Origin of the sequence: Cohnella lubricantis (assembly GCF_014212015.1) — a bacterium.
GTDB lineage: Bacteria > Bacillota > Bacilli > Paenibacillales > Paenibacillaceae > Cohnella > Cohnella lubricantis.
Genome location: NZ_JACJVN010000002.1, coordinates 1 through 57,671 on the forward strand (window position 1 = coordinate 1; position 57,671 = coordinate 57,671).

Annotated in this window: 52 protein-coding genes and 1 other annotated feature (1 of these 53 running past the window's edge); of the genes, 6 read left to right on the top strand and 46 right to left on the bottom strand. The window is 56.1% G+C overall.

Going from position 1 to position 57,671, the window contains the following annotated elements:
* Positions 1-121: 121 nt before the first annotated feature.
* The 13 genes from H4Q31_RS00245 to gpr all read right to left on the bottom strand — a co-directional run bounded on the left by H4Q31_RS00245 (position 122) and on the right by gpr (position 15,520).
* On the bottom strand, positions 122-442 hold the full coding sequence (locus tag H4Q31_RS00245; RefSeq protein WP_185177065.1) for a hypothetical protein: 321 nt from the start codon (positions 440-442) through the stop codon (positions 122-124).
* Positions 443-447: 5 nt separating this feature from the next.
* Positions 448-615, bottom strand: a complete 168-nt coding sequence (locus H4Q31_RS00250; protein ID WP_185177066.1) for a YfhD family protein — start codon at positions 613-615, stop codon at positions 448-450.
* 413 nt (positions 616-1,028) lie between these two features.
* Positions 1,029-2,153 (bottom strand): molecular chaperone DnaJ, encoded by a 1,125-nt coding sequence (dnaJ, locus tag H4Q31_RS00255; protein ID WP_185177067.1) that lies wholly within the window; start codon positions 2,151-2,153, stop codon positions 1,029-1,031.
* Between the two features lie 282 nt (positions 2,154-2,435).
* Complete coding sequence (gene dnaK / locus H4Q31_RS00260; protein ID WP_185177068.1) at positions 2,436-4,280, bottom strand: molecular chaperone DnaK; 1,845 nt, start codon at positions 4,278-4,280, stop codon at positions 2,436-2,438.
* Positions 4,281-4,338: 58 nt separating this feature from the next.
* Positions 4,339-4,917, bottom strand: coding sequence for a nucleotide exchange factor GrpE (grpE, locus tag H4Q31_RS00265; protein WP_185177113.1), 579 nt, complete (start codon positions 4,915-4,917; stop codon positions 4,339-4,341).
* 88 nt (positions 4,918-5,005) lie between these two features.
* Positions 5,006-6,031 (bottom strand): heat-inducible transcriptional repressor HrcA, encoded by a 1,026-nt coding sequence (gene hrcA / locus H4Q31_RS00270; protein ID WP_185177069.1) that lies wholly within the window; start codon positions 6,029-6,031, stop codon positions 5,006-5,008.
* 124 nt (positions 6,032-6,155) lie between these two features.
* Positions 6,156-6,623, bottom strand: a complete 468-nt coding sequence (locus tag H4Q31_RS00275) for an N-acetyltransferase (RefSeq protein ID WP_185177070.1) — start codon at positions 6,621-6,623, stop codon at positions 6,156-6,158.
* 369 nt (positions 6,624-6,992) lie between these two features.
* Positions 6,993-8,156 (bottom strand): radical SAM family heme chaperone HemW, encoded by a 1,164-nt coding sequence (gene hemW / locus H4Q31_RS00280; RefSeq protein ID WP_245347465.1) that lies wholly within the window; start codon positions 8,154-8,156, stop codon positions 6,993-6,995.
* Positions 8,157-8,306: 150 nt separating this feature from the next.
* Positions 8,307-10,121 (bottom strand): translation elongation factor 4, encoded by a 1,815-nt coding sequence (lepA, locus tag H4Q31_RS00285; protein ID WP_185177072.1) that lies wholly within the window; start codon positions 10,119-10,121, stop codon positions 8,307-8,309.
* Between the two features lie 95 nt (positions 10,122-10,216).
* On the bottom strand, positions 10,217-12,166 hold the full coding sequence (locus H4Q31_RS00290; protein WP_185177073.1) for an endonuclease MutS2: 1,950 nt from the start codon (positions 12,164-12,166) through the stop codon (positions 10,217-10,219).
* A 409-nt stretch (positions 12,167-12,575) separates the two neighbouring features.
* Positions 12,576-12,980 carry a DUF3679 domain-containing protein gene (locus H4Q31_RS00295; RefSeq protein ID WP_185177074.1) on the bottom strand — a complete coding sequence of 135 codons (405 nt, stop codon included), beginning with the start codon at positions 12,978-12,980 and terminating at the stop codon, positions 12,576-12,578.
* Positions 12,977-14,254 carry a stage II sporulation protein P gene (locus H4Q31_RS00300; protein ID WP_185177075.1) on the bottom strand — a complete coding sequence of 426 codons (1,278 nt, stop codon included), beginning with the start codon at positions 14,252-14,254 and terminating at the stop codon, positions 12,977-12,979. Before H4Q31_RS00300 ends, H4Q31_RS00295 begins: the two co-directional genes overlap by 4 nt.
* A 327-nt stretch (positions 14,255-14,581) precedes the next feature.
* Complete coding sequence (gene gpr, locus H4Q31_RS00305) at positions 14,582-15,520, bottom strand: GPR endopeptidase (RefSeq protein WP_245347466.1); 939 nt, start codon at positions 15,518-15,520, stop codon at positions 14,582-14,584.
* 235 nt (positions 15,521-15,755) lie between these two features.
* Between gpr and rpsT the strand changes: the two genes are divergently transcribed.
* Positions 15,756-16,028 carry a 30S ribosomal protein S20 gene (gene rpsT / locus H4Q31_RS00310; RefSeq protein WP_185177077.1) on the top strand — a complete coding sequence of 91 codons (273 nt, stop codon included), beginning with the start codon at positions 15,756-15,758 and terminating at the stop codon, positions 16,026-16,028.
* Positions 16,029-16,226: 198 nt separating this feature from the next.
* On the opposite strand, the gene holA is transcribed toward rpsT, so the two are convergent.
* The 7 genes from holA to H4Q31_RS00345 all read right to left on the bottom strand — a co-directional run bounded on the left by holA (position 16,227) and on the right by H4Q31_RS00345 (position 24,609).
* Positions 16,227-17,258, bottom strand: coding sequence for a DNA polymerase III subunit delta (gene holA, locus H4Q31_RS00315; RefSeq protein WP_185177078.1), 1,032 nt, complete (start codon positions 17,256-17,258; stop codon positions 16,227-16,229).
* A 268-nt stretch (positions 17,259-17,526) separates the two neighbouring features.
* The gene (locus H4Q31_RS00320) at positions 17,527-18,630 is read right to left on the bottom strand and encodes an anti-sigma factor family protein (RefSeq protein ID WP_185177079.1); all 1,104 of its coding nucleotides are present in this window, start codon (positions 18,628-18,630) and stop codon (positions 17,527-17,529) included.
* Complete coding sequence (locus H4Q31_RS00325) at positions 18,627-19,175, bottom strand: RNA polymerase sigma factor (RefSeq protein ID WP_185177080.1); 549 nt, start codon at positions 19,173-19,175, stop codon at positions 18,627-18,629. Before H4Q31_RS00325 ends, H4Q31_RS00320 begins: the two co-directional genes overlap by 4 nt.
* 173 nt (positions 19,176-19,348) lie before the next feature.
* Positions 19,349-22,000 (bottom strand): ComEC/Rec2 family competence protein, encoded by a 2,652-nt coding sequence (locus H4Q31_RS00330; RefSeq protein WP_185177081.1) that lies wholly within the window; start codon positions 21,998-22,000, stop codon positions 19,349-19,351.
* Between the two features lie 122 nt (positions 22,001-22,122).
* On the bottom strand, positions 22,123-22,644 hold the full coding sequence (locus H4Q31_RS00335) for a deoxycytidylate deaminase (protein WP_185177082.1): 522 nt from the start codon (positions 22,642-22,644) through the stop codon (positions 22,123-22,125).
* A 22-nt stretch (positions 22,645-22,666) separates the two neighbouring features.
* On the bottom strand, positions 22,667-23,959 hold the full coding sequence (locus H4Q31_RS00340) for a homocysteine synthase (RefSeq protein WP_185177083.1): 1,293 nt from the start codon (positions 23,957-23,959) through the stop codon (positions 22,667-22,669).
* 74 nt (positions 23,960-24,033) lie between these two features.
* Positions 24,034-24,609 (bottom strand): ComEA family DNA-binding protein, encoded by a 576-nt coding sequence (locus H4Q31_RS00345; RefSeq protein ID WP_185177084.1) that lies wholly within the window; start codon positions 24,607-24,609, stop codon positions 24,034-24,036.
* 208 nt (positions 24,610-24,817) lie between these two features.
* Here H4Q31_RS00345 and comER point away from each other — a divergent pair, with 208 nt between their 5' ends.
* Positions 24,818-25,636, top strand: a complete 819-nt coding sequence (gene comER, locus H4Q31_RS00350; protein WP_185177085.1) for a late competence protein ComER — start codon at positions 24,818-24,820, stop codon at positions 25,634-25,636.
* 88 nt (positions 25,637-25,724) lie between these two features.
* On the opposite strand, the gene leuS is transcribed toward comER, so the two are convergent.
* From leuS to spoVAC, 16 genes are all read right to left on the bottom strand, one after another.
* A complete protein-coding gene (leuS, locus tag H4Q31_RS00355; RefSeq protein WP_185177086.1) occupies positions 25,725-28,160 on the bottom strand; it encodes a leucine--tRNA ligase in 2,436 nt (811 codons plus the stop codon).
* Positions 28,161-28,268: 108 nt separating this feature from the next.
* Positions 28,269-28,501, bottom strand: a binding site (T-box leader).
* A gap of 801 nt (positions 28,502-29,302) precedes the next feature.
* A complete protein-coding gene (locus H4Q31_RS00360; protein ID WP_185177087.1) occupies positions 29,303-30,097 on the bottom strand; it encodes a class I SAM-dependent DNA methyltransferase in 795 nt (264 codons plus the stop codon).
* Between the two features lie 34 nt (positions 30,098-30,131).
* Positions 30,132-31,079, bottom strand: a complete 948-nt coding sequence (locus H4Q31_RS00365; RefSeq protein WP_185177088.1) for a CvfB family protein — start codon at positions 31,077-31,079, stop codon at positions 30,132-30,134.
* Complete coding sequence (rsfS, locus tag H4Q31_RS00370) at positions 31,076-31,420, bottom strand: ribosome silencing factor (RefSeq protein WP_185177089.1); 345 nt, start codon at positions 31,418-31,420, stop codon at positions 31,076-31,078. The genes H4Q31_RS00365 and rsfS overlap by 4 nt, the downstream gene beginning before the upstream one ends.
* A gap of 21 nt (positions 31,421-31,441) precedes the next feature.
* On the bottom strand, positions 31,442-32,029 hold the full coding sequence (yqeK, locus tag H4Q31_RS00375) for a bis(5'-nucleosyl)-tetraphosphatase (symmetrical) YqeK (RefSeq protein ID WP_185177090.1): 588 nt from the start codon (positions 32,027-32,029) through the stop codon (positions 31,442-31,444).
* Positions 32,019-32,606 (bottom strand): nicotinate-nucleotide adenylyltransferase, encoded by a 588-nt coding sequence (nadD, locus tag H4Q31_RS00380; protein WP_185177091.1) that lies wholly within the window; start codon positions 32,604-32,606, stop codon positions 32,019-32,021. Before nadD ends, yqeK begins: the two co-directional genes overlap by 11 nt.
* A 30-nt stretch (positions 32,607-32,636) precedes the next feature.
* Entirely contained in the window at positions 32,637-32,936 is a 300-nt protein-coding gene (yhbY, locus tag H4Q31_RS00385) for a ribosome assembly RNA-binding protein YhbY (RefSeq protein WP_185177092.1), read from the bottom strand.
* A 17-nt stretch (positions 32,937-32,953) separates the two neighbouring features.
* Complete coding sequence (locus H4Q31_RS00390; protein WP_185177093.1) at positions 32,954-33,817, bottom strand: shikimate dehydrogenase; 864 nt, start codon at positions 33,815-33,817, stop codon at positions 32,954-32,956.
* 12 nt (positions 33,818-33,829) lie between these two features.
* Positions 33,830-34,942 (bottom strand): ribosome biogenesis GTPase YqeH, encoded by a 1,113-nt coding sequence (gene yqeH / locus H4Q31_RS00395; RefSeq protein ID WP_185177114.1) that lies wholly within the window; start codon positions 34,940-34,942, stop codon positions 33,830-33,832.
* An 11-nt stretch (positions 34,943-34,953) separates the two neighbouring features.
* Complete coding sequence (locus H4Q31_RS00400) at positions 34,954-35,478, bottom strand: YqeG family HAD IIIA-type phosphatase (protein ID WP_185177094.1); 525 nt, start codon at positions 35,476-35,478, stop codon at positions 34,954-34,956.
* A gap of 283 nt (positions 35,479-35,761) precedes the next feature.
* A complete protein-coding gene (locus H4Q31_RS00405; RefSeq protein WP_185177095.1) occupies positions 35,762-37,999 on the bottom strand; it encodes a transglutaminase TgpA family protein in 2,238 nt (745 codons plus the stop codon).
* Positions 37,996-39,243 carry a DUF58 domain-containing protein gene (locus H4Q31_RS00410; RefSeq protein WP_185177096.1) on the bottom strand — a complete coding sequence of 416 codons (1,248 nt, stop codon included), beginning with the start codon at positions 39,241-39,243 and terminating at the stop codon, positions 37,996-37,998. Before H4Q31_RS00410 ends, H4Q31_RS00405 begins: the two co-directional genes overlap by 4 nt.
* Before the next feature lie 2 nt (positions 39,244-39,245).
* Positions 39,246-40,199, bottom strand: coding sequence for an AAA family ATPase (locus H4Q31_RS00415; protein WP_185177097.1), 954 nt, complete (start codon positions 40,197-40,199; stop codon positions 39,246-39,248).
* A gap of 208 nt (positions 40,200-40,407) precedes the next feature.
* The gene (gene spoVAE / locus H4Q31_RS00420) at positions 40,408-40,758 is read right to left on the bottom strand and encodes a stage V sporulation protein AE (RefSeq protein WP_185177098.1); all 351 of its coding nucleotides are present in this window, start codon (positions 40,756-40,758) and stop codon (positions 40,408-40,410) included.
* Between the two features lie 33 nt (positions 40,759-40,791).
* Positions 40,792-41,796, bottom strand: a complete 1,005-nt coding sequence (gene spoVAD / locus H4Q31_RS00425) for a stage V sporulation protein AD (protein ID WP_185177099.1) — start codon at positions 41,794-41,796, stop codon at positions 40,792-40,794.
* Positions 41,797-41,798: 2 nt separating this feature from the next.
* Complete coding sequence (spoVAC, locus tag H4Q31_RS00430) at positions 41,799-42,299, bottom strand: stage V sporulation protein AC (RefSeq protein WP_185177100.1); 501 nt, start codon at positions 42,297-42,299, stop codon at positions 41,799-41,801.
* Between the two features lie 135 nt (positions 42,300-42,434).
* Here spoVAC and H4Q31_RS00435 point away from each other — a divergent pair, with 135 nt between their 5' ends.
* Positions 42,435-42,665 (top strand): hypothetical protein, encoded by a 231-nt coding sequence (locus H4Q31_RS00435; RefSeq protein ID WP_185177101.1) that lies wholly within the window; start codon positions 42,435-42,437, stop codon positions 42,663-42,665.
* A gap of 153 nt (positions 42,666-42,818) precedes the next feature.
* The gene (gene sigK / locus H4Q31_RS00440; protein WP_185177102.1) at positions 42,819-43,520 is read left to right on the top strand and encodes an RNA polymerase sporulation sigma factor SigK; all 702 of its coding nucleotides are present in this window, start codon (positions 42,819-42,821) and stop codon (positions 43,518-43,520) included.
* Between the two features lie 70 nt (positions 43,521-43,590).
* On the opposite strand, the gene mcrC is transcribed toward sigK, so the two are convergent.
* The 10 genes from mcrC to H4Q31_RS00490 all read right to left on the bottom strand — a co-directional run bounded on the left by mcrC (position 43,591) and on the right by H4Q31_RS00490 (position 57,035).
* On the bottom strand, positions 43,591-44,628 hold the full coding sequence (mcrC, locus tag H4Q31_RS00445) for a 5-methylcytosine-specific restriction endonuclease system specificity protein McrC (protein WP_185177103.1): 1,038 nt from the start codon (positions 44,626-44,628) through the stop codon (positions 43,591-43,593).
* On the bottom strand, positions 44,615-47,095 hold the full coding sequence (locus H4Q31_RS00450) for a DUF8426 domain-containing protein (protein ID WP_185177104.1): 2,481 nt from the start codon (positions 47,093-47,095) through the stop codon (positions 44,615-44,617). The genes mcrC and H4Q31_RS00450 overlap by 14 nt, the downstream gene beginning before the upstream one ends.
* A gap of 253 nt (positions 47,096-47,348) precedes the next feature.
* Complete coding sequence (locus tag H4Q31_RS00455; RefSeq protein WP_185177105.1) at positions 47,349-48,122, bottom strand: hypothetical protein; 774 nt, start codon at positions 48,120-48,122, stop codon at positions 47,349-47,351.
* Positions 48,123-48,153: 31 nt separating this feature from the next.
* On the bottom strand, positions 48,154-49,041 hold the full coding sequence (locus H4Q31_RS21730; protein ID WP_185177106.1) for an HD domain-containing protein: 888 nt from the start codon (positions 49,039-49,041) through the stop codon (positions 48,154-48,156).
* Positions 49,042-49,435: 394 nt separating this feature from the next.
* Positions 49,436-50,809, bottom strand: a complete 1,374-nt coding sequence (locus tag H4Q31_RS00465; protein WP_311771651.1) for a restriction endonuclease — start codon at positions 50,807-50,809, stop codon at positions 49,436-49,438.
* Between the two features lie 337 nt (positions 50,810-51,146).
* Positions 51,147-52,403: a vWA domain-containing protein gene (locus H4Q31_RS00470; RefSeq protein WP_185177107.1), complete on the bottom strand. Its 1,257-nt coding sequence runs from the start codon at positions 52,401-52,403 to the stop codon at positions 51,147-51,149.
* A 739-nt stretch (positions 52,404-53,142) separates the two neighbouring features.
* Positions 53,143-53,763 carry a hypothetical protein gene (locus H4Q31_RS00475; RefSeq protein ID WP_185177108.1) on the bottom strand — a complete coding sequence of 207 codons (621 nt, stop codon included), beginning with the start codon at positions 53,761-53,763 and terminating at the stop codon, positions 53,143-53,145.
* A 181-nt stretch (positions 53,764-53,944) separates the two neighbouring features.
* Entirely contained in the window at positions 53,945-54,316 is a 372-nt protein-coding gene (locus H4Q31_RS00480) for a hypothetical protein (protein ID WP_185177109.1), read from the bottom strand.
* A gap of 826 nt (positions 54,317-55,142) precedes the next feature.
* Positions 55,143-56,066 (bottom strand): ADP-ribosylglycohydrolase family protein, encoded by a 924-nt coding sequence (locus tag H4Q31_RS00485; RefSeq protein ID WP_185177110.1) that lies wholly within the window; start codon positions 56,064-56,066, stop codon positions 55,143-55,145.
* Positions 56,067-56,084: 18 nt separating this feature from the next.
* Positions 56,085-57,035: a helix-turn-helix transcriptional regulator gene (locus tag H4Q31_RS00490; protein ID WP_185177115.1), complete on the bottom strand. Its 951-nt coding sequence runs from the start codon at positions 57,033-57,035 to the stop codon at positions 56,085-56,087.
* A 404-nt stretch (positions 57,036-57,439) separates the two neighbouring features.
* Between H4Q31_RS00490 and H4Q31_RS00495 the strand changes: the two genes are divergently transcribed.
* Positions 57,440-57,634 carry a hypothetical protein gene (locus H4Q31_RS00495; protein ID WP_185177111.1) on the top strand — a complete coding sequence of 65 codons (195 nt, stop codon included), beginning with the start codon at positions 57,440-57,442 and terminating at the stop codon, positions 57,632-57,634.
* On the top strand, positions 57,631-57,671 hold the 5' portion of the coding sequence (locus tag H4Q31_RS00500) for a GNAT family N-acetyltransferase (protein WP_185177112.1). Its footprint extends 490 nt past the window's final position; only the first 41 of its 531 coding nucleotides appear in the window; its start codon is at positions 57,631-57,633; its stop codon lies beyond the right edge, outside the window. Before H4Q31_RS00495 ends, H4Q31_RS00500 begins: the two co-directional genes overlap by 4 nt.

Consider the following 57,671-nt stretch of genomic DNA (forward strand, 5'->3'; position numbering starts at 1 on the left):
ACACGATTTCATAAAAAAAGCGCGGCTCAGCTGCGACGTCCGCTGGCCGAATCTCTGCTGCAGATACCAAAATAACCCCCGCTTGTAAACGCGGGGGTTGCTGCGTTGTTCGATTAGCCGGTCAGATCAAGCTGCCTCCGGCTTGGGAAATGACTTTCTTCGCCTGTTCGTAAGCTTCCGCCGGAACGTGCGCCGACAGGCTGAACAGCGCCTCGGGCGCGGTACCAAGCTCCGCGCCGGCTTCCATCCGAGTGCCGCTCAATAAGCTGTCGGCCAACTCGCTCATATTCGCTTCTGGAGCAGCGGCTGCGGAGCCAAAGTCAGGGCCATGAATCGCCCGCTCCATGCGGAACCGGTCGGCGCGCAGCGATGCCAGCTTGCGGATCGCTTCCTCGGCCTGCTCCTGATGCTCGAAGGAGGCGTGCATAGGCTGCATGTTCACAGCCGTCACTCTCCTTCATAAGCTGCGGCGCGGCGATCGGCCTCGGCAGCCCTTCGCTGCGCCTCGCGGTCGTTCTCGTCCGCAAGCTCGCTTGAGAACTCGACGTCTTCCGCTTTGGCTGTCGGCAATTGCCCGCTCTGCTGATCTTGCTGCTGATCGCCCAAACTACTCATGGTCGCAACACTACCTCCTCAGTTATGGCACCGCTAGTGGCGGAACGCCGTTAATTGGCGTAGTTTGCACCGAGGAAGCAAAGACTATTCGTGTATCACTGATTTCGGCTTATGTTAAAGCTCTGTTCGGTTAATGACAGATGTACCAACGAATAAGTGCCGATGTAGTCGATCCATTCGACTACTTGCGGATGTGGTGACGTGGTATGCGTTGAGATGGTCGATCTAATCTACTTCTTTCATGTGTTCAGCAGTGTTGCCGGGAATGTAGTCGGTCTAATCTACCTCTTACGCGCACTCTGCAGAGTTTCCAATCAAGAAGTCGATTTGATCGACTTTCTTGTGGAAATACCATTTAATTGAAAAAAGCTGTCCCTCATGGGACAGCCTTCATTGCTGGCGAGCTTGATTGCTTAGTCGCCCAATATAGCCTTCTTCATCCGTTCAAACAGCGTCTGGTGCTGCTCGTTCGTCGACTCGCCGCTCTTCGCGGCGAAGTCGCGCAGCAGCTCCTTCTGCTCTTCGGTCAGCTGCGTCGGGGTGACGATCGTCACCTTGACATGCTGGTCGCCTTGACCGTAGCCGCGAAGCTTCGGCACGCCTTTGCCCTTCAGGCGGAAGTACGTGCCGGTCTGCGTTCCCGGAGGGATCTTGAGCTTCACCTTCTCGGTCAGCGTCGGGATCTCAATCTCGTCGCCGAGCGCCGCCTGCGTGAACGTCAGCGGCACTTCGCAGTAGATGTCGTCGCCTTCGCGCTCGAAGAAGTCATGGGACTTCACGCGCAGCACGAGGTACAAGTCTCCCGGCGGTCCGCCGCGAACCCCGCCTTCACCTTCGCCGCTGATGCGAAGCTGCGAGCCGTCGTCGACGCCGGCCGGAATCTTGACGTGAATCTTCCGGTTGCGCTTCACTTGGCCGCTGCCGCCGCAGCTGCCGCAGCGCTCGCGAATGATCTTGCCGCGGCCGCCGCACGCCGAGCAGGCGCGGCGGTTGACGATCCGGCCGAACGGCGTGTTCTGCGCCACTTCCTGTTGGCCGGAGCCGTGGCAGACGGAGCAAGTTTCGATTTTCGACCCGGGCTTGGCGCCGTTGCCGTGGCATGTATCGCACGTCTCCGTGCGGGGAATGGTGATGTCCGTCTCTTTGCCGAACACCGCTTCCTTGAATTCGATCGTCATCGTGTATTGCAGGTCGTTGCCGCGCTGGGGAGCGTTCGGGTCTCGCCGGCCTCCGCCGCCTCCGAAGAACATGTCGAAGATGTCTCCGAAGCCGCCGAAGTCGCCTTGTCCCGCGCCGCCGCCGCCGAAGCCCGCCATCGGATCCTCGTGTCCGTACTGGTCATAACGCGCGCGCTTCTGGTCGTCGCTCAAGGTGTCGTATGCTTCTTTGACTTCCTTGAATTTCTGTTCGGCGTCCGGCTCTTTGTTGACGTCCGGATGGTATTTGCGCGCCAAGTTGCGATACGACTTCTTGATCTCGTCTGCGGAGGCGTTCTTGCCTAGTCCCAGCACTTCGTAATAGTCTCTTTTGTCGGCCACTTCTCCACCTCCATGAGGAAAGTCAAAGCCGTTCCGGTTGCCTGTTTGCGCCGCACTCAGCTGTTCATGAATCCGTCTCTCTGACGGTTTGCATTTCCCTCCGGCCGCTGTAGATCAACCCGTTGCTTTGATTAGATTATGCGCGGTGGCAACGGGTCGATCTAAGGCGGACGTAAACTCCTCCGGGAAATACAAACCTAACTGGACGGGCTGAACAGCTCAGGCGGCGCGAACTACGGCAAAGGGAGAGCTTTGACTCTCGATTCGTCTGATTCGCTTCGCTTATTTCTTGTCTTCGTCAACGACTTCGTAGTCGGCGTCGACGACGTTATCTTGCTTCGGAGCCGCTCCTGCGCCGGATGCGTCTTGAGCGCCTTCTGCGCCTTGGGCTTGCGAAGCTTGCTCATAGAGCTTGACGGACAGCTGCTGCACGATCTCGGTCAGCTCGTCGGCCGCGGTCTTGATCTCCTCGAGATTCTCGCCTTCAAGCGCCTTCTTGACCTTCTCCTTCGCCGCTTCGGCTTTGGAGATCTCGTCTGCGCTCACTTTGTCTCCGAGATCCTTGATCGTCTTCTCGACGGTGTAGACTAGCTGGTCAGCCGAGTTCTTCGTCTCGATCAGCTCGCGGCGCTTCGCATCCTCTTCGGCATGCAGCTCGGCTTCCTTCTGCATCTTCTCGATCTCTTCCTTGCTGAGGCCGCTGGAAGAGGTAATCGTAATCTTCTGGCTCTTGCCCGTGCCCTTATCGAGAGCGGAGACGTTCACGATGCCGTTGGCGTCAAGATCAAAGGTCACTTCGATCTGCGGTACGCCGCGCGGCGCTGGCGGAATGTCGCTCAGGATGAAGCGGCCAAGCGTCTTGTTGTCTCGGGCCATGGCGCGTTCGCCTTGCAGCACGTGGATCTCTACCTGAGTCTGGTTGTCGGCGAACGTGGAGAATACTTGCGACTTGCTCGTCGGGATCGTCGTATTGCGCTCGATCATCTTCGTCATGACGCCGCCAGCCGTCTCGATGCCGAGCGACAGCGGCGTGACGTCGAGCAGAACCACGTCTTTGACTTCGCCCGTCAGGACGCCGGCTTGAACCGCAGCGCCAAGCGCAACGACTTCGTCCGGGTTAACACCCTTGTGCGGCTCTTGGCCAGTCAAGCGCTTAATCGCTTCTTGAACGGCCGGAATACGAGTGGAACCGCCGACGAGAACAACCTTGTCGATCTGGGAAGCGGAGAGCCCCGCATCCGCCAACGCTTGGCGCGTCGGAGCCATCGTGCGCTCAACGAGCGGAGCGGTCAGCTCGTCGAACTTCGCGCGGGTCAGCGTCAGCTCCAAGTGTTGAGGCACGCCGTCAACCATCGTAATGAACGGCAGCGAGATCGTCGAGGAGACGACGCCGGACAGCTCCTTCTTCGCCTTCTCCGCTGCATCCTTCAAACGTTGTACAGCCGCTTTGTCCTTCAGCAGGTCGACGCCATGCTCCTTCTTGAACTCGCTGGACAGCCAATCCATGATCGCCTGGTCGAAGTCGTCGCCGCCAAGGTGGTTATCGCCGCTCGTCGCTTTGACTTCGAAGAAGCCGCCGCCGAGCTCAAGGATCGAGACGTCGAACGTGCCGCCGCCAAGGTCGAATACGAGAATCGTTTGATCTTCCTGCTTCTCCAGGCCGTACGCCAGAGCGGCTGCCGTCGGCTCGTTAACGATCCGCAGAACTTCCAGTCCGGCGATGGCGCCCGCATCCTTGGTCGCTTGACGCTGGCTGTCGTTGAAGTATGCCGGAACGGTGATAACGGCTTGCGTCACCGGCTGGCCGAGATAAGCTTCCGCGTCCGCTTTGAGCTTCTGCAGAATCATCGCAGAGATCTCCTGCGGCGTATATTCCTTGTCGTCGATCTTCACTTTATGGTTGGTGCCCATGTGACGCTTGATCGAGATGATCGTGCGGTCCGGGTTCGTGATCGCTTGGCGCTTCGCGGTCTCGCCGATCGTGCGCTCCCCGTCCTTCTTGAAGCCGACGACCGAAGGGGTCGTGCGATTGCCCTCTGGATTAGGGATAACGACGGCTTCGCCGCCCTCCATCACGGCCACGCAAGAGTTGGTCGTGCCAAGGTCGATACCAATGACTTTACTCATAATGAATAGCTCCTCCTCGCATCTTATACGCAATCAAATGTTAAGTATTGCGGCCGGCTTAGCCGCTGACTTTGACCATGGCCGGACGAATAACCTTGTCCTTGAGCCAATAGCCCGGCTGCACCACTTCGACGACGATGCCTTCCTCGTATTCGTCGGACTCCACCTGCATAATGGCTTGGTGCACTTCCGGATCGAACGGCTGGCCGACCGGTTCCATCGCCTTGAGCCCCTCGGCTTCCAGCACTTGCGTCAGCTGGCGGTAGATCATGTCGACGCCCTTCTGGAACGACTGGCCGTCCGCCTGCTCGCTGCTCGTCTGAAGGGCCCGGCCGAAGTTGTCGACGACCGGCAGCAGCTGTGTGATCAGCTTCATGGAAGCGTACTGCGCCAGCTCTTCCTTCTCTTTGAGCGTTCGGCGACGGAAGTTGTCGAAGTCCGCCTGCGCCCGCAAGTAGCGATTATTGTATTCTTCCGCCTGCTGCCGCAGTTCGGCCATTCTCGGATCCTCCGATTCAGTTGCTTCCGCAGCTTCCTCGGAAACCGTCTCCGCTGCAGCCGAATCGGCCGCATTGGCCTCTTCGGCCTGTGCGTCGGCGTTCGCCGCGGCTTCGGCTTCGCGTTGCTCTTCTGTCATTGTCTCCTGCTCCTTCGTCTCTTGACTGCTCACGCAGGGATCGCCTCCTTACCGTACCACTTGGATACAAGGGATATACTCGGGCTGATTATTTGTGCCGCCGGGCCATGAACAGCGCCAAATCTTTGGACAAGTAATCCAACAAGCTGATAACCTTGCCGTAATCCATCCGGGTCGGGCCCAAGATGCCGATCGTGCCAAGCGATTGGCCTTCATAAGAATAATTGGCGGTAATCAAGCTGCATTGATTAATGGCTTCAAGCGCATTCTCCGTGCCGATCCGAACCTGAATGCCGTCGGGAACTGCCTGGAACAGCTGCATGAGCTTCGGCGTCTCCTCCAGCATATCCAGGATGTTCTTAACTTTGTCCACATCCTTGAACTCTGGCTGCGTCATGATGTTCGTGGCGCCGCTTAGGAAGATTCGAGGCTCTTGATCGTCGGCCAGCGTCGATTCGAGCATCTGAAGAATGTGCTCGCAGCTGTCAACGATGCGGCTCAGTTCCTTGCCCACTTCAGCATGCAGCACCGACTTCACCTTCACGAAGGCTACGCCGGCCAGCTTATCGTTGAGCAAATTCACGATCTTCTGGATGTCGTTCATGCCGACGCCTTCCGGAAGCGTAACCGTCTTATGCTCGACATGGCCTGTGCTCGTCACGATGATCGCGACGGCGGAAGTCTCATTAATCGGAACCAGCTGAAAGTGCTTCAGGGTCGTGTTGAACGTCTCCGGTCCAAGCACGATGGAAGTGTAGTTCGTCAATTGCGACAGGATCGTCGCCGTGTGGCTGACGACTTCCTCCCACATGTTCATCTTCTCGGCCAGGAAGCCGCGGATCTTCCGCACGTCCTGCTCCCCGATTCCGCCGACACGGATCAGATGATCCACGTAATATCGATAGCCTTTAATAGAAGGGATTCGACCGGCGGACGTATGCGGCTGCTCCAGCAAACCCAGCTCTTCCAGGTCGGCCATCTCATTGCGAATCGTGGCCGGACTGAACGCGACATCGCCGCGCTTGGATATGCTCCGCGAACCGACCGGCTCGGCAGAGCGGATATAATCGTCGACGATCGCCGTTAATATCATGCGTTGACGCTCGCTCAGCATAATCCGCGTCTCCCCCTTCCGCATCGTTAGCACTCAGTTTGATCGAGTGCTAATCGCTACTACAAAAATACCAAACCGTTCCGGTCGTTGTCAAGAACGATCGAATCGATTTGGCAGCCTTGAATCAGTCCAATATTCTAACGACGGCGATCTCATCGCAGCGGTCCTTCTTCGAGCAGTGGATGCAGTCCGTCCATACCTTCTCGGGGAAAATCTCCTTCTCGACGACGGTGAAGCCGTTCTTGACGAAGAAGTCTACGGCGTAGGTCAAAGCCATGATTTTCGGAACTTGCTGCGCCCTTGCCTCTTCGATCAAAGCGCTCACGATCATCGTCCCGAGCCCCTTGCCCTTGTAGCCGTCCGCCATCCCTAGCGACCGGATCTCGACAAGATCGGCTCCGAGCCGGAACAGGGATCCGCAGCCGATCAGCTTCTCCGCCTCCTCAGCGACGAAGAAAGAATCGATATGGCGGCGGAGCGCCTCCTTCGACCTTGGAAGCATGATGCCCTGTGCGGCGTAATTCTGAATCAGCCCATGCAGCGCGTCGATGTCCGCGGGCGATGCTTTGCGGCAGCTAATGGTCGTTTGCACGCGAATCCCTTCTTTCTATCCGGCCTTACGCATTTGGAATTGATGTGAATAAATATACAACAGAACGAATGATTTCTCAATAGGATTTTAGGCGTGCTCTGCCAACTTCTTATCATCGGAGCGATTGAAAAGGCAGTTCGCAACCCGGCAGCGGCCGATGCCGTCTATATATTACCAATGGCCCCTGATGTGGTCGAAGAGAACGGCCAGTATCGGCTGGACAACATCAGTACGGGACCTTAAGGGGCATGCCGCGGGTCCAAAAGGAAAACCGGCCTTCCACGTTCGCGTGGAGGGCCGGTTCTGTTTGAGGGTTGTTGGCTGTGGCGCGTCGGTTCTGTGGCAAGCCGGCTTCGAGCTATTCTCTGCTTACAGGAACGCGCCGAATACTTCGTTGCCGAGCGGGATGCCGCGCTCGGTCAACCGATAGCCGGCGTCCTCGTCCGAGACGCCGAAGCGCTCCAGCAGCCCTTGCTCCTGCAGCTTCGCCAGCACCGGGCCGAACACATCGCTCAGGCTTGCGCCGCCGAACTGCCGGCTGAAGTCGGCTTCGCGAACGCCTTCGAGCAGGCGCAGCCCGACCATCATGAAGTCCTCCATCGCTTCGCGGACAGTAACCTCATGTGTATCCTTGCGCGGCAGCCCTGCGTCTGCGTTCGCCGCATCAATGTAGGCCTGCACGCCCTTGATGTTCATGTGGCGCTGGCCGAGGGCATAGCCGTGCGCGCCCGCACCGAGGCCGTAATACGGCTCATTGTGCCAATACGTCGTATTGTGCCGGCTGCCAAAGCCCGGCTTCGCGAAGTTGCTGATCTCGTACTGCCGGTAGCCCGCCCCCCCGAGCCGTTCGCGCAGATGCTCGAACATCGCGACCTCCACTTCTTCTTCGGGCAGCGGCAGCTCGCCGCGCTCGTACAGCCGGTGGAACAGCGTATTCTCCTCCACCTTGAGGCTGTACAGCGAGTAGTGAGGCAAATCCAGCTCGAGCGCCCGCGTCACGCTGTCCGCGAGCTGCTGCAGCGTCTGGCGCGGCAGGCCGAACATCAGGTCGATCGACAGATTCGTGAACCCTGCCGTTCGCGCGTTCTCGATGCTGCGGACAACGTCGTCCGCCTCGTGGATGCGGCCGATCGCGGCGAGCAGCTCGTTGTCGAACGACTGGGCGCCGAAGCTGATCCGGTTGACGCCGCCTTCGCGCATCGCCGCCAGCTTGGCCGGATCCGTCGTGCCGGGATTCGCCTCCATCGTGAATTCCGCGTCCGCCGCCACCGGGAAGTGGCGTGCGACGGAAGCAAGGAACCGCGTCATCTGCGGCGGCGTCAGCACGGTCGGCGTGCCGCCGCCGACGAACACCTTGCGGATCGTCTCGGGCGGCAGCTCGCGGACCGTCCGCTCCATCTCCCGCTCCAGCGCATCCAGATAAGCGTCCACCGGCTGCCCTTCGACGATGTAGGAATTAAAGTCGCAGTAGAAGCACTTATTGGTGCAGAACGGAATGTGAATATACAGCGCCCGCGGCGTCCAGCTGTGCAGAGGCGCGCTTGGCGCATCGCCCTGACGCTGCGCCTGCGCTTGAACCTCATTAACGTTGAGGGCCATCCATATCCCCTCCTCTCATCGTATAGAATTGAAATGAACCGGTCTCCCGGTTCATTCGCCTAAGCCTCTATTATCATCCATCCGTTATTCGTCGATCTTCAGCACGGCCATGAACGCTTCCTGCGGCACCTCGACGCTGCCGACCTGCTTCATCCGCTTCTTGCCTTCCTTCTGCTTCTCGAGCAGCTTGCGCTTCCGCGAGATGTCGCCGCCGTAGCACTTGGCGAGGACGTTCTTGCGCATCGCCTTGATCGTCTCGCGCGAGATGATCTTCTGGCCGACGGCCGCTTGGATCGGCACTTCGAACATCTGGCGAGGGATGAGATCCTTGAGCTTCTCGCAGATGATCCGTCCGCGGTGGTAAGCGCGGTCCCGGTGCACGATGAACGACAGGGCGTCGACCTGTTCGCCGTTGAGCAGAATGTCCATTTTGACCAGATTGGACTGCCGGTAACCGGACAGCTCGTAGTCGAACGAAGCGTAGCCCTTCGTGCTCGACTTGAGCTGGTCGAAGAAGTCATAGACGATCTCCGCGAGCGGAATCTCGTACTTCAGCGTCACCCGGTTCGTATCGAGGTACTGCATGTCGATGAACTCACCGCGCTTGCCCTGGCACAGCTCCATGATCGGGCCGACGTAATCCTTCGGCACGATGATCGACGCCTTGACGTACGGCTCCTCGACGAAGTCCAGCTTGCCGACGTCCGGGTATTCCGACGGGTTCGAGATATCGATCTGCTCGCCGCTCGTCAGCGTCACCTTGTAAATAACGCTCGGCGCGGTCGTAATCAGCGGAATGTTGAACTCTCGCTCGATCCGCTCCTGTATGATCTCCATGTGAAGCATGCCGAGGAAGCCGCACCGGAAGCCGAAGCCAAGCGCTTGCGACGTCTCCGGCTCGAAGCGCAGCGAAGCGTCGTTAAGCTCCAGCTTCTCGAGCGCGTCGCGCAGGTCGTTGTAGTCCGACGATTCGATCGGGTACAGTCCGCAGAACACCATCGGGTTGATCCGCTTGTAGCCGGGCAGCGCTTCCGCTGTCGGGTTCTTGGCGTTCGTGACCGTATCGCCCACGCGCGTGTCCTTGACGTTCTTGATCGACGCGGTGACGAAGCCGACGTCGCCCGGTCCGAGCTCGTCGACGATGGTCGCGCGCGGCTTGAACGTGCCGACTTCGACCACATCGAACGTCGCGCCCGTCGCCATGAACTTGATCGGCGTGCCGGCGCGGATCGTGCCGTCGATGACGCGGATGTAGCAGACGACGCCTTTGTAAGCATCATAGTGCGAGTCGAAAATAAGCGCCTTGAGCGGCGCGTTAATGTCGCCTTGCGGTGCTGGAACCTTCTGAACGACCTGTTCCAGAATCTCCTTAATGCCGACCCCGTTCTTCGCCGAAGCGAGCACGGCGTCGCTGGCGTCGAGGCCGATGACGTCCTCGACTTCCTGCTTCACCCGTTCGGGCTCGGCGCTCGGCAGGTCGATCTTGTTGATGACCGGCAGAATCTCAAGGTTATTATCAAGCGCGAGATAAACGTTCGCCAGCGTCTGCGCCTCGATGCCTTGGGCGGCGTCGACGATCAGCAGCGCGCCTTCGCAGGCGGCCAAGCTGCGCGACACTTCGTACGTGAAGTCGACGTGTCCCGGCGTGTCGATCAAGTGCAGCGTATACGTCTCGCCGTCGTCGGCTTTGTACTGAAGCCGAACGGCCTGCAGCTTGATCGTAATGCCGCGCTCGCGCTCGAGGTCCATCGAGTCGAGAATCTGATCCTGCATCTCGCGGGACGTCAGCGTCCCCGTATATTCCAGAATGCGGTCGGCCAACGTCGACTTCCCGTGGTCGATATGCGCGATAATACAAAAATTGCGAATATGGCTCTGCTTGCGTTGATTGTCTGCCATGCGTAACCTCCACCGAATCCACCATCATGCGGCTATCTAATCTATTATAGCAATGGATAGCCGGCGCATCAATCGGCAGGATTCGCCTAGGCGGTTCATCGCTCCGGCGGCTTCTCGATCTTCAGCCCTTCGACGTGCCGCTTGCCCATCAGCTTGCGCTTCTTCCGGTCTTCAACCGATTCGAACACGATGTCCATGTCGTAATCGTCCGGATATAGCTGCTTGCTCTCGATGGCGAGCTTCACGCGCTTGCGGTTCATGCGGACCTTCTCCCCGGGAATCTGAACGATCAGCTCTCCGCGATCGTCCGGCAGCCGGTAGACGACGCCGCGCGAATGCAGGCTCGGGATCCAGACGACATCGCCGATTGCGAGCGGCTTAGCGGGTTGGGATGCGTCTGCGTTCGCTTCGGTTGCATCTGCGCCTTCGGCGCCAGATTGGACCCTAACCCCATCGGGGATAACTTGTGCAGCCTCTTCAATTTCATCTGCAGTTATAGGACTGCTCCCCCGATTAAGCTGCAAGCTCTCGGCGATGGCCTTCGCCCGGTCGACGATCTCCTCAGGGATGCCGAGCCTGCGGGCGATGACGAACGCGTAGCTGTTGCCGGCTTCCCCCATGTCCAGCCGGTAGAGCGGCCGAAGCGTCTCTTCGTCGAACGCCATCCTCGCGTTGCGGAAGCCCGGCGTCCGCCGTGCGTACTCCTTGATCTCGTTAAAGTGAGTCGTCGCCAGAACGACGGCGCCTCTGCGATGCAGCTCCTCCAGCACGGCGATCGACAGCCCGATGCCTTCGCCCGGATCGGTACCTGTCGCCAGCTCATCGAGCAGGATAAGAGCGCCTCTCCCCGCGATGGAGAGAATGCCGATCACGTTGCGCAAATGCGAAGAGAACGTACTAAGCGAACGGTCGAGGCTCTGATCGTCGCCGATATCGGCTTCCACAGCGCCGAACACCGACAGCCGGCTGCCTTCCTCCGCCGGCACCAGCAGCCCCGACTGCGCCATCAGCGTCAGCAAGCCGACGGTCTTAATCGCTACCGTCTTGCCGCCCGTATTGGGCCCGGTAATGAGCAGCGTCCGGTAATCGCCGCCGATCTCGACATGGAGCGGAACCGCTTGCCCGCTCAGGAACGGATGCCGCGCGCCGCGCAGCTCGATCACGCCGTCCTCGCCGACCTCCACTTCTCGGCCGTCTATCGCCAGGGCCCACTTCGCCTTAGCGAGCAGCAGATCATAATAGCCGACGGCCTCCAAGTTAACCGACAGCTCGCGCGAATAGTTCTCCGCCTCTTCCGTCAGCCGGGCGAGGATCTGCATCTCCTCGCGGCTCTCCTCCGAGCGCAGCTCCGACAGCTCGGACTGCAGCGCAGCCGCTTCCGCCGGCTCGACGAACACCGTCTGCCCGCTGGCGGATTCGTCCAGCACGGCGCCTGGTATTCGCTTGCGGTTCTCCTTCTTGACCGGTAGCACGAATCGGCCGCCGCGCTGGCTGACGAGCCGCTCCTGCAGGCAGTCCGCGTGCTTCGCCAGCAGATCGTCCAGCCGTCTCTTCAGCTTCTCTTCCGCTCCGCGAATAAGCCTGCGCAGCTTGCCTAGCTCCGGGCTTGCGCTGTCCAGAACCATGCCCCGGTCGACACAGCTCTCGATGGAAGACAGCAGCCCGCTAAGGTCGTACATCGAGCTCGCGTAAGCGGCCACTGCTGAAGCTTCTCCTCCCTTGCTGCGCATGAACTTGCCGAGCTGGCCGCAACTGCGCGCGAATTGCGCCAACTGCCCCAATTGCCGTTCGGACATAATATAGCCGGTGCCGAGCAGCGCCATCACTTCCTCCATGCCTTCAAGCGAAGGCAACGGAGGCTGAGCGCCGCGGGCGATCAGCCGGCGGGTCTCCTCCGTCTCTCGAAGCTTCAAGGCGATCGTCCGGCGGTCGGACAAGGGCTTAAGCCCGCTCACGAGCTTCCTCCCAAGATACGTCTGAGCGTAAGTCAGCAGCGTGTCGATCACGCGCGGGTATTCGAGTTTGTGCAGAGATGAATCTCTCATGGGATCTCCTCCATTAAGGGGCTAAATTTGGAAATACAAAAAGCCGCGGCAGCGCCAATCGGCGAAGCTCGCGGCCAGTCGGACGCCGTGCGGAAGACGAAACGCGCTATTTCAAGCCCATCGGCTAATGGCCAAAATATGCGCAAAGAAGCCGTGCCCGAATGAGCACGGCTAAAGTCTCCGAACAACGCCTAGAGGCGCAGCGGTCTTTACCGGTTTTTCACTGGCAATCAGTCGCCGAACGGAGATGGACTTAAACAAACCGTCAGAACCGGTTTATCAGCGTCCTATCCAATCCGGCCTATCCAATTGATCAGTTCAGAACCAAGACCAACATACAAATTTTCCCCTTAAAATGTAATTGCCACCTATTCTAAGCTAATCGATAACGCAAGTCAATGGCCGGCCGTCACTGCGTCGTCTTGTCGAACAGATGGACAACGAATTGAATGCCGCCTCTCGAGACAGACTGCAGCGCCTCCGCCGCGGTATTCGCCAGCCGGTCGATCGCGGGCGTGTGGTCGAGTCTAGGCATCGGCACTTCATCCGCATCCATCGAGATGCCCTCCGGCTCGTCGGCGTATCGTCCGCCCGCGTACTCATCGTCTTCCGAGCCCGCACTCGCGTTCACATTCATATCTTCAGCCCCATCCGTATCCTCGCCCAAATGGATGGGGTCATGAACGCCTGCGATGGACGGATCCATCGGCCCGTATACCGACGAGATGCCGCTCGACGACAGTTCCATGCCGAACAGGACGGCAAAGACGATCGCTCCGCATACGATCAACAGCTTCATTAGATCCCGGCTCATGATTCATTCGCCTCCTTCGCTTCGTCCGCCGCTTGGGCGTCCACCTTCTCCGCATCCTGCTGATTCCAATACAGCTCGGCAATCACTTGGGCCAACACATCTGCCGTTCGATAGCATTCCGCCAGCGTATTATCGACGCCGCCGATCTCGATCAAGACGCTGTCCGGCGACACCGATTGGTTGTACTCGCCGTTCCCTTCCGCTGTCGTCTTGCTCCAGATGCCGTTGGATAATCCGGGGTAATCCTCCTCCAGCGCTTGATGAATCGAATTGGCGAACGCTTCGTTCTTCTCCCAGTCGGGATTCTTCTGGCCAATGATGAAGTACACCTTGGCATAATCGGCGCCGTTGATCGTCGCGGTCGTCTGCTTCCGGTGCAGCGAATCGCGATGGATATCGAAGAAGAACGTGAGATCCTTGTTGTCGGCTATCGCTTCCTTGACGGTCTGCATGGAATATTTGTAGGAATTGTTCCAGTTGTAGTTCTTCACCGTCGTCATATAATCCGTGTTCGAATGGACAGCCCCAACGCCGAGACGCTCCAGTTGATCGGCGAGCCGCCGGCCGACGAGCGTGACATTAACTTGGCTCGATTCCGGAAGCTTGGTCCCTTCCTTCAACTCCGGGAACCAAGACTCCCGATTGTGAGAATGATAGATGAACACGACGTTCCTCTCGGGCGTCGACGGCAATGGAGATTCTTGCGGCGGCGATGACGGAGAGGCCGAAGATTCCGGCTGCCCTGAAGGCGAAGCGTCCGGAGCGCTCATGTCCGATCCGCCGCTGCCGCCCGAAGTATTCACAGGGTTCCGCGGGATCCCGTCGTTCGAGCCGTCCGGCTCGCGGTCCACCGGTGCGTTCGTCCCGCCTCCCGAACCGGGACGGAGCAAGACGGCGCTGTCGCGGCCGATGCCCGGCATGCCCAGCTCCAGCAGGCTCTTCGGATCGTCCGGGTTCATATCCGTGAGGAAGCGAACGAGGAACGCCGCCATTCGCCCGGCAGAGAAAGGGGAATCTACTACTTGCTTATCCATATGAGGCAATTCCATACCTAACAGAGAGGAGAAAAAAGCGGAAGATACCGAAGCGGCGAAGCCCTTCATCGATTGAACCGGCGAGGCGGACAGCTTCGTCTGCAGCGCGCCTCCGGCGCCGAGTGCGAGCAAGAGCGCCATCGTGCAGAGGCTTAGCGTCAAGAAGGCCTGACCGGTAACGAGGTAGCGTCTTAAGCCGGAGCCTCTCCTCCGGCCATGTGGGGCGATGAATCGCAGCATAGTCGTTCCTCCCATGATCGTTGGTGCCTAAGGCCAAAGCCAACTCTCTCGAAAGTAGCATTTTGTAGAGAGTATATGAGAGGAACGGAAATGATAGAACGGGAGCTTGAATTAGAGGTTCATAGAGTTGGAAAAACAGGCGCACGATCGTGCGCCTGTTACGGCCTCCATTCCGGTATGACCCAGCTTCGGATACTCCATGCCCGCTCTTCTCCTTCGCGCATCGGCGCATTCATTCAGTTATTTCTTCATGAATGGCCAATACCTCCCGGCAGGCGGCAATAACACGAACTCCCTCCGCGTGAACGCTGGGAGGGAGATGTTCGGTCAGTGCGTATAGGCGGCCACGTTGTCCGTATCCACCGCCTCATGAAGCGCTGCGTTAAGCCCGCTGGCGACGACGTTCGCGATATCCTCGATGAACTTGTCGATCTCCTTCGGCGTGACCAGCAGATTGTGCCCGAGCGGCTCCAGTACTTCCTTCACGAGGCCAAGGCGCTCGTTCTCCGCCATCGAACCGAAGACGCCGAACAGCGGATCAGTGTTCGCCGTATGCTTCTTCATATGGTCGAACATCATATCCATCGTGTTGTTCACGATTGTTGAAGCGTAGAGCACCGTCGGAACGCCGATCGCGATGCAGGGAACGCCGAGAATGTCCTGCGTAAGACCTTTGCGCTTGTTGCCGATGCCCGAGCCGGGGTGGATGCCCGTATCCGCAATCTGGATCGTCGTATTCACCCGCTCCAGCGAACGGGCCGCCAGCGCGTCCACGGCGATCACCAGGTCCGGCTTCGCCTGCGACACGATGCCCTGGACGATATCGCTCGACTCGATGCCCGTCGTTCCGAGCACGCCCGGCGCGACGGCGGAGACAGGCCGATAGCCGGGACTAACCTGATCAGGCATCAATTCGAAATATTGCCTCGTCACCATCATGTTCTCGACCACGATCGGCCCGAGAGCGTCCGGCGTCACGTTCCAGTTGCCGAGGCCGACGACGAGAATGCTGGCGGACGGGCCAACGCCAAGACGCTTAAGGAACGCTTCGAATTCCCTTGCGAACGTTGTCGCCACCCGATCCTGCAGGTCCGTGTCGCCTCGGCGCAGCTCCGGCACATCCAGCGTCACGTAATGCCCCTGCATTTTGCCGATCGCTTGCGCTCCTTCCGGCGACTGTATGTGCATCCGGGTCACGGTAATGCCGCCTTCCTTGTCCATCTCCTGCCATACCCCGGGAATTGGACTGTCCGCCGGGCCTGCCATTTCTCTGGCTTCTAAGGCCAGGTCGGTGCGAGTGCCGTAAACGCTTAAATCGAGCTCTTGCTCCGTCACTATTGCTGCTCCCCTTTCACACGAACGGGATGGCGCGAGCCTGCCTCCGCCGGCAGATTGCCTCCCGGCTGGCGAAGCTGAAATGGCTTGCGTTTTGCCCCCCTCCATGATAGAATGTTACAAGTTATCTAGAGAAATTCTTGTTGCTTTGCAGGAGGTGAAATCAATGCCGAACATTAAATCCGCCATTAAGCGCGTGAAGACAAACGACGCTCGCCGTCTGCGCAACGCTTCCCAGAAGTCCGCTCTTCGCACGGCTGTCAAGCAAGCCGATCAAGCCGTTATCGGTACGGACGTGAACGCTGCTAAAGAAGCGCTGCAGCTGGCTCAGAAGAAATTGGATAAAGCGGTAACCAAAGGCCTCATTCACAAAAACGCGGCTTCCCGCAAGAAGTCCCGTCTGGCTAAGAAGCTGAACGCTTTGTCCGCTCAAGCGTAAGCTTGGAGCGACAACGATATAAAATTTAGAAGCCCGCCTAATTGGCGAGGCTTCTTTGTTTTGTTGCAGACAGCTTCTGCCACTAATTTGGCCTTGATCGGGAGCTGGGCAAGACTTTTAAGTCAGAGACAAGATCGGATGATCGAAGCTTGATACGTGTCCAACCACCTAATCGGCGGCGAGGTGTCCCGAACAGCTTCAGGCGCCGCCCTCCGAGCCGGTTCGCAACAGGAACAGCTCCAGGCCGAGCGTCTTCTCCACTCGTCCCGTCTTCATCTCGTAATCCAGCTCCGCCAGCCGGGCCAGCACCGCTGCCAGCCGCTCAAAGCTGAAGCGCTTCGCCTGCTCTGCCGTAATCTTGGCCGCATACGGATGCAAGCCGAGCTGGCTTGCCATCTGCTGCGGCGTATACCCCTGCTTGTCCAGTTCCTTCACGAACAGCATGTTGCGGAACTGGCGCACCAGCAGCGCCGTCAGCTTAATCGGCTCCTCGCGCTGCTTCAGCAGATCGTAGTACAGCGCGAGGGCGTTCTCGGTACGCAGCGCTGCGATCTCTTCCGTCAGCTTAAATACGCTTTGCTCGGTGCTGGCAGGCACGAGCGACGCCACGGCCTCTGCTGTCACGGTTCCTTCCGTTCCCGCATGCAAGCACAGCTTGTCGATCTCCGCCGCCAGCGTGCTCATCTCGCTGCCGACCCGCTTCAGCAGCTCCTCCGCGGCGCCAGGCTCGATCCGCCGGCCCTGCTTCTCGGCTCTGCGCGCGAGCCATTGAATAATCTCCTCCGCCGGCATCGGCGAGAAAGCAATAACGGCATCCTTGTCCTTCGCATACTTCACCAGCTTCTTCCGCTCGTCCAGCTTCTCATGCTGAACGAGGAATACGAGCACGCTGCTGTCCAGCGGCTCGCTCATATAGTTCATGAGCCGCTCGGGGCGGTGCTCCAGCTTCGACGAGTCGCGCCCGGCGGCGAACAGAACGCTGTCGCGCACGAGAATAAGCTTGCTGGGGACGAGGAACGGCATCGTCTCCGCCTCATCGACGATCTCGTCAATTGTCTGTTCATTCGTAGCGAAGCGAACGATCGCCATCTCCCGATGCTCCGGTTCCACTAATGCCGTTGCCAGACGTTCAATAAATTCATTCATGAAGAAAGCTTCCGTACCATAACAAATATAGAAAGGCTTAACCTTGCCGTCCTGTACGTCCCGCAGCGCTTTGCGATATTCCATCAAGAGCCCCCGTTCCCTCCGGGTTGTCCGAAGTTCAATACTCTCAGTCTAGCAAAAAAAGCCGAACGCGACAAAGGGATCACGACCCCCTATCGGTCGTGATCCCTTTGTCGTTTGGACATCTATGTCAACGTCCGCCGGCCCGGCCCATGGCACCGTGCGCGAACGAGCGCGACCTTCGTCCATTGTTCCCGCGCCGGGACGAAGCGATTCGTATCCCTACACTATACGCTAGTGTCCGCTGAAACGTGCCAATGTCTTGCCAGCATTACGGGCGATCTTCGCTCTCGGGCGAATCTGCCTCCGGCTGCTCTTGGCTGGAAGCCGCCGTCCATTCGAGACGAACCGCCTCTCCTGACGCGTCTGTCCTCGTGTAGTGAAGAACGCCGGTATCGTCGTCCCAGACGATATCGCCAATCGTGCTGTCCGGATGCTCCTCCGATTCGAATAGAAGCGAACCGTCCGCGAGTTGGTACACCTTCAGCCGGTTCTCCTCGATTACGGCTTCGTACTTCCCGTCTGGAGAAGCCCAGACAACTGGAGGAGCAATCGCAAAGCCGCTGCTCATCGGAACTTGGAGCGTTGCCGCTGGTTCTTCCGAGGGTTCAACCCCCGGCTCATCCTCCGGAGCAGGCGTGCCGCCGCTGTCCACGGCTCCGAACGAAGTCATTGGCGCATTGCCTTCGTTCGGCTCTTCGGCAAACCCGCGAGTATCGGCCGATTCCTGAAGCGGCGTCGAGTCAGGCTCGCTGATTCCCGGCTCGGGCTCATTCGGCTCGCTGAAGAACGACGGTTCGGATGAAGCCGCGGGCTGACCGGCTTCCATCTTCGGAGAAGCCCCTTCCAAATCCCCATATTGGTCTTCTCCCGATACCGAGAATTGGCGAGCCGTCTGATCGGTCACCGAAGCCGAAGGAGACGAAGAAGCGGCATTGCTGCCTGAGCTGGACACCGAGGCTGCGTTGAAGCTGTTGTTCTGGTCCGATTGCGGCGGCCGCAAGCTCGGCCAGGAGACAATCAGCAGACCGGCTGCAACGCCTGCCGCAATAGCGCCAGCCAGACGCCGGTATACCGACTTGCGGGCGGATCTTGATGTTCTCTGCGCCGGCTGCTCAAGCCGGATAGCTTCTTGCGGAGCGTTGGCTGCGAGCTCTATCATCTCCAGCTGAGGCAGAATCGAGTCCACGATGCTGAAGCTGGGTACGACCCGCGGCAGCTGAGCCAAGTTGTCCGACAGTAAGGTTAAACGCTCGAACATGGCGGCGCAATCCGGGCATGTCTGGATATGTTCCTTCATGCGCGACGTCTCAGCCTTATCCAAGTCGCCGTCAAGCGAGCGCTGCATGAGTTCCATCACCTCTTCGCAATTCATCCCCGGACACCACCTTTCTGAAAGTCATGAAGAAGCGATTGCAATTGCTGCCGGGCTCGGAATAAATAAGACTTGACCGTATTAAGCGGCAAATTGAGTGAATCGGCAATCTCATTGTACGAGAAATCCTGCAAATACCGGAGGACGACGACCGTCCGATGATGTTCGGGCAGCTTGTCGATGGCATCGCGGATCTCTTCCGCATCGTAAGCCGCCAGAACTTCCGCTTCCACGTTGTCCCCCGCATGGAAGACAAACTCGTGCTCCTCGATCGACACGGACGGGCGGTTGCGCCGGAATTTATCGATGCAGATGTTCGTGACGATCCGCTGAACCCACGTTTTGAACAGTGCTTTCTCTTCATAAGTATTGATCTTCGTATATATTCGTATAAGCGCTTCCTGTGAGGCATCCAGCGCATCCTGCTCGTTATTCAGCAAGTAATATGCTGTACGGTAAACCTGTTGTTCGATCTCGCGGAGCAGCTCGACAAGGGCGTCGCGATCGCCTGCTTGCGCCGCTTGGATCAAATCCGGCTTCACCACAGAAGTTACCTCCCTCTTCTGCACCCCCACTGACGAAGGATCTTGTCAAAAGGTTGCAGCAGCCTCTGTTCGGCTCTATAAAATCTTCGCCATTCTCTCTTCTGCGATTGCCTCTCAGGCGAAGTTCCTTTCCCAGTCTAGCAAAAAACATCCGGTTTGTCCTGCTATTCTATTCAATCGGACCCTCCGTGCGAATCTCGTTTGACTCGCCGGGATAGGCCTCCTTCTGGCGTGACTCGATATTGCACCTCTCCGTTCAGATCCGTGCGATATACCGGAATGCTCCGAGCGGCGATGCGGTCCAGCACAATGGGGGCAGGATGGCCGTATACATTGTTGCGCCCCACGGATATGACGGCTTCTGTCGGATGCCAGCTGTCCAGCCACTCGTCGGTGGTCGATGTCCTGCTGCCATGGTGGCCCGCTTTGAGGACGTCGATCTTGAGAGTGCCTTCACCAACGGCTCCGAGCTCCTCCAGCACTTGGCGTTCGCCCGCGGCTTCCAGATCGCCCGGCAGCAGGAACGTTCTGCCGTACAGCGCGAGAAGCGTCACGATGCTGCGTTCGTTCTGTTCCTCGACTTCCGGAATGGCTGTGCCTGACGCGTCTCCGGCAGCTGGGAACAGCACCTGAAGCGATGCTGTGCGATCCCACTGCCAGCTCATGCCGCCGCTTACGGCATAGATCGGAATACGCAGCCTCTCCGCTAACCGGAATAGACGATCCACGGACTTGTCCGGTTTCAACGATCCATTGAAAATGAGTCGCTTGACCGGAACGCTGCCAAGCACTGCTTCCGCGCCGCCGATATGATCTTGGTCCAGGTGGGTGAGCAGCAGAAAATCAAGCGACCGCACGCCTCTCTGCTTCAGCAGCGGAACAACCGTCTTCTTCCCGACCTCATACGGGTCCTTGCGCTGCCGCCATTCTTCGTTCGCCTTGCCGAACTGGACGGTCCCGCCGGTGTCGATCAAGCCATATCGGCCTTCTCCGCTTCGGATTAAGATGCTGTCTCCCTGTCCGACATCGAGGAACATCACGCCTGCTTGGCGATCCAGCGCCGCCGGGCGGAAGCCCCACGCGAGCCACACCGCCCATAGCAGCGCGATGGCGGCAGGCGCGGCTAAGCGGCGCCAATGACGGCCGCCTGAATTGAGATGCGCCGGAGGCTCGAAGTCGAAGAGCGGGCGCGTCTCTTCGCCGTCGCAGGCGGCGGGTCCGAGCGGCTGCCGTTCCTGCGCCGGCCGCTGCTCGGCAGCCGGCTGCATCCATCGATCCAGCGCCTCGCGCTCTTGGCGCTTCTGTTGGCTTCTCTTCATGTGGGCGATGGTTACGAATTGAATCGCATAGGCGGCTGCCACCCATAGCAGGGATGGCTGCGGCCAGAAGGTCTGCATGCCGGGGACGCCGGCGAGCGCGTCGAGCACCCATTCGGTCAACCGATTGCACCATGAGGCGGCGTCTGCGGCGAGAGCTCCCAGCGGACGCCACAGCAGAGCCAACGCTGCCGATGCCATGCCGAGCGGCATAACGACGAAGCTGATGAACGGCACCAGCACCAGATTCGCGGGAAGCGAGAGGAGATGGAACTGGTGGAAGTAGTAAGCCGACACCGGGAACGAGACCGCCTGCGCGGTGACAGCCACAGCCAGCGCTCCGCGAAGCGAGCGCCAGCGGATCGGAAGCTGCTCCGTCACCGTCGGCACGAAGAGCAGCAAGCCCGCTGTCACGATGAACGACAGCTGGAAGCTAACATTTTCGATCACGAGAGGATCCCATACCAGCATGACCAGCGCGGACGCCGCCAGCAGATGAAGCCCGTCCTTCAGCCTGTTGCGGCGGGCCATATACAGCGCGATCATGCCCATCAGGCACGCGCGGATGGCAGACGGCGAAGCGCCCGTGAGCAGCATGTAGACCGGCAGCGCCGCGATGGTCAGCTCGATGGCTCTCTCCCTCGTGAAGCGAAGCCAAGCGAACAGTCGCAGCAGAATGAAGACGATGACGCCGAAGTGAAGGCCGGAGACGGCCAGCACGTGAGTAAGGCCCAGATTGGAGTACACCGTGTACTGCTCCGGATCGATGTCCTCCTGAATGCCCGCTACCAACCCTTTCATGAAGCCGGCGTCCTTCTCCCCGTACAGGCTGTCCATCCACAGGCTAATGCGCTCCCTTGCCTCATCCGCCCAGCGCAAGGGCAGCGTCAGCAACGGCGGCTTGGCTTCCGTCCGTTCAACCGATCCTGCTCCCTTGGCGCTGACGAGCCAATGAATGTGCTTCCTGTCTAAATAGGCTCGATAGTCGAACCCGCCGAAGTTGCCCGCATCCGCCGGCAGCTGAATCTCTCCCTGCACGCGCAGCAGATCGCCTCGCCGCCAGTGATGGGCGACTTGCTGCTCCTCTTGCTCCTCCAGACGTACGCGAATCCAGAACGACTCCTTCAAGGTAGCGTCAGCTTGCGTCTCCGGCTGCTTCAAGCTTGTTGCCTTCAATTGAAAAGCCGCGATGTCCCCGTCGACCTCGACCACAGAAGCAATCCGGCCGGTTAGTTCGACGGTCTGGCCGTCCGGCTCCGCCAGCAAAGCCGTCAAATGCGTCGCGTAGCGCCAATCGGTCCAAGCCCGCTCGCCTCCCGCAAGCAGCATGGCCGCCGCGCAAGCGGCGAACACGACCGGCGACGCTTTGAAGTAGACCGCGCCTGCGCCAAGGAGGAGGAGCGCTCCGGCGAATGCCAGCAACGCGGCCTTCCCATCCCACAGGCTTAGCATCGCATCACCCGAAACCCAACAGACGACGAACGCAAGCAGCGGTCTTCTGTTCATCATGGAGCTTCCTCCTTCGCAAGAGAATTGTGAGCACAACAAAAAGAACCTCACGCAAAAAAAATGCGATGAGGTTCTTCCTCGTTTACTCGTATGGCGGTCTGCGCAGCGGCAGCTCCGCATTTTTAAGCGATAACGTCCTGAGTCTCCGTATCCGCCGGCGGCGTGTAGCCGTTCAGGCTGCGGAACTGGATGCCTCGCTGCTCCATGAGCTGCTCGACCTTCTCGTAATCCTTCGGATAACGCCGATGGTACACAATCTCGCGAATGCCGCTGTTCGCCAGCATGTTCGCGCACGTCCAGCAAGGCTGGTCCGTGACGTACACCGTCGAGCCTTCCCGATCGATGCGGTCGGTGAAGAGCAGCAGATTCTGCTCCGCGTGAATCGTGCGGATGCATCGCTGTTTTTTCAACATGGTGCTGTCGTCTCCCCTAACGGCCGGCTCGTACTCTTCCACGATCATGCAGCCCGCTTCCGAGCAGTCCGGCACTCCCATCGGAGCCCCGTTATAGGCCGTGCCTAGCAGCTTCTTGCCCTGCACGAGAACGGCGCCGACATGGCGTCTAGGGCAGCGCGAGCGCGTCGATACCATGAAGGCGATATCCATAAAATAAGTGTCCCAGTCTTTGCGCAGGGCTTCTGTCATCTTGCTTGTGACCTCCAAATGCTCAAGCCTGGCTGGCCGCCAGCGCTTGCTCCAAATCGTACAAAATGTCGTCGATTCCCTCGGTGCCGACCGACAACCGGATCATGCCCGGCTGGACGCCGGCCGAGAATTGCTCCTCTTCGCTAAGCTGCTGGTGCGTCGTGCTCGCAGGGTGAATGATAAGCGACTTGGAATCGCCGACGTTCGCCAGATGCGAGAACAGCTGGACCGCGTTAATGACCTTCTTGCCGGCTTCGAGACCGCCCTTGATGCCGAAGGTCAGGATGGCGCCTTGGCCCTTCGCCAAGTAGCGGCGTGCCTGTCCGTAGGACGGATGATTCTCCAATCCCGGGTAGTTAACCCATTCGACAGCCGGATGCTGTTCGAGGAACTTCGCGACCGCGAGCGCGTTCGCGCTATGGCGTTCCATTCGCAGATGCAGCGTCTCCAGCCCTTGGAGGAACAGGAACGAGTTGAACGGCGACAGCGCCGCGCCCATGTCCCGAAGCAGCTGCACGCGCATCTTGATAATATAGGCGACCGGCCCCACCGCATCGGCATAGACGACGCCATGGTAGCTCGGATCCGGCTCGGTTAAGCCCGGGAACTTGCCGCTGGCCTTCCAATCGAACTTCCCGCCGTCGACGACGATGCCGCCGATGGACGTCCCATGTCCGCCGATGAATTTGGTCGCCGAATGCACGACGATATCTGCGCCGAAGTCAATCGGTCGGCACAGGTACGGCGTCGCGAACGTATTGTCGATGATGAGGGGAACCCCGTTCTCATGCGCGATCGCCGCAACCGCTGAGATGTCGAGCACGTCGCCCTTCGGGTTGCCGATCGTCTCCGCATAGAGCGCCTTCGTCTTCGGCGTGATGGCCGCGCGGAAGTTGTCCGGGTCGGAAGAATCAACGAACTTCACGGTGATGCCAAGCTTCTTCAGCGTAATCGCGAACAGATTATAAGTGCCGCCGTACAAGCTTGAGGAAGAGACGATCTCGTCGCCCGCTTCCGCTATGTTCAGGATGGAATACGTAATGGCGGCTTGTCCGGATGCGACGGATAACGCGCCGGCTCCGCCCTCCAGTTGGGCAACTCGCTGTTCAAATACATCGGATGTCGGATTCATGATGCGTGTGTAGATGTTGCCGAATTCCTTCAAGGCGAATAGATTGGCTGCGTGCTCAGTGTCACGGAAGCCATACGAGCTTGTCTGGTAAATTGGCACGGCGCGGGACAGCGTAGCGGGATCAATCTGCTGTCCGGCATGAACGGCAAGCGTATCCAAAGAGAAATCGCGTTGCTCCGACATGAATCCGATAACCTCCCATTATCCATATGGTAATTCTCTCTTATTTTCGCACATTTTCTAGCAGGAAGGAAGTGCTAGACGGTGACTTCCGAACGAATGCCTTCCAGCAGCTTCGAGCCGATCCCTCTGACGTTCAATAGTTCATCGACATTGTGAAAAGCACCCTGTTGCTCTCGATATTCCACGATCGCCTGCGCCTTCGCCGGACCGATGCCCTTCAGCGCGTCCAACTGCTCCGCCGTCGCCGTGTTCAAGTTCAGCTTCCCCGGCGCTTCAGCGGTCGGGCTGGCGCTTGCTCCGGCGACAGGGGATGCCTTCGGCGGCTCGGCAGGGCTTGTCCCGTCCGCGGCAGGCGATGCGGCGGCAGCGGAGCCGGCTGCCGAGCCTGCGGATCCATCTACGTTGTCCCTGCCGGCGTCTGATCCGCTCATCGCGGCAGATCCCTTCTCCGCTGCGCCAGCCTTGCCGCCGGCCGTCTCTTCGCCCAGCGCTTCAGCTACTTGGGCGTTGACAGGCTCCCAGCCGGGAATAGCCGCCGAGCCGGCCGGCTGAAGGAGCACATAGCCGAGCAGCGCGGCGCCGGCCAGCGCAAGAGCTCCCGCTGCTCTTCCCCGCGCACCCGGCAGCCGAATTCTCCCGCTTCGTCTCATCTTCATCTTCTCCTCTCTCATTGGCTTCCGTAGCAGATCTCAGCTTCAGCCTCAGGCTTCATCATCTGATCATCTGTTCCCCATCGTCCATGCTCATCTTCCGCTCTGCATCGCCTTTGTTGCGTCCCGCGCAACAAAAAATGTCATGTCGGCCAACCTGCCGCACATAAATTAGGGTGAACAAACCGCGTCGAGAGGAGGGACGAAGATGAAGGCTGGCTTCATCGGCGCCGGCAGCATGGGCAGCTTGCTTACGGGATCATTCCTGCGGGCGGGAGCTTTCTCGCCCTCGGATCTAACGGTTGCCACCCGCACCCGGTCCAAAGCGGAGGCGCTGGCTGAACGCTATCCCGGCCTTGTCGTCGCCCCCGCCAATATCCTCGCCGCTCAGGATCAAGAGCTGATCTTCCTATGCGTGAAGCCGCTTGACTACCGATCGGTGCTTGACGATATACGGCCCGCGCTCAGGCCGGAGCAGACGATCATCTCCATTACAAGCCCGGTGACCATCGCCCAATTGGAAGCAATCGTTCCATGCAAGGTGGCCAAAGTCATCCCGAGCATCGTGAACGAAGCGTGTCTCGGCGCCAGCTTGTTCATGTTCGGCTCGCGCCTTGCCGCTGCCGACCGCGAAGCGCTCATGCGGCTGTTCTCTGCGATTAGCCGGCCCGTCGAAATTCCCGAGCAGGAGGTACGGGCCGCCTCGGACCTGTCGAGCTGCGGACCGGCGTTCATGGCTTGCCTGCTCGAGCAATTCATCGACGCCGCCGCCTCGACCGGCATGGACCGGCAGCTTGCCACGACACTGGCTTGCGAGATGCTCTTCGGGACGGCTCATATTCTGCAAAGCGGCTTCTGTTCGCCTGAACAGCTGCAGAAGCGCGTCTCCGTGCCCGGCGGCATAACCGCAGCTGCGCTGGAGGAGCTGCGCCGAGCGACGGACGGCGCCTTCCTGCGCGTGCTGCAGACGACGCACGAGAAGTTCGCCGAAGATCTGCGCAAGGTCGAGCGCTCGCTTCGCCCGTAGCGGAATCCGCGGTTATGCGCTTGGACAGATCATCCTCTTAAGACGGCAAAAGGGCGGCTCTCCCCATGGAGAGGCCGCCCCTTCTTCGTTAGTTGGCTACAATGTTGACGAGCTTGCCCTTGACTGCAATGATCTTGCGAACGGTCTTGCCGTTGATGAGCGCTTGCACCTTCTCCAATCCGAGTGCCTTATCCTTCATGCCTTCCTCGTCCAGATCCGCTGCGATCAAGACGCGATCGGCGATCTTGCCGTTCACCTGCACCGCGATCTCGACCTCCGCATCGACCGTCAGCGCCGGATCGTATTCCGGCCAAGGCGCATAGGTTACCGACTCGGTGTGGCCGAGACGCTCCCACAGCTCTTCGGCAATATGCGGAGCGGAAGGCGACAGCATCTGCACGAAGTGCTCCATCGCTTGCTTCGGCAGCACTTCTGCTTTGTAGGCTTCGTTGATGAAGATCATCATCTGGCTGATCGCCGTATTGAAGCGCAGCGCTTCGTAATCTTCCGTGATCTTCTTAATCGTCCGGTGCCACGTTCGGCGGAACGCTTCGTCGCCCGGCACGTCTTGAATCTTCTCGTTCAAGCGGCCGTTGTCATCGATGAACAGCCGCCATACGCGCGCCAGGAAGCGGTGCATCCCTTCGACGCCGTTCGTGTTCCACGGCTTCGTCGCTTCCAGCGGGCCCATGAACATCTCGTACAGCCGCAGCGTATCGGCGCCGAATTCGCTTACGATATCGTCCGGGTTGATGACGTTGCCGCGGGACTTGGACATCTTCTCGTTGTTCGTGCCGAGAATCATCCCTTGGTTCACGAGCTTCTGGAACGGCTCCTTCGTCGATACGACGCCGATGTCATACAGCACCTTGTGCCAGAACCGCGCGTACAGCAGGTGCAATACCGCATGCTCCGCGCCGCCGATGTACAGATCGACCGGCAGCCATTGCTTCTGCTTCTCGAAGGAGACCAGCTCCTTGTCATTGTGCGGATCGATGAACCGCAGGAAGTACCACGAGCTGCCCGCCCATTGCGGCATCGTGTTCGTCTCGCGGCGGGCCCGGCGGCCTTGCTTGTCAACCACGTTCACCCAGTCCGCCGCGTTCGCCAGCGGCGATTCGCCCGTGCCGGACGGCTTGATCTCGTCCATCTCGGGAAGCAGCAGCGGCAGCTCCTCTTCCGGCACCGTCTCCATCGTGCCGTCCTCGTAGTGCAGCACCGGAATCGGCTCGCCCCAGTAGCGTTGGCGACTGAACAGCCAGTCGCGCAGCCGGTACGTGACCTTGCCGGCGCCTTTGCCGTTCTCTTCGAGCCAAGCGATCATCTTCGCGATGCCGTCCGCCTTGTTCAGGCCATTCAGGAAATCGGAGTTGACGTGCACGCCGTCTTCCGTGTAAGCCGCTTCCTGCACGTTGCCGCCGCTGAGAACTTCAACGATCGGCAAGCCGAACTTCTTCGCGAACTCCCAGTCCCGCTCGTCGTGCGCCGGAACGGCCATGATCGCGCCGGTGCCGTAGCCGCCCAGCACGTAGTCGGCGATCCAGATCGGCACCTTCGCGCCGCTCGCCGGATTGACCGCATACGCGCCCGTGAACACGCCCGTCTTCTCCTTCGCCAGCTCCGTGCGCTCCATATCGCTCTTGTGCGACGCTTGCTCTATATACGCTTCGACAGCCGTCTTCTGCTCTGCAGTCGTAATCGCGCTTACCAGCTCATGCTCCGGCGCCAGCACGCAATACGTCGCGCCGAACAGCGTATCGGGACGGGTCGTGAACACCGTCAGCGACGCATCCGGATGTCCGTCGATGGCGAACGTCACTTCCGCGCCCTTCGACTTGCCGATCCAGTTGCGCTGCATCTCCTTGATGCTCTCCGGCCAGTCAACCTCTTCCAGATCGTCCAGCAGCCGGTCCGCATAAGCCGTAATCTTCAGCATCCATTGGCGCATCGGCATGCGGATGACCGGATGCCCGCCGCGTTCGCTTACACCGTTAATGACTTCCTCGTTCGCCAGCGTCGTGCCGAGCGCGGGACACCAGTTAACCGGCACTTCCGCCACGTAGGCGAGGCCCTTCTTGTACAATTGGATGAAGATCCACTGTGTCCACTTGTAATACGCCGGATCGGTCGTGCTGACCTCGCGGTCCCAATCGTACGAGAAGCCGAGCGACTTGATCTGGCGGCGGAAGTTGTCGATGTTGTTCACCGTGAAGTCGCGCGGATGGTTGCCCGTCTGGATCGCGTACTGCTCGGCCGGCAGGCCGAATGCGTCCCAGCCCATCGGGTGCAGCACGTTGTAGCCGCGCATCCGCTTGTAGCGGCTGACGATATCCGTCGCCGTATAGCCTTCGGGATGGCCGACGTGAAGGCCGGCTCCGGACGGATAAGGGAACATGTCGAGCGCATAAAATTTAGGCTTGCTCGCATCCTCCGTCGTGCGGAACGTCTTGTTCTCGTCCCAATGCCGCTGCCATTTCGGTTCGATTGTCTGCGGCTTATAGCCGTGCTGATTGTCTTGTGCCATGGTCCTCAGTACCCCTCTCTCGATTCCAAAAAAACATTGGAGCTCCGGCCGTTCATCCGCCGCTTCTCCAAAACATCAAAAAATCCTCCCGCCCCAGCGTCTGTTCACGCTAGGGACGAGAGGATTAGTTCCCGTGGTACCACCCTAGTTGACGGTTGCCCTGCTTGGGCTGCCGTCCACTCTTGCTCCTTAACGCGGAGGCGACGCCAGGCTTCCCGTCCGAAGACGGCTTATGCGCGGAGGCTCCAAGGCGAGTTCGAAGCGGCTGTCAACCGGCTTGCACCTTCCGCCGGCTCTCTGCATGACGCGTTGCCTCTACTGCTCCTTATCATGGCCAATCACTATGAATTATGCCCTGATTATAGCGGCCTGAAACGTTGCGTGTCAAGCGGCACAAGCGTTAGCAGGCTCTATTGGCCGGCCGAGATACTCGGCTTGGACGCGTAACTCCGGCGCTTTGGGCCGCTTTCAGGCCGAGATACTCGGCTTGGACGCGTAACTCCGGCGCTTTGGGCCGCTTTCAGGCCGAGATACTCGGCTTGGACGTGTAACTCAGGCGCTCTGGGCAGCTTTCAGGCCGAGATACTCGGCTTGGACGCGTAACTCCGGCGCTTTGGGCCGCTTTCAGGCCGAGATACTCGGCTTGAACGCGTAACTCCGGCGCTTTGAGCCGCTTTCAGGCCGAGATTCTCGGCTTGGACGCGTAACTCCGGCGCTTTGGGCCGCTTTCAGGCCAAGATACTCGGCTTGGACGCGTAACTCAGGCGCTCTTGGCCGCTTTCAGGCCGAGATACTCGGCTTGGACGCGTAACTCAGGCGCTTTTGGGCCGCTTTCAGGCCGAGATACTCGGCTTGGACGCGTAACTCCGGCGCTCTGGGCCGCTTTCAGGCCGAGATACTCGGCTTAGACGTGTAACTCAGGCGCTTTGCGCCGCTTTCAGGCCAAGATACTCGGCTTAAACGTGTAACTCCGGCGCTCTGGGCCGCTTTCAGGCCGAGATACTCGGCTTAGACGTGTAACTCAGGCGCTCTGGGCCGCTTTCAGGCCGAGATACTCGGCTTAGACGTGTAACTCAGGCGCTCTGGGCCGCTTTCAGGCCGAGATACTCGGCTTGGACGCGTAACTCAGGCGCTCTGAACGCTCAGCCCGGCTTGCGCGCGACGTAGAACAGCCGCTCGGAATCCGCGTTCGGCTCCGTCCACGTGAAGTCCGCGACGAGATGCAGCAGCTCGAAGCCTGCCGCCTGCAGTTGCCCTGCCAGCCAATCCGGTTCATACGCGCGCTGCGTGTGCGATTCCTCGAATCGCCGGTACAGCGTATCGCCGCTAGCAGCCCCGTCCGCATCTTCCCGCACGAAGAACGTCAAGTCATGCTCAATCTCCTGTCGGACCGGGTCGTAGTCGCTCGTCCATAGATAGGCGACGTCCTTCTCGTCCAGCACGAACGGCTGCTCTTCGGCGTAACGCTCCAGCTGCTTCGGCGCATGCACGTCGAACAGGAACAAGCCGCCCGGGGCGAGCGAATCGAACGTCCGCCGGAACGTCGCTGTCACGTCTTCCTTCTCCGTCAGATAATTCAAGCTGTCGCAGAAGCAGAGCACCGCGTCCACCGGCACCGGAAGCTCCCAGTCGCGCATATCCTGCTGCAGCCAGCGGATCGTGCCCGGCTCGTCCGCCTGGCGGCTATTGCGGCCGCCCGACTCCCACTTGCTGCGGGCGATGGCGAGCATATCCGCCGACAGGTCGATGCCGAATACGGAGAAGCCCGCCTTGGCCAGAGGAATGGAGACGTTGCCGGTTCCGCAAGCGAGATCGACGACCGTCTTCGGCATGCCGTACTTCTCCCATGAACGCCGTGCAAAATTCATCCACTCCGAGTAAGGCATATCCTCCATCAGCCGGTCGTATACCGACGCGAAGCGCCGATAAGAACGCATCCTGTCCCCTCCTCTACCCCTGCCTATTCAGCCCTTAGTCCCGTCGGCTGTCCCCTTCACCGGAAGCCGCTTCGCCTCCGGCAGCCGTGCCGGTCTCCGTCAGCTTCGTCCAGCTGCCTTCCTGCGTCACGAGCCCTTCCTTCATCAGCTTGCCGACGGCTCGCTTAAACGCCGACTTGCTCATCTCGAAGCGGCGCTGAATGACGTCAGCCGGCGATTCGTCGCTATACGGCATCGCGCCGCCCGGCCGCTCGCGCAGGAACGCGAGCAGGCGGTCGGCATCCTCGAGCCGCCCCTTCTCCTTCGCCGGGCGCATGGACAGCGTCACGCGCCCGTCCTTGCGAACCTGCGTGACACGGCCGCGCACCTTCTCGCCGATCCGCAGCGGGCGCGAAGCGCCGGCATTCGGGATGTAACCCAGCGCGCCGAAGCCCAGCACGCCGCCTTCCACGAGCACGAAGTAGCCGTCGCGGAACGCATCCGTCACCCAAGCGTCCTTCTCTTCGTGATGCCACGAAGACGGCGCGCGGAACACAAGCGGCTGCAGGTCTTCGATTCGGGCGAGCCGCGCGAGCATCCGCCCTTCCTTGTCGTGCTTCATGATGACATGGAGCTCGTCGCCCGGCTTCGGCCAGATGTCATGGCGCAAGCCCAGCTCCTTCACCGGCAGCAGCAACTGGCGGCTGATGCCGATCTCCAGGAAGCAGCCGAAGCGCGGGTGGAAATCCGCCATTTGCAGACGGCCCAATTCACCTAAAGTAAGCAGCGGGCGCTTCCGCGTCGCCGTTAGCCGCCCCTTGTCATCGTGGAACAGGAACACCTCGACGTCCACTCCGACCTCGTAGCGCGCTCCTTCCGTCTCCCCGTAAGGAAGCAGCACCTCAGGGCCCTCCTCCGCATCCCATTCGCCCAGGAAGTAGCCGAACGGCGACTTCTCCCGATTAACGCGAAGCTCCGCCATCGTGCCTGCGACTAGACTCATGCGAACGTCACGGCCTTGGCGTCCGACCACAGACGCTCGAGGTGATAATACTCCCGCTCCTCGCGGTGGAACACGTGCGCGACGACGTCGCCCATATCGACCAGCACCCAGCGGGCCGTGTCCATCCCTTCCAGGCGCACGAGGCAGCCCAGCTCCTCCGCTTGCTTGCGGATCTCCGTCGCGATCGACTGCACTTGCGTATCGGAGTTGCCATGACAGATGACGAAATAATCGGCCACGAGCGAGATCCCCTTCAGATCCAGCGCGACGAGCTCATGCGCTTTCTTGTCTTCCGCTGCGCCTATTGCAGCTTTCAGCAATTTGTCGGACGATACGGCCATATCCCGACCTCCCAATTTTATTTATGCTAATGATGCCCGTTCGTTCTCTCGAATGCCCCGAATGAGGTCGTTGCGCGACAGAACGGTTAAGGGGAAAATAACTTTGCCTTTCGACAGCAGGAACGTGATCGTCGAATCGAAACCCGCGACCAGCGCCTCGTCTAGATTCGTCTTCGCCAGCTCGCGAATCCGCTCCACGCCGGGATACTCCCGGCTCGGCTCCATGTAGTCCGCCAGACAGACAATCTTGTCCAGCTTCGTCATCCGCTCCCGGCCCGAGGTATGGTAACGGATCGCATCCAACACCTCTTCGTCGTCAATGCCGTGCTCCTGCCTGACGACCCAAGCGCCGACATGCGCGTGCCACAGCTCTTTGTCGTGCTCGAGCAGCTCCGCCGGTAGCCCCTGCTCGCGGATGATTCTCTCCATCTTCTCGATCGGCCATGCCTTCGTATAATCGTGGAGCAGGGCCGCCAGCCATGCTTTGTCCCGGTCGCCGCCGAAGCGGTCCGCCAGCTCCACCGCCGTCTCGATGACGCCCAAGACGTGCTGCCATCTTCGCTCCGGCATCTGGCTGCGGGTTGCTTCCTTCAACGCTTCACGATTCATATAAGCCATTCCTCCCGATATAATCCCGAACGGCGTCCGGCACCTGATAGCGAATCGAGCGCCCTTCTCGCAGCCTGTCTCGGATTGCCGTGGATGAGATGCCGATCGGCGGCATGGGCGCTTGCAGGATGTTGTCCCGAAGGTAAGCCGGAAGCGCGCTTGCCTCGCTGTCCTCGCCTTGTCGGCGAAGGCAGACGAATCGGACTTGGGCCGCCAGCTCCTCGATCCGGCGCCAATTCGGCAGATCGTTCATCATATCCGTGCCGACGATCCAGTAGAAGCTTCGATCGGGGTGATGCTCCCGGAGAGCCGCCACGGTGTCCACCGTATAGGATACGCCGCCGCGAACCAGTTCTGCATCTTCCGCACGGAAGGCAGGATGATCCGCGATTGCCAGCTTCACCATCTCGAGCCTAGCCTGCGCGTCTGCGCCCGGCTGCGCCTTGTGCGGCGGCACGTTCGTCGGGATGAACCAGACTTCGTCTAAGTCCGCCGCTTCCCGCGCCGCTTCCGCTGCCAGCAGATGGCCGAGGTGAATCGGATCGAACGTGCCGCCCATCAGTCCCGTACGCGCCATGCGTTCTCTCTTCCTCTCCAGCTCTCTTCCTCAGCTCTTGCGGGGAAGGACGATCTCTTTGTGGTCTTTGGATTCCTTGTACAGGACGATCGTCTTGCCGATCACCTGCACGAGCTCGCAGCCGGAGCGCTCCGCGATCTCCGTCGCGATCTCGTGGCGATCGTCGTCGTTGTTGTTCAGGATGTTCACTTTCATCAGCTCGCGAACTTCGATCGCTTCTTCAATGTGGCGAATGAGTTGATCGTTGACGCCGCCCTTGCCGATCTGGAAGACCGGATCGAGATGGTGGGCCAGCGAGCGAAGATATCTTTTCTGTTTGCCGGTTAGCATGAGGTTTTGACCTGCTTTCATCGTGTTAATGGGGACGGAGCCGGTTCGCCGAACGACTCCAGCACCGCGGCGCGCATGGCCTCGGCCGGAGCCGGCTGTCCCGTCCAATATTCAAAGGCGTAGGCGCCTTGGTACACAAACATGCCGAGGCCGCCGTGAATGCGGCAGCCTCTGCCCTCCGCCTGCTTCAGGAAGGCCGTCGTCAGCGGGTTATAGATCAGATCGCTGGCGACGGCTCCCGGACGAAGCCACTGCGGATCGAGCGGGACGGCGTCCACGTTCGGCGACATGCCGACCGATGTCGTGTTAATGACAACATCCGCGTCCTCGCATGCTTCGCGAAGGCGATCCCAATCGAGCGCAGAGACGGGGCTCGAAGCGAAGGACGCCGCAAGTTCGCGGGCTCGCTCCGCCGTTCGGTTAACGAGAACGATCTCGCCCGGATTCTCGCGCGTGAGCGCCCAGACGATGCCGCGCGAGGCGCCGCCGCTGCCGACGACAACGATTCGCTTGCCGGCCAGCTCCGGCTCCGCCTCTTCCTTGAGCGAGCGGACGTAGCCGATGCCGTCGGTGTTGAAGCCGATCAGCCGACCGCCCTCGTTCACGACCGTGTTGACTGCGCCGATCGCCCGCGCGCTCTCGTCGATCTCGTCGAGATGAGGCATCACTTCGATCTTGTGCGGGATCGTGACGTTGAGGCCACGGAAGCCAAGCGCGCGGATGCCGGCGATCGCCTCGCCGAGCCGGTCCGGCGTGACGTGGAAAGCGCCGTAGGCTCCGTTGATCCCAGTCTCCCGAAAAGCCCGGTTCAGCATAATCGGGGACTTGGAATGGCGGATCGGATCGCCGATGACGCCGTATAGCACCGTTTGACTGTCCACTGCCTCTCCCCCTTACAGCATGGCGTCTCGCAGCAGCACCTTCACGCCCTTGGGCGCGTGGATGTCGAGCACGGCGCCGGTCTTGCCGTTCGCCTGAATCCAGCCCAGACCGGAGACGAACACGTCCAGATTCTCGCCGGGCTGTATGCGCAGCCGATGGCGGGTCCAGGACGGCATCTCGTCCAAGTAATCCTTCGACGGCGGCGACAGCAGCTCTCCCTTGTGATTCGCATACAGCTCATCCGCACGTTCCAGCTTCGTCCGATGAATCTTCAAACTGCCGGAGGAGTAAACCGTGAACGACTGGCGTTCGCCCTCGACGAAGTCGAACCGAGCGAGCCCGCCGAAGAACAGCGTCTGTTCCGCGTTCAGCTGATAAGTGATCGGCTTGAGCGGCTTATCCGGCAGGACGGCTTGGAGACTGTCGCGCGGGATGATCTCGGACATCCGGCTCTTGTACACAATTCCCGGCGTGTCGATAATGCTGCGTCCGTCATCCAGCGGAATGTGCACCGCATCCAACGTCGTGCCGGGGTAACGGGAGACCGTCAGCTCGCGGCCAAGGTCGCTGTAATCAGAGATAAGCCGATTGACGAGCGTACTCTTGCCGACGTTCGTCGCGCCGACGACGTAGACGTCGCGGTCGCCGCGCATGTCGCCGATCGTGCTGACGACGCGGTCGAAGCCAATGTTGCGCTTCGCGCTGCACAGAACGACGTCGGCCACCTTGAGGCCGCTCGACCGCGCCAGCTTCTGCACCCAGTTGCGCAGCCGGTTCCAGTTCGTCACGCGAGGCAGCAGGTCGATCTTGTTGACGACAAGCAGCACTGGGTTATTGCCCACGAAGCGCTGCAAGCCGGAGATCAGGCTGCCTTCGAAGTCGAACAAGTCGACGATGTGCACGACGAGGCTATTCGTCGCGGCGATGCCGCCGAGCAGACGCAGAAAATCGTCTTGGTCGATGGCGACCGAAGACGCGTCGTTGTAATTCTTAATTCGAAAACACCGCTGGCAAATAACCGGTTCCCGTGCGGCCGCCGATTCCGGGAGATAGCCCGGACGATTCGGCTCGCTCGTCTGCAGCGCGACGCCGCAGCCGGCACAGCGGCTGATTGTGGCTTGAATGTCTGACAAATTCAGCGTTCCTCCTTCTTCGGCCACAAGCCTTGCTTGCGAAGCCGGGACAGGGCGATTCTCTCAATGCGGCGGTTGATCTTCGTTCCCCAGCCTTCTTCGCCGGGCGCGATCGGAGTGACCAATATCGTATGCAGGCCCATACGGCGTCCGCCGAGCATATCCGTCAGCAACTGGTCGCCGACGACGACCGCTTGATCAGCCTTCAGCTTCAGCAAGCCCAGCGCGCGCTTGAATGCGCCGCCGAACGGCTTGCGGGCAGCCGGTATGTAAGGGATGCCAAGCGGCTTGGCGAACGTGGATACACGCGTCTCATTATTATTGGAAAGGATGACGACCCGAAATCCTTCCTCGTGCACCTTCTCCAGCCAGCCCTTCAGCTCGGGCGTCGCGGTCTTCGTACTCGCGCCGACCAGCGTATTGTCGAGGTCGGTGATGATTCCGCTCACACCGCGGGCGCGCAAGGCGTTCAGATCAATATCAAATACGGTGTTCACGATTTGATCGGGCAGCAACCGTTGGAACATTCCGGATTAATCTCCTGTCTCTAACGAAATGATTGAACAAAATATAACATACCCCGCGTGTCCTTGCAAAAAAAGAAAGGGCTTGCCCTAGTCATCAAGGAACGACTGCGGGCAACCCCTTGCTTCTCGATATGGATAATCGGTATGTATCTCCTTCCGGTTGCTGTACCGTTGTGAAATTTTGATTTGGTAACCTCTTCACGAGGTAATTCCACAACGGCTAAGGCAAACGCTTCGCTCCTCCAGGAGATACATTCCTCTATTCCGCTTCGTTATTGCATTATCACAGAGCCTTGCGGATTCGCTCCGCCGACTGCGAGAACCGGCGGCTCGTCTCCTCATCTACATGATGTCCGCCGTAGCGGGCCGATTCGAATTGGAGCAGAATGCTGTCCAAGTCTTGCCTCAGCCAGTAATAGCGGCCGCCCCAGTCCGTCACCGTCTCGCGAAGCGTGTCGTGCGGGTTGCGTCTGAAGCCTTTGCGCTGCATGAACCTCACCAAGCGCTCCATCTCTCGAACGATCTGCTCATTCGGCGACTCGCGGCGCATGACGAGCTTCTTCCATACAGACGCCAGCTTGCGGCGCTTGAAGACAGCCAATGCCGCAATTGCCAGCAAGATCACAGCGAAAGCCGAATAAATGACTAGCTGTTGCCAATGGGATGCCGCCGCGACCGGCGCGTCAACCTCTGTTGCCGGCGTCGGCTCTGCCGTCGTCGGCGCGATCACCGGCGCATCCTGATGTACCGGCACTGGGATGGAGAAGCCGGACGTCGGCTCGAACGACACCCATCCGTAGCCTTCGAAGTACGCTTCTGCCCAGGAGTGCGCATCGGAGTTGCGGACCGTATAAGTTCCGGCTCCGGATGGATCCGGCATATAGCCGTATCGCTCCGCTTCCTCATCGACTGGACTAGACCCCGCCGTATAGCCTTTGACCCAGCGCGTCGGTATGCCGAGCGTGCGGGCCATCACGACGAAAGCCGTGGAGTAATAATCGCAGTAGCCTTCCTGAATCTCGAACAGGAAAGCGTCGACGACATCGTCGCTCTTCTGCTTGCTCGTATCCGGCGTATTCGTATACGTATAATTATCCTTCAAATACTGCTCCAGCATCTTCAACCGGTCATAATCATTGGCAGCGCCAGCCGTTGCTTGCTTCGCAAGTTCTCCAACCCGATCAGGCAACGATTCCGGCAGCTGCAAATACGGCGTGAGCTCAATCGATGATTTGCCGTAGGACGTGACCCCCGAGAGGCTGCGCAGCTTGTTCTCGTCCAACTCCTGCACTTGGGAGACAACCGTATAGGACTCCACCTGAATCGGCCGTTGGAACCGCAGCTCCCACTCTTCTGAATTCCAGAACAGCTTCGGATTGGAGACGCCTTCGATCTCTTCGACGGCGCTTGCAGGCCCTGCCGCGAACAGGACCGGAATGCGATCCTCGCGAACCATCTTCACTGTCTGCACGATCTCGCGGATGCCTTCCTGCTGCGTACGTTCCGGAGACAAGGGCAAATTATCCGAACCTAGCGTGACTGGAGAAGACGGCGTTCCCTTCACATCGGTCCAGCCTTTGCCCGTGTAGACCGCCTTCGTCTCGCCGCGCCAATAAGACTTCTCATTCGTGGCCACACTCATGACCGGCGAATAGTCGAATTCGAAGCCGCCGCCTATCTCCGCATCGTTGCGTCCATACCCGGACTTGGATGAACCGGAGCTGCCGCTCGACAGGAAGGAGCCGTTGATCAAGTAACCGCCTTCGCCAGCCGAGCTGGGCACGTCCCGATTCTGAGCTTCCATCCACAGCGTATAGGGATCTTCGAGCAGCACCGGAGCCCGTGGCATCGTAACGCCGATCAGCACGAGCAAACCGATGACTGCCGCTGCGGGCACAATGAGCTCGAACGGTCTTGCCGCCAGCGCATCCCAGCTGTCGTAATGGCGATCGCGGAGCATTCGCATGTGGATGACCACAAGCCATCCGAGCCCGGCCAGCACCGTCACGGCGATATGTGGCCATAGCTCGAGCGGATAGAACGAATCGACGGAGGCAAGAACGATGACGGATATAACAATAAGGGCGATTGTCCGAGCGCGGCTCGTGCCCCACGCCGCTATGACGTGCGTGACTAGAATCGCTCCGGCGGCGAGTTCAACATAGGGATGAAGCTGCTCGCCATGGTTCTTCAGAAATGGTCCGGCATACGCCCACTGTCTCCAAGACAATGGCCAGCCGTACCATTGGAATGGCGTGAATGCCAGCGTGGAGATGACCGCCGCGAGCAGTTGAAGCGTCAGCCGGGCGATGAGCGCCCGGGAGATCAGAAGCTCTGTAACGCCGTATACGCCAAGCGTCACATAGAGCACGCGATACGTCTCCGTCCACCAATAGCCTTCGAAGCATTGAATCAATTGCAGCACTAGAACGAGAGCGAACAATCGGTGAAGCCGTTCCATTACGAATCGTCTCCACAGCGCTGACTCTCTGCCGCGGGAGGGGATAACCGCCGATCTCATGCGCTTCCCACCTCCAATGCGTCCATCAGCTCCTCCAGACGGGAGATACGGCAGCATTCCCAGCCTTTGGACAGGAACATGAGCTGCCACTGCCGATACCGCTTCTCTTCCTCTTCTGTTGCCGTCCGCTCGGCGATCAGGACGTGCAGCGCCACTTGGCGTTTGCCTTCCATCGCCTTCAGCGCCATCCCGATCGATTCCTCGGCCAGCGGGCTGACGATCACCATGTAAGCGCCGGGCTCGAAGCGTCCAGAGGCTTCCGCCAGCGCTTCGCCAAGCGTCCCTTGTCCATCCGCTTCAACGTCGATCAGGTGCCTCATCACTTCATCGCGGATGCTGCCGGATTGGCCGACGCCGAACCATCCCTGTTCAGCTCCTGCGGATGCGAAGCCGGCCGGCATCTGCTTGCGGTCGGCAAGCTCCAGAAGTGAAGCTGCCGCGGACACAGCCAATTCGAAGCCTTCGACAGTGCGATAGGAAGCGGCGCACCGATCGAGAACGACGACCAGGCGAGGCAGCGCCTCCCGCTCGTACTCCTTGGACTTCCACTCCCCTGTGCGCGCCGTAGCGTTCCAATGAATGCGGGACATCCGGTCGCCGTGGATATATTCCCGCACTCCGTCGATCTGTGTTGTCTCGCGAGCCCATTGGGTCGCCAGCTTCTGCTGGATGACGCCGGACTTCGACCGCCGCAGCGCCCGCCAATCGCGGAGAGCGACCGTGCGAGGCGTCACTTGAATCTCGAACGGCTGCTCGAAAGAGCCCTTATGCTCGAACAGACCGAAAATATCGCGCGTCGAGCAGTGCGTCCGCAAAAATCGATACCGGCCTCTGCGCAGAGGAGCCGTCTCGTATAGAATCGTCCCCCGCCGCCGGTAATCGGGCACGACGGACAATTCGTAATCCTGTGATTCCGTGCCGGTGACTCGCGTCAGCCGCTCCCGCACAATCACATAAGGAATGGGCCAGAATCCCGGAATTTGGATCCCCAGCTTCACCTTCAGGCGAGTTCCGGCCTGGAACAGCAGAAATTCCGCCGGCCCGCTTCCGCCTGCAAGCGTGCGAACGCCTTGCACTTGGCCGATTCCGCTCCATCTTCCGAGGAACAAGAAGAGCCCCAGCGCATTCAGCATCACGAACAGCATCAAGGAGGTTTTGCCGCCCTGGAACACAAGGAAGAACAACGAGATCAAATACAGTGCGGCGCACAACCACCCGAGCCGGGCAGCCATGAACTTGCTCATCATCAACGCTCCAATCCGACAGGCACCGGAATTTGCCTAAGCACCTCTTCGAGAACGCTGATGGTGGTTGCCCCCTGCATGCGCGCTTCGGACCGAAGGTACAAGCGATGGCCCAAGACCAGCGGCGCCACCGCCTTCACATCGTCCGGCAGCACGAACGCTCTCCGCTGCTGCAGCGCGAACGCCTTGGCGCACGAAGCCAGCGCGATGCCGGCGCGCGGGCTTGCCCCCAGCAGAATAGCCGAATGCTTGCGGGTACCGCGAATCAAGGAGATCATGTAATCCGCTACGCTATTATCCAGGTGGATCGCCTCGGTAATCCGCTGGATCTCCAGAATATCGTCCACGGAAGCGACTGCGCTGAGCGAATCTGCCGAGCGGCCCGCTCCCGGCTCCAGCAGAAGTCTCTTCTCGGAATCGGCATCCGGATAGCCCAGCTTGATTTTCATCAAGAATCGATCTAATTGCGCTTCGGGCAGACTGTACGTTCCGTCAAATTCAATCGGGTTCTGCGTTGCGAACAGCGCGAACGGCTTCGGCAGCGGATAGCTGATGCCATCGACCGATACGTGGCGCTCCTCCATCGCTTCGAGCAGGGCGGATTGCGTCTTCGTCGTCGCGCGGTTGATCTCGTCGGCGAGCAGAATATTGGTCATGACCGGCCCCGGCCGGAATACGAATTGCTCTTCCTTCGGATGATAGATAGAGACACCGGTAATATCGGTAGGCAATAGGTCCGGGTTGCATTGAATCCGATGGAATACGCCGCCGATCGACCGGGCAAGCGCCTTCACCATCTGCGTCTTGCCGGTTCCGGGAACGTCCTCGATCAGCACGTGTCCGCCCGCCGCAAGCGCCGTTAACATCCATGTGATTTCTTCCTTTTTGCCGAAAATGCAAGATTCCATATTCCGTCGTATATGATCCAACATTTGCATGGCTTGCTGTTGTTCCATGTTCTGTCCTCCTATGGAATCTCGGATTTATTGATAGAAGTGCTATACGCTTACTTATTATACCTGAATTTGGAGCCTACCGTAAATTTCACAAAGCTACAAATCTGCATGGAAAAAAAGCCAAACCGCGATGCGGTTGGCTTGGGCGCCCGATCTTAACGGATCATCGCTGCGAACTCAAGAACGTAATAAGTATCGGTTAGACACTTCATCCCTTCGGTTTGACGACCAGGGCGGCGAGGAACGAGAAGATGATCGCCGCCGAGATGCCCGCGCTCGTCACCTCGAAGATGCCGGTGATGACACCGATCCAGCCGTCCCGCTGCAGCTCCGTCAAGGCACCGTGGACCAGCGAGTTGCCGAAGCTCGTAATCGGCACGGTGGCGCCCGCGCCGGCGAACTTGATGAGCGGCTCGTACCAGCCGATCCCGTCGACGACCGCGCCGGCTACGACCAGCAGGGACATCGTATGCGCCGGAGTCAGCTTCACGACATCGAACAGCAGCTGGCCGATGAGGCAGATGCCTCCGCCAATAATAAAGGCCCACAAATATTGCATGGTCGGTTCAAACTCCTTTCCTGGTGTGAAGGCTTATGCTTCAATCGATACGGCGTGCGCGACGCATGGAATCGACTCTCCTTGCTGGAAGGAGAGCGGACTAAGCAACGCGCCGGTCGCCACGACAAGAATCCGCTTCAGTTCCCCCTTAGCCATCCGCTTCAGCAAGTGCCCGTAGGTCACGACGGCGGAACAGGCGCATCCGCTTCCTCCCGCTTGAACCTTCTGCTTCTCCACATCGAATACCATCAGTCCGCAGTCATTGAACTGCGTCTGCTCCATCGGCACGCCGTTGCGCTTCAGAATCTCGGCTGCGATCGGGTGGCCGACGCCGGCCAGATCGCCCGTGACGATCAAATCATAGTACCCCGGCTCTCTTCCCGTGTCCTGCAGGTGTCCTTGAATCGTATCGACGGCGGCAGGAGCCATCGCGGCGCCCATGTTGAACGGGTCCTTAATGCCCAAGTCGACGACCTTCCCGATCGTCGCCGCCGTGACTCGCGGCCCCTCGCCAGTCTTGGCGATGACAGCTGCCCCGGCTCCCGTCACCGTGTATTGCGCAGTCGGCGGCTTCTGCGAACCGTATTCGGTCGGGTAGCGGAATTGCTTCTCGACCGTGCAATTGTGGCTGCTCGTGGCGGCCATCGCGTATTCCGCCGCGCCGGAAGCGACGATCAGCGAAGCGAGCGCCAGCGTCTCCATCGAAGTGGAGCAGGCGCCGAACACGCCGATATACGGCGCGCCGAACGTCCGGGCGGCGAAGGTGCTGCTGATGATCTGGTTCAGCAGATCGCCGCCGACGTAGAATTGAATCTGCTTCTTGTTGAGCTTCGCTTTGCTCACGGCGATGTCGGATGCCTGCTCCAGCAGCAGCCGCTCCGCCTTCTCCCAGGACGGCTGCTGCAGTTCCATGTCCGGATGCACCAGATCGAAGTCGGAAGCCAGCGGCCCCGCGCCTTCATCCGGCCCGACGACAGTGCCGACGGCCCGGATGACCGGCGGGTTCGGGTAGATCCACGTTCGCTCTCCGTGCAGCATCTTCATTGGCCTCCTATCCCGAGCAGCCAGTGAATGATGCCGATCACGAATGCTGCGACGACGCCGAACACGATGACAGAGCCGGCCAGCTTGAACATTTGGGCGCCGACGCCGAGCACCAATCCTTCGCTGCGATGCTCGATGGCAGCCGAGCACATCGAGTTGGCGAAGCCGGTCACCGGAACAGCCGTGCCAGCGCCGGCCCACTGCGCGATCTTGTCATAGACGCCAAGGCACGTCAGGATGACGCTGATCAGAATCATGACAGCGACCGTCGGGTTGCCGGCTTGTCGCTCGGTCATGCCGAACGCTGCGATGAAGAAATCCTGTACTCCCTGGCCGATCAAGCAGATCGCCCCGCCGACCAAGAAGGCGATCGCGCAATTGCGGAAGACGGACCGGGCGGGCTCCCGGTTCTTGGCGAATGCCTTGTACTCTTTGGCGGACATGGAGAGCGGTTTGTAGGAGATGGTCTTGCCACGGTCGGCCTCATTGGCAGGCATGGTGATCCTTCCCTTCAGCTTAGGCTTGCGGTGATGTCCGAATCATTATTTGCCAAAGGAAGAAGAACTATGACAGCTTCCGGCTAGCCGGCGGGCTTGTTGGCAACACTGGCAAGTATAAGGAGGGGTTGCGACATGCCGGGTGCGGATAACGTTCGAGCGGAAGGCAAGAAATTTTTTATCGGGGATATGAATCAGGAACTGGCGGGGCTTAAGGAACGGTTCGGCTTGGACGAGCGGCAGCTCATGCAGATCGAGACGATGCTGCATTGGTCGTACAATACCGGCTTCAACACAGGCGCGAACTACGGACGCCAGTTGAACGTGCACGAGCTATTGACGCCGGACGTGCCGACTTGGGGATGAGCGGACGGTGAAAAGATGACAGAACAGAGAGCCTTCGGGCTCTCTTTGTTTTACATCGGCGGCTCCGTACAGGCACGGATAGGCGGAAGCCCTCATACAATGGTAATGTTTCTCCCTTTCGACCGACCCTATCTGCCGGAGGTGGACATTACCGTGCCCGGAATATTCACAGCTATCGCATTGTTCATCAAGCAGTTGTCGCTTCTCGTCTCTTATGTCAAAAATAACGCGTTCCCGCAGCCCCTGACGGACGAGGAAGAAGCGCTTCATCTGAAGAGTATGGCCGAGGGCGATCCGAAGTCCCGCGACCTGCTCATCGAGCACAATCTTCGTCTCGTTGCCCATATCGTCAAGAAGTTCGACAATACGGGAGAGGATCTGGAGGACCTGATCTCGATCGGCACGATCGGGCTCATCAAGGCAATCGAGAGCTTCCAGCCGAACAAAGGCACGAAGCTGGCTACGTTCGCCGCGAGATGTATCGAGAACGAGATTCTCATGCATCTGCGCTCGCTGAAGAAGACGAAGAAGGACGTCTCGCTGCACGACCCGATCGGAACGGACAAGGAAGGCAACGAGATTACGCTGCAGGATATACTGGGCACCGAGCCCGACGAAGTGGAAGACAAGGTGCAGTTGAAGATCGAGAAAAGCAAAATTTACCGCAATCTCGACATTCTCGACGAGCGGGAGCAGGAGGTCATCCGCGGCCGCTTCGGCCTGGACGGCGGCGGCGACGAGCGGACGCAGCGGGAGATCGCCCGCGAGCTCGGCATCTCGCGCAGCTACGTGTCGCGGATCGAGAAGCGGGCGCTGATGAAGCTGTACCACGAGTTCTACAAGGCGAAGAAATAACCATCTAACGACAAGAAGCAGATCTCTCCCCTATGGATGGAGGAGGGATCTGCTTCTAGTTTTCGTATTACTATTTCACTACTTCCAACAGCCTTTCGTGAATGACCTTCCAACTTTGGCTTAAATCCACCGTATACACTCTGACTTCATGGCCGGATAAACGATATTTTAAACTCAACGAGTGATCCACCCAAGGGTACAACAGCGCTCCTTTAAGCGGTTTATTCACGTATCTCTTTTCGCTGTTTCTTAAATAAGAATAAAGCTGATATAAATTAGCACTCTTGAGTTTGTCGGTATCGAAACGTCCAGCAGCTAAAGTTTGGTAAGAGTATTTCGTGTCAATGATCCATTTGACATGTTCATTTTCCAAGGAAATATCGGTCTCCATTTTCGGCAGATAGCCGTCATTCTCACCCGACTCTTCATCCCAACGGATAATTTCCCGACTTACTCGATACCCCGGAATCTCCTTTCCATAGAAGTTACGAACAAAGGACTCGAATAATTCGGCCATCCGATAATGGTCTCTTTCAAAATCGGAAAACCGATTGGTGCCGTTCTCTTCATTAATCAACAACCCTTGAAAAATTAATTTACATATCTGTAGTACAAAGCCATAATGGCGGTTATGGCGATGTATGCCCGCCTTCTGAAATACCGCTTCCTCCAAGCGCATCAACGATACTTCCTGGAAATGCGAATACAGGACCATTAGTTGTTCTTTCAATGATGAGTTTAAGTTTTGGTTTCGTAGCAGGTAATGAATCGTCGATTTGACAATTCGGTTGTGTATGAGATTGTTGCTCAATTCGTCATAATGAATAAACATTTTGCCGCGCAGATGGGAAAGAGCGCGAACGGATGATGGGAAATCCAGCTTGCCGCGCAATGTTGAGCTTTCTTCATTGAAAGGCATGTATTCCTTGTACATCCCTTTCTTTATCATCGCTGAGACCTGAACGACCAGCACCCGGGCAAGCAGATCATATATACTTTGCGCTTCTTCTTGGTCGACGGGCTGCTGATGCCTTTCCTCCAGCCGATTCCACGCATAACAAAGCATATAGTATATATTCCGGATCGGAATCCTTCTAAGCTCCTTCAATGAGATTCCTCACTTTGTCCTCATTGTCAAACCAATACTCTCGCAGCAGCGGTTCAATCTCCAATTTGAGAACCCCTTTGTACCATGCCTCCTCATCGCCCACGGATCCAGATGGACAGAAATAACTATGCCCGATCTCGTACCCCTTACCTAAATTGACTTTGTCGTTTCGAATCTCACCGTTGATATCATTCATGGAAGCCACGATACGATTAATGAACCCTTGGCTAACGCCCTTGCTTTGAAGAAATTCCTGAAAAGCCGGAGTTCCAAACGCAGGTTCTACGGATACGAAAGCAAATCTTCTTCTCAATGCATAATCGACCAAGGCCAACGAACGGTCGGCCGTGTTCATAGTCCCTATTAGGTAAACATTATTTGGGATATAAAAGGGTTCCCCACTCTCCGAATAGGTAAGCTTGACAGAGTACGCTCTGGAACGTTTGTCACATTCAATCAACATCATGACTTCCCCAAAAATCTTCGAAAGGTTGCCCCTGTTAATCTCATCGATAATCATGTAATAGTTATGTTCGGGGTCCTTCGCCGCGCGTTGGCAGAAATCATAGAACACTCCATTGCGAAGCGAAAAACCTCCTCCTTCAGTGGGTTTATACCCCTGAATGAAGTCCTCATAGGAATAGGATTGGTGGAATTGAATCATGCTGATCCGACTGTCGTCTTTCGACCCATTATGGTAGTAGGCCAACCTTTTGGCAACAAAGGTCTTGCCTACGCCGGGAGGCCCCTGCAAGATCAAGTTCTTCTTACTTGTAAGGGAGTGCCGTATTTCTTCGATTTGCTCCGCGGAAAGGAACACCTCCTTCAATAATTGATCGAGGCCGAATGGCTGCGATTCATCAAGATCCATATTATCCAATTCTTGAACTATCCCTTTATCGATCATATCCTCATTCATGAATCCGATGAGATCTAATAATTCTTGCAAATAATCCTCATAGGGGGTTATGTTCGTCAGCGTTTTCGTTGCCAACTGCGACTTATCTTTCGGGATCTCCCAGTCCCCTGTATTGATCCATTCAACGGAACGTATCGAACGATATTCTTCCCGGGAGAAGTCATAACGATAATTTGAAGTAATTTTGCCGAATGCGATGATATGCCGATTGCCCTTCTTGATTAGCACATAGTCGCCGATCTTCATTTCCTTGGCAAATTGGTAATTGCAATGCGCATCATTCCTGGGCGTTTTATCTAGGTTGTAAGCCTCAATAAGCTTATCGATTATTTCCTGCTTCGTCTGATACTGTTCCAGATCGCCTAACTCCGGCCATCCGATGGCAATCAAATTATTACTGTGGAAATCCTCCCAGAGATACGCGTTCTCCCCGGCAGCCAGTACCCAGTATTGGACGCCATTCTCGGCAGCTATCTCTACTGTGTTTGAATCCTGTTTTCCGAATCTCATGTAGAGGAAACTAAAAAATTGATCGATCTCTAGGTAGATGGGCAGATCAGTATGTTTGCCTACAATATGCAAGTACTTCTCTTCAATTTGATGTTCCTTTAAACAACTCTGGAATTTCATAAACTTGTCCGCAAAAGTATCCCCGCGTCCATATCCCGGATCCAGTTGCAATACGTTTTCCACTGCAACCCGGTCACGCTGATTAAACATACAATACGATTCCGGATAAACGCCGGCGATGATCTCGCTCACCACGCTCTCGCCAATGCCAAATAATTTATATTGCTCGTCGTTTATAAATCGGTACATTCTCTCTTCCAAAGCCGCTTCGCCATAGAATAAGTACAAGAAGCTGTTCCGGTATTTCTCAATCGGGCCATTGATGTTGCCTAGAGCTCTGCCACGTGCTAGCGCCATGCTGGAAAAGGCGTTAACGTGCTTCCCGAGGGCTTGCACTTCTTCCCATTCCATTTTCCTCAACCGCTCTGGGTCTTTGAATGATTGGAAGAAGGTATGGTTCTCGTTGAGAAACTCGCAGCTTTCAAACCATTTCTTCGCTTGGTTCCGGAATACCTCGAGATATTTCTCTAGGAGAGGCGAGCTTGCCAGTTTGTGCAGTTGATCAGGGTCTTTCCATAATTCAAGGAGCACTTTGTACTCGCTTTCGGAAAGCTTATAGTTCGTGTTTTGATTGATTTTGAATATGGGAAGGTCCGCCGTAACCGGCCATTCTTTTAATTCATGGCGAAGAAGCATGCCCGCTTCCGGCGACGTCCGATGCTCGACTTTATTCAATTTCACTCTCCAACACTGCTCGCCTTCGTCAAAAACGGGTAGTTCGGCGATCCGAGCCAATCCAACGATGCCTCCCGTATTCTTCTGACCGCCGTCCGCCCTCCAAATAAACACCTGATCCTCAATCTTAATCTCATCTTTGAAATGCTTTTGCCGGATATCCCATTGCAAAATAGAACTCTCGGTTAGATACGTATCGATATCGAATACCTTAGGATTGCCTTGAAAGATCCAGTAGTTCATGGAGTGCCTCCCGTTTTGCGTAAATTGTCAATCTATCATATATTAACTGAAACTCGATACCCTGTTTCGATGCCTTCCAAATGATCGTCGAATAGGTCAGGTGCACCATGTTCCGCTTTAGTTACTTTTTGTTGCTTTTTGCTATGGTTCTTTGTAGCTTTGCGATATTCGGGATTTTTACGGAAATATCGTTCTCCTCGCTACTTCACCTTTTCGCCAATTCACGCACCTCCTTGCTAGTTTTTCAACAAGATTATTCATTAAAGTCCCCCCTCCTCCCTGTAGGAGAAGGTAAGAACACGCCGTATTGGTTAAATAAGCGGTTCCCCGGATCCACCCGCTTAGATGGAGGAACTCCCCATTTCGACGGCATCTTGCTCCGCGCATTACCACCACGCGAATTCACCGAATTCCGTTTACTTGTATTATTGTTATAATGCTTTGCTGTAGAAGAAAGTGAAATAATATATGGCTGAAGATTTGTCTGCATGGCTACATAGTGGTGCTTTCTGATCATCCATTTCTGGCAAAGCTCACAGTGCAAGGCGGAACATGGCGTGTAGTCGACGTGTTCACCTTTAACGATTTGGATCTGGACATTGCTTTTAATCAGCACCCTTTTGCATTTAGGGCATTTATTTTCATGATCCTGAAGAATATAATCAAGAGCTTTCACTCTCAATTCGGCAACATCTGCAGACTGCGGTTTGGGCGACGTCCGAGCAGGCTGCCCCATATGCGTTTTATTCTTCCCATGCGATTGCGTCTGTGCGGTCAACTCCTTGATAATCCACGTCCGATTAAAAGAATCTGTCACTTGCTTAAATGCAGACAGAACAAAACCCTTGTCGCAACGTTGGCAGTACCATACATCCGTTAGAAGGTTAGCGAAAGTCCCGTTATTGTGATGAGGACTGGCAACATAATGAGCTTCAAGCTTTCGTGGAATAACGGCACCACGGCACGACAAACAGGCATTAATCGGGGATGGAACCAAGATAACGCCATTAAGATGACGAATACTCAATCGACTCACCGCCAACCTAGGGTATTGTTATTTACAGGATGCCGCGATTAAAATGATGATAAACTTCATGCGGATACATGTTTAACAGCCGCATTAATGCTGTGCTAAAGCCGATCAGGATGATCGAGCCTTCGCTGTTTGATTCGAATTCGATGCCCCTCTCCAACAGGTATGAGGCTAACCGTCCGAATTCCTCTTCATATTCCCGATCAATCGGGTAAGCCCTTTGATGAACCTTAGCCATCAACTCCCAAGCCCCTAGCGTTTCGAATTGCGGTTGCCTTTGCTGCATATCTTCCGGGTTACCATATGCTGTCTCAAAGGCTAAGTCGATAAACTTCCGATTGCGTCTCAGTCCCTTCCATTCCGGGACTTCCAGACGTGGACCGAAGACATCCTCGACCTCATCTTCCAAGTCATCCAACATTGGAAACCTAGAATTGTAACCAAGACTTTCGACAAGCCCTTTGTAGTACCATTCCTGACTGCTGCGTCCGCGTTTGAAGCGCGACCACGCCGCCTCACCATACCGCTGTAAATCCCTATGAATCGAACGGATATTGTGTAATTTGTCCGCGCAGGAAGTTTGCCGAATCGGCAGAGAAGCAGATTTGAGCTCTTCCAACGTATGCTGCTTTCTCTCCTCCCAGGACGCTCCTTTGTCTGGTTCCGAGCAACCTTTCACAACTTCGAGCACTGCTGGGCCGAACAGCGCCAGCAACTCTTCCTCCGTCGTCTGCGTGTCTTCCAGCGTATCGTGCAATATCCCTGCTGCGATGACTTCCTCCGGACATCCCGCACGCTGCAGAATCATTCCGACGGCAAACGGATGGCTAATATAGGGTATCTCTGTGCCTTTTCGATTCTGTTCCCGATGCGCAAAGGCAGCAAACTCAATCGCCTTATCGATTAGAGACATATGCTTTGCTCCTCTCCCCATTCCTTCCACATGCTTAATCTACCATGAACAATTGACAACATAGTGTCTCGAACATACGTTTCAGCTTTGCATTTCCTAATCTTCCGCTACGAATCCAGCCAGCCTATGTAAAATAATAAAATGCTTCCCGGATCTTCTCCTCTTCAGGCACTTCGTAATAGCGGCATGAATAAAAAAACCGTGTATTCTATATGGCAGCTCTCGAGCCGCCATATAGAATACACGTCCTCCATCATTTGCATTATGTTCAGGCAATAGATCGGGAACCATCGTCGCCATACCGAACTCGCTCCTTGTCGAAAAAAAAGGGACATATTCCCTTTTTCGACATAGCCACGAGGAATTCCTTTTCTACCAATTAGAAAAATGTAACTTAACCCTTAACTATCTCCATCAACTTCTCGTAGCTATTAACCACATCGTACTTCAGTTGATCAGAGTTCAGCTTAGCAAAATGCCTCCGTGCACATTCAATCTTTGCCTTCTCGACTTCACGCAGCTCCATCGAATCCAGAGAGCCTTTCGTCGCGGCAATAAAGTAAATGTGCTTGACGCCGCCTTCTTTAAAAACAATCGCCCAGTCCGGGTTGTAATCACCAACTGGAGTCGGGATGTAGAAGCCACGCGGCAGCTTAGCGTAAATGTGTACTTCATTGCTTGTATCCAGCTCTTTCGCAAAAGCCCGCTCGATCTTGGAATCCGTCACCACATAGTCGTAGATGTGTTTCTCAACCGCTATCGCGTTTTGCCCAAGCTGTCCCTTCAATGTGTTCTTCGTGAACACATCCGTGTCGAATGTATCATTGATCACATCATACGTAATGGATTCAATGATGGTCGTTGCCTTCTGCTCGTTGATCAATCTTGAGGCCCGGATAATAAATTCCTCGGGATTTTTCTGGAACAACATGAATTTAGCCTGCTTAATGCCTTTCATAATGGCCACAATTGTCTTTCTGGTGAGCTTCGTTTCATCCATTAGTTTGCCGATCAAGTCGTATTTGATCTTCGACGGTGCAGCTTGGTGAACGTAATCCGCGTCCGTCTCTCGAATTTTGAACGCCTCTCCCTGCTTCAATTGATCACGGGATTCGATCTCATTCATTTCTCCATGCTTGATGGAATAACGAATGGAGGACACGTCCAAGCTCATATCAATCGCCATGATGCACTTCCGCACCAATTCCTCCGAATCGAACTGAACCGTGTAAACCGATCTCTTATTAATCCGGCTCCACAGCTCCTTGAATTCTTTCTTGTGGAAGTTGTTGTTCACCGTGATGCTCGGGATCGTATTCTTCCGGTCATCGTTCGTCATATCCGACTTACCTTCAACGTAGATCGTTTTAACCAGTTCAATAAGTTGCTCTTGATGTGCATTCAGCTCATCAGGTAGTTTGATGGTTTGTTCTTCTACGGCAGCAAAGTAAGCATCCGTCAGATTGTAGTCATCGTCGGTATAGCCATTACGAATGAACGCGTTTTGCAGCTTGTTTGCGAGTCTCTCATCGATCTTCAATTGTTCGCCGCGGGCATTCACAAGGACTTTTTCCAAAAAGAAGTCACTGTCCGCCTTGCGTGGGCGATCCGACAATGTCGCTGCAATCTCGCTCTGGAGCTGTCTGGCAAATTGCCCATAGGATTCACTTGCAACAACGGTCAGTGCATTAATCTCGTGAACGTCAATACCAGGAATACTGGAATCGATCCGTTCGCCATACTTGTTCACGCAGAGCCGCAAATCCACGCCCAACTTCCTGCCGCTTCTTGATCGTAGAATCACTGTGCTTGAGCGTGCAAATCTGGAATACGTTCGGGTTGTCCCAGCCTTCCTTCAACGCTGAGTGGGAGAAAATAAACCGTGTCGGTTCCTCAAAGCTGAGAAGTTGCTCCTTCTGTCGCATAATCAGGTCATATGCGTCTGCATCATCGGAATCGGTTTCTCTGGCAGACACTTTGGAATCAACGAACCGTCAAGAAGTTGCGGGTAATCATTCACAAGAATTTGAATGTCCTTTAAGCTTCCTTTACCGTTCATATGCTGCGGAAATCGCGGCATACTCACTCCTCCTTCTTTAATAAGCCTACTTCTTGCGCTTCATGTTTCGATATTTCTGGCTGTGCAGCTCCTTGCGCATCATCGGAGAGTAAGATAAATGGTCGATCGATTCTATCCTCTCGTATAATTTCTTTGACTCTTCGCGCAGTTCCGTATCATCGGTTTGAATGGCCATTCTCAGTAGATCGTCGGCTTGAGATTGCAGCATGGTTTTGCCGGACTCCACATCACCTTGATCAAAAGCATTCATTGCCTTCTCAATGGCGAGCGCAGTTTCGGTGATTTTAATGTGTTTTTCTACGTTCGCTTCGAGAGGCATATTCAAGAGGTCGATATGGTTTGTGAACTCGGCGTTAGCCGTCAATTGGAATTGACACGGTTGAACCCCTTCCGTGATATCGACGTAGTCCCATTCAAAATCGAGCAATGGGTGCGAACCAACGGAATGCGGGTACACCATCATTTCGATCAGAATCGATTTGACCTCCGAGTCGTAAATATCACCCAGCATCATCTCCATTGCGCCATTGTCTTCCGTCACCTGATACCCGTATACATTCGTTATCCGAGCATATTCCGTTGGCTTGAGCTTCATTCTGACATTCTGAGCCACAACCGTCAGAACGCCTTGGAGCTCCTTTGCGAAGATTGATGGAATATCATCCGGTCTCTCGATGTAATAGAAATTGCCTCCTCCTTCATCGGCGATGCCCTCCATGAGGTCCTCATCGAACCCATGTCCGACGCCGAGCGTCGAGATCCCCACTCCCATGCTGCGATACTCCCTTGCGATTTGAGCGAGCTTCTGCCGGTCCGTAATTCCTTGATTCGCGTGACCGTCCGATAGAAGAAGAATTCGATTTACCATCCCGTCCTGCTTGGACTGATGGACATATTGCGCTCCCTGAATCATCCCTCCGCTTAGGTTTGTGCTTCCACCCGACTGGATAGAAGCGATCTTCTTCTTCAATAGATCCTTATGTGTTACCTTCTCCGGAGGGAATACGGTCAACACTTCGTCGTCGAAGGCGACCATGCTCAGTACATCGCTTGAGGATACCTGCTCCGTGACGTATTGGCATGCTTTCTTGCTGAATTCGAGCGGAAGTCCTTCCATCGATCCGCTTCGGTCTAGTACCAGGCCAATATTGATCGGCGCCCTCTCTGGCTTTTCAGCGGCAGCCCTCCCCGTCAACTCAACGAGCAAATACACCTTGTCCGTTCCGCCGCACGGCAGGTATCTACGGTTCCAACTATGTGAAAACAAAATAGGGTTTGCCATTCTCCACCACTCCTTTAGGATTGTAGTGACAGAATAGCAAACCCTTGCGGCGTTAAGGTGTCAGGGAACGAGTGTTCTGTATTTTTTGAATACTCCGCTTTGCTTTTAGCGCTAGTCCCACATTATCCTTATCTCATCTTCCGCCATCTCAAGTGATGTCTTTTTGCAATTGGGACACGGATAATCTCCTATTCGATCTTGATCCACGCCTATTGCAGATCCATTACATTCATGGCACCAGTGTTTAAGAGATATCTGTTCGTCATCCTGAAGGACGACGACTACGTCAAATTCGCTGAATAAAAGTTGGCAATCGGTACATTGCAGGACGTGTTGGTAATGAGCCAACCCTTGAAAATGCTCCGTTTGTTCGGCTATAGACATTAACTCTTCCGCAGCAAAAGGATGCAAGGATTCCAAGATAAATGGATATTCAAACTGATCGAAACCGACGCCTACCAAGAACGTCTGTGAAAAGGTGCAATCTCTGCATCGAATCGAACTACTGTGTCCCATCCGCAATCCTCTTTCTTCTTTTATGTAGTCATCTTCGTTAGAGAGGTCAAAAAATCGATCATGGATAAAAATTCCGTCATTACGGTAGCCGCCATTAACCCGATCAGAACTCGCCCAAAGCTTTCGCGGTGCTCCTCGTATCGATAAACGTCACAAATCTTGAAAAACAGAGCTGAATTAGCTAGGGTCATAGTGAACATGCGTACTACAAGAATGCCGATCATCACAGATAAACAATTTTGCTCAAAATCTTTTTGATTTGACGAATGGCTCTCTGTTTTTCCTCTCTAACCCTGAGAGGGCCCATGTTCTGTGTAGTGAGGATATATTGCAGAATGGGGGCCATCGCTTCATCCGCCAACTCTTCGGAGTCTTCAGCTTCCGAATCATCTTGCTCGTTAACCGCTTCATCATCTTCAAGATCAGGACCATAATCAGGAAAGAACGGATATCGATCGCGATCGACTTCATATTCGCTTAGAGCGTAGTCGGCATCCGTATAATCAAACTCCTTAACCGGCTGAGCAAGAATGAACAACTTCCCCTCTTCCTTGGAGAACCGTCCCCAACCTTTATCATGGTATAAGTACCTACTGAATACTGTAAGCTCCTTTGCCGTTACTTTGGAAGCAATAGGATGGAAGAACACTAACAAGACGTCGATTGTTCCTTCGGTTACACCCAGAAAGATCAAACTCTTGATTCCCTTAAAAGTCTTATTAAACTCCTCGGTCGCCTCCAGTACTTGTTCTTTGAAAGCCGACAATGGCGTTCCCTTCGCTTCCTCGCTCGGGTTCTTTAATTTCAGAACCATGTAATGATAAGAATAGTTTGCTTGTCTCATGTGAATCTCCTCCATAAATATTATTCTTTATATTCTTATATTAATTCTTAAAATTCTTAATGTCAATAATTTTCTTCCAAAATATTCTTATAGCAAAAAGACCAACTCTCTCCATGCGAGTTGGCCAGTCTTCTCTTAAAATTTGTTTCTTTTAAATCTCTGGGGGTCAACTTGATCAAGCTTAAGTATCACAATGACCTTTCGGCTTACCTTGGAACCCTTTCTTAAGTGCCTCTTTTTGTAGTCTTAAAAGCTGCAGTTCGTTGCCACTGAATGCTAGTTCAATCAGGTCAACATTCGGTACAATTATCGCCATCTTCCAATAATCTGCTTCTGCCATCATGCGTATACCGTGATAAAGTTGCTCATCTGTGTTTTGCAAAAATACCAAGCCACCGCTCTGCTTGGATATTTCCTTCATCCCAAGAGCATAAGCGTAAGTCACGAAGCCGTGATCCCACATTTTCCCCCTATCTTCAGTTGTTGTCAATAATATTGTTTCTTCAACATCCATATTAATAATTTTCGGGAATGGAATTAAGTTGTCGTCCATGACATCCCCCTCCTCTATACATGATGTCGTTATCTATTCGTCGGATTAATGTTTCCCATCTAAATAGGCTGTAATAACAGTTGCGATAAATGCCGCAATACTGACAGCATCCAAACTGAAGGACAGAACATAGAAATTCTCTTTAAAGTAACTAAGTGAAAACTTCATAGACACCGCGAGAATTATATAAAGGTAAATATACTTTATCATATATAACTTTCGTAACATCAACTCACCAAATTCATATCGTTTTTTCCTCATCATCCAATGGAATAGAGACATTTAATCCACTATCCAAACACCTTACACTCACAACTATGACAGGAGCAGTTTCCAGTCAGTTAAATTCAAAAAGAATACAACAACGTTTAAGAAACCGGCTCCAAAGAGTGACATCGCTGCCATACGCGCAGAGGGGTAAATTCGTCTTTCGAGTGTTAGAACCCATAGACTGCGACGAGCGGTGTATATGACCACAATGATATTACAAGTCATAAGTGCAGACTTCGAAAGCTTCTCGATCGTATTCCAGCCAGCTAAGGCAGATACGATATGTATACCGCCAAATAGCAAGACAGCACAAAGCATGGCAATCCCTTTTCTTAGTAGGAGCTTTGGGTTACGGATCTCCTCTTGTATCGTTCTACCTCCTCTCGATGAATTGCCCTGCTTAGCTCTTAAACCTCCTTACATAATAGAACAATGCATGGGTTACTCTTTGTCAGCGAATGTACGTTCTCCATAATTGCGAGCAAGAACCCTGATTTGATGTCACAATAAAGAATAAAACCAACTCGCTCGTACCGTGAGTTCGTTAGTTACATTTTCAATTCGTTGCGCTCAGATATATTTCATCCGCCATATCCTTAATTAAACTGCCCATCGCCAGCTTGTCTCGCCATTTCTTTGGAATGCCGTTAACCCCGTAGTAAGCGCCGGCGATTTGCCCATACACGGCCCCGGTCGTATCCGCATCATCCCCGAGATTAACGGCCTTCAGCGCACCGGTCTCAAAGTTATCGGTTCGATCGAACGCCCACAAGGCTGCTTCCAACGATTTCACCACGTAGCCCGAGCCTTGGATCTCTGGTGGTTCCTTTCGCTTATATGACCCGGCTAATATATCGGCAATTCGAGGCGACAAAGACTGCGGATCCAGCCAGTTATCGAACGCGGATGGGTTCAGTATTCTTTCTTTAGACCAACCGTGCACTCCCGCCAAAAGATAAGCAGCCATCAACCTACATGCATCTATGCATTCTTCGGCGGCATGCGTTGTCCGTGAGCTCAGCGCGGAGAAATGAATAGCTTGTTCCGGATCCGACGCATAAAACAATGGAACTGGACATAGCCGCATGATGGAACCGTTGCCGGCCGAATTAGGTTTGGTAGAGCCGCAATACCCCTCTCCCGTTCGCTCGAATCGGCGGATCGCTTCTGCAGTCGCATTTCCGATGTCGAAGCACGTTCCGGTGCTGCTTAAGTACCCCTCACGTCTCCACTTAGAGTATCGTTGCATTTGATGTACGGGATCGAATCCGTTGGTCTCGATCAAACTCTCCGCCAAACATAGCGCCATTGAGGTATCGTCTGTCCACTCTCCGGGATTCAACTGAAAAACTCCGCCCCCGACCATATCCTGCACAGGTTGAAACCCACCAGGCGTCGTAAATTCAACGGTTGTACCAAGAGCGTCCCCGATTGCCAGACCAGTCAAACTTCCTAAGAATCGCTCACGATTCAGTTCCATACCGTACCACCACTTCCCTTACTGATACATCTTGAACCACTCTGATAACTGCTCCTTCATCGATTCTCGGACTGCCTTTGGCTCCAATATTTCCGCAGAAGGTCCGTATTGCATAACCCATTTCAGAAACTCCTTCTCGTTGTTGACGGTCACTTCAAAAAGTAAGCTGCCGTCCTTCTGATCCTTCATCCGCGGACGAACAAACAGTTCCTCTTCCTTGATATATCTGGCCACATCGGCGTTGAATCGAACCTTGAAAGTGATGTTCTTGTCCCCGCGGTCGATCGACCACGTGTTCTTTAAATAAGTTCTGATGTTGAAATCGCCTTTGTCGAAGCTCTCTCCCGTAATCTCCACTTTCTGAAAGCGGCTAATCCGAAAAGTACGTATACTCTGCTTCGTGTGGCAGTACCCGATTAAATAAAATCGTTGATCGCGAGGAACGAGATAATATGGATCGATTTTGCGCTCGGTAGTTTCGTTTCGGTACTGGGTATGGTACACAGTATCGATTGTACTGTGATCCAAGATTGCTTGAATAATCGGTTGCAGATAGCTGGGACTTTCCTTCCGGTATGCAGGTGTACCCATCTGAATGATGCCGGCGATATCTTCGATTAGATTGTTCTGCCGAGATTTTTCTTTCAGATGTGTCCCCATCACTTTGTCGTAGGCGGTATCAAAACCTGGCGGCAACTTATCCTTGTCCAGCATCGATGGCAGAAGGGAGAACACAAGAGCTTCCTGTTCGGTAAAGTTTAGCGGATACAGGAAAAACCTGCCCATAAAACGATAACCAGTGCCTCTGCCTTCATTGGTAATGGGCGCGATGAGGCTGAGAATCTCCAGATCACGATAAATGGTTCGGATATTCACGTCGCACTTCAATGCCAAATCCGCCGCAGATATGCCTGGATTAGCCTGAATCGCATTGATAATATTGAAGATGCGTATAACTTTGTCTATTATAGGTACAACCTCGCTTGAGACTTCTAGAATTATAATTCAAGTTCTCGATAATAAAAATTTCGATAATGTCTAATCAGGCTCCTCCTTTGGAGGGCTGAAAACTTGCTTCATGCATGCCAATCATGTGGACATCGCGATCGTAAAAACCGAGGAAAGGAATTCAATTAAAGCAGCATGCTTTTCCATCACGAGCGTTTACAGTACTACGAGTTAATGATATTATTTAGATACATTGAGGATTTCAAAAATTTGGTGCACTTACTTCAAACTGAGCCATATCCTTTTAGGGATAACTCTTTTTGAAGTGGTGTGGACCGCATGAAAAATTCATCTTCATCTTGACCAAGCCACTTATATTCTTTGTCATCATTACCGAGACTAAGAAATTAAGGAGGATGGTCATTGTGAATGATTACGAGGAACGAAAGGGGGAGTTATCCATGGCTACTGCAAAGAAACTTGATCAAATTGAACTTAACCCTAAAAATAAGGATCAGTTTGATCGTGTTGTTAAGTTCCTGGAAGCTACAGAACTCCCGAACATTGTTAAAAGTGTCGATCACACCTATAAACCAACTCCAAGGGCCAAGAAAAAATGATTGCTTATTATGATCCGTTCTCAGACAAGCATAGGAA

What these genes read in the sequence shown, in the direction of transcription:
- comER (WP_185177085.1), top strand. Translation starts at nt 24,818, where the DNA reads ATGAAGGCTGGCTTCATCGGCGCCGGCAGCATGGGCAGCTTGCTTACG.
- H4Q31_RS00470 (WP_185177107.1), bottom strand. Translation starts at nt 52,403, where the DNA reads ATGGCAAACCCTATTTTGTTTTCACATAGTTGGAACCGTAGATACCTG.
- H4Q31_RS00485 (WP_185177110.1), bottom strand. Translation starts at nt 56,066, where the DNA reads ATGGAACTGAATCGTGAGCGATTCTTAGGAAGTTTGACTGGTCTGGCA.
- H4Q31_RS00360 (WP_185177087.1), bottom strand. Translation starts at nt 30,097, where the DNA reads ATGCGTTCTTATCGGCGCTTCGCGTCGGTATACGACCGGCTGATGGAG.
- H4Q31_RS00330 (WP_185177081.1), bottom strand. Translation starts at nt 22,000, where the DNA reads ATGATGAACAGAAGACCGCTGCTTGCGTTCGTCGTCTGTTGGGTTTCG.
- H4Q31_RS21730 (WP_185177106.1), bottom strand. Translation starts at nt 49,041, where the DNA reads ATGTCTCTAATCGATAAGGCGATTGAGTTTGCTGCCTTTGCGCATCGG.
- H4Q31_RS00290 (WP_185177073.1), bottom strand. Translation starts at nt 12,166, where the DNA reads ATGAGAGATTCATCTCTGCACAAACTCGAATACCCGCGCGTGATCGAC.
- H4Q31_RS00405 (WP_185177095.1), bottom strand. Translation starts at nt 37,999, where the DNA reads ATGAGATCGGCGGTTATCCCCTCCCGCGGCAGAGAGTCAGCGCTGTGG.
- H4Q31_RS00300 (WP_185177075.1), bottom strand. Translation starts at nt 14,254, where the DNA reads ATGCTGCGATTCATCGCCCCACATGGCCGGAGGAGAGGCTCCGGCTTA.
- H4Q31_RS00415 (WP_185177097.1), bottom strand. Translation starts at nt 40,199, where the DNA reads ATGGAACAACAGCAAGCCATGCAAATGTTGGATCATATACGACGGAAT.
- hrcA (WP_185177069.1), bottom strand. Translation starts at nt 6,031, where the DNA reads ATGCTGAGCGAGCGTCAACGCATGATATTAACGGCGATCGTCGACGAT.
- spoVAC (WP_185177100.1), bottom strand. Translation starts at nt 42,299, where the DNA reads ATGCCTGCCAATGAGGCCGACCGTGGCAAGACCATCTCCTACAAACCG.
- spoVAD (WP_185177099.1), bottom strand. Translation starts at nt 41,796, where the DNA reads ATGCTGCACGGAGAGCGAACGTGGATCTACCCGAACCCGCCGGTCATC.
- H4Q31_RS00450 (WP_185177104.1), bottom strand. Translation starts at nt 47,095, where the DNA reads ATGAACTACTGGATCTTTCAAGGCAATCCTAAGGTATTCGATATCGAT.
- dnaK (WP_185177068.1), bottom strand. Translation starts at nt 4,280, where the DNA reads ATGAGTAAAGTCATTGGTATCGACCTTGGCACGACCAACTCTTGCGTG.
- H4Q31_RS00480 (WP_185177109.1), bottom strand. Translation starts at nt 54,316, where the DNA reads ATGGACGACAACTTAATTCCATTCCCGAAAATTATTAATATGGATGTT.
- lepA (WP_185177072.1), bottom strand. Translation starts at nt 10,121, where the DNA reads ATGGCAGACAATCAACGCAAGCAGAGCCATATTCGCAATTTTTGTATT.
- H4Q31_RS00475 (WP_185177108.1), bottom strand. Translation starts at nt 53,763, where the DNA reads ATGAGACAAGCAAACTATTCTTATCATTACATGGTTCTGAAATTAAAG.
- rsfS (WP_185177089.1), bottom strand. Translation starts at nt 31,420, where the DNA reads ATGGCCGTATCGTCCGACAAATTGCTGAAAGCTGCAATAGGCGCAGCG.
- H4Q31_RS00335 (WP_185177082.1), bottom strand. Translation starts at nt 22,644, where the DNA reads ATGACAGAAGCCCTGCGCAAAGACTGGGACACTTATTTTATGGATATC.
- holA (WP_185177078.1), bottom strand. Translation starts at nt 17,258, where the DNA reads ATGGAATATCGCAAAGCGCTGCGGGACGTACAGGACGGCAAGGTTAAG.
- H4Q31_RS00340 (WP_185177083.1), bottom strand. Translation starts at nt 23,959, where the DNA reads ATGTCGGAGCAACGCGATTTCTCTTTGGATACGCTTGCCGTTCATGCC.
- H4Q31_RS00345 (WP_185177084.1), bottom strand. Translation starts at nt 24,609, where the DNA reads ATGAGACGAAGCGGGAGAATTCGGCTGCCGGGTGCGCGGGGAAGAGCA.
- H4Q31_RS00410 (WP_185177096.1), bottom strand. Translation starts at nt 39,243, where the DNA reads ATGAGCAAGTTCATGGCTGCCCGGCTCGGGTGGTTGTGCGCCGCACTG.
- H4Q31_RS00435 (WP_185177101.1), top strand. Translation starts at nt 42,435, where the DNA reads ATGCCGGGTGCGGATAACGTTCGAGCGGAAGGCAAGAAATTTTTTATC.
- H4Q31_RS00250 (WP_185177066.1), bottom strand. Translation starts at nt 615, where the DNA reads ATGAGTAGTTTGGGCGATCAGCAGCAAGATCAGCAGAGCGGGCAATTG.
- rpsT (WP_185177077.1), top strand. Translation starts at nt 15,756, where the DNA reads ATGCCGAACATTAAATCCGCCATTAAGCGCGTGAAGACAAACGACGCT.
- H4Q31_RS00400 (WP_185177094.1), bottom strand. Translation starts at nt 35,478, where the DNA reads ATGTTCCAACGGTTGCTGCCCGATCAAATCGTGAACACCGTATTTGAT.
- yqeK (WP_185177090.1), bottom strand. Translation starts at nt 32,029, where the DNA reads ATGAATCGTGAAGCGTTGAAGGAAGCAACCCGCAGCCAGATGCCGGAG.
- nadD (WP_185177091.1), bottom strand. Translation starts at nt 32,606, where the DNA reads ATGGCGCGTACGGGACTGATGGGCGGCACGTTCGATCCGATTCACCTC.
- yhbY (WP_185177092.1), bottom strand. Translation starts at nt 32,936, where the DNA reads ATGCTAACCGGCAAACAGAAAAGATATCTTCGCTCGCTGGCCCACCAT.
- grpE (WP_185177113.1), bottom strand. Translation starts at nt 4,917, where the DNA reads ATGACAGAAGAGCAACGCGAAGCCGAAGCCGCGGCGAACGCCGACGCA.
- gpr (WP_245347466.1), bottom strand. Translation starts at nt 15,520, where the DNA reads ATGGCAGGCCCGGCGGACAGTCCAATTCCCGGGGTATGGCAGGAGATG.
- H4Q31_RS00320 (WP_185177079.1), bottom strand. Translation starts at nt 18,630, where the DNA reads ATGAATTGCGAAGAGGTGATGGAACTCATGCAGCGCTCGCTTGACGGC.
- H4Q31_RS00295 (WP_185177074.1), bottom strand. Translation starts at nt 12,980, where the DNA reads ATGAGCCGGGATCTAATGAAGCTGTTGATCGTATGCGGAGCGATCGTC.
- spoVAE (WP_185177098.1), bottom strand. Translation starts at nt 40,758, where the DNA reads ATGCAATATTTGTGGGCCTTTATTATTGGCGGAGGCATCTGCCTCATC.
- leuS (WP_185177086.1), bottom strand. Translation starts at nt 28,160, where the DNA reads ATGGCACAAGACAATCAGCACGGCTATAAGCCGCAGACAATCGAACCG.
- H4Q31_RS00365 (WP_185177088.1), bottom strand. Translation starts at nt 31,079, where the DNA reads ATGAGTCTAGTCGCAGGCACGATGGCGGAGCTTCGCGTTAATCGGGAG.